Here is a 54,179-nt window from a genome sequence, read left to right as displayed (position 1 = left end):
GCCGGCTGATGCTCGGCGCCTGGTACGCGATGAGCGGCACGGGCTCGTCGCGTTCGACCGCGATGCCGTCCTGCGCCATCCACACCATCTGGTCGGTCGCGACCCGGGTGCCCTCGGCGGACTCCCCCGCGGTCTGCTTGATGAACACGAGATCGAGCTGCCCGGCGTGCACCCGGCGGAGGAGCGGCGACGACTGGTTCACCGTCAGCTCGAGGTTCACCTGTGGGTGCAGCCGCCGGAAGTCGCGGAGGATGCGCGGCAACTGCGTGATCGCGAGGTCGTCGGCCGCGCCGAACCGGAGGCGCCCACGGGTCGCCGAACCCGAGAAGTAGGCGTCCGCGGTGGCGTGCGCCGCGAGGATCGTCCGGGCGAAGCCGGCCATCGCGTCGCCGTTGTCCGTGAGGGTGACGCCACGGGTGTCGCGGGCGACGAGGGTGCGGGACACCGCGGTCTCGAGCCGCCGGACGTGCTGGGAGACGGTGGGCTGGCTGATGCCGAGGCGGGCTCCGGCCTGCGTGAAGCTCTGCGTCTCGGCGACGGCCAGGAAGGTCTGCAGCAGGACCGGATCGAGCACGGTGCACCTCGTTCGTTCGCGCGACTGTCGCGCGGTCGTCCGCGCGGTCATTCGACATCGCAATGGATTGATAGCCACCATAGGGGTGTCGAATGGCCCGCGGCCACGTAGTTTCGATGGGGTACCAGATCCGCAACGACGTCCGGAGAACCCCTCACCGTGAGTGCGTCATCGACGACCCTCCCCCGCCCACCGAACCACTCCCGATCCAGGCCACCCGCCCACCCTGGCGGCACACCCTCATCGCCCTGTCCGTGCCGAACTTCCGGCTGTTCACGGCCACCAACCTCGTCGCGATGACCGCCGGGTGGATGCAGCGCATCGCCCAGGACTGGCTCGTCCTGCAGCTGACCGGCTCGGTCGCGCAGGTCGGCATCACCGTCGCCTGCCAGTTCGCGCCGATGCTGCTGTTCGGGCTCCTCGGCGGCGTGCTCGTCGACCGGTTCTCGAAGCGTGCGCTGATGATGATCACGCAGGGCGCCTTCGCGGTGCTGTCCGCGCTGCTCGCCGTGCTGACGCTCGCCGGGGTGGTCGAGGCCTGGCACATCTGGGTGATCGCGTTCCTGGTCGGCATGGTGACCGTGATCGACAACCCGGCCCGCCAGGTGTTCGTCACCGAGATCGTCGGGCACCAGCACCTCCGCAACGCGATCAGCGTGAACTCGTCGGTGTTCCAGCTGGGCGGCATGATCGGGCCCGCGCTCTCCGGCGCGCTGCTCGTCGCGGTCGGGGCCGGGTGGTCGTTCGGCGTGAACGCGATCGCCTGCGTCGCCGTCGTCGTGACGCTCGGTTTCCTGAAGGTCTCGGAGCTGCACCGGACGCCCCCGGCACCCCGCGGCAAGGGGCAGCTGATCGAGGGGCTCCGCTACGCCGTGAACAAGCCCACGATCATCGTGCCGGTGATCCTCGTCGCGTTCTTCTCGGTGTTCGCGCTGACGATGCCCGTGCTGCTGTCGGCCTTCGCGTCACAGGTGTACGACGTCGGCGCCGCCGGGTACGGCGTGTTCAACTCGGCCGTGGCGATCGGCGCCCTGGTCGGCGCGCTGCTGTCGACCCGCCGGGCCGTCGTCCGGCTCCGCACCATCGTCGGCGGGGTGTTCTGGACGGGCGTGCTGCTCGTCGTCTCGGGGTCGATCCCGGCGATCGCCCCGTTCACCGTCGCGCTCGTGGCGGTGGGGATGTCGCAGCTGCTGTTCCAGACCGCGTCGAACTCGCTCGTGCAGCTGTCGTCGAACGTGGCGATCCGCGGCCGGGTGATGTCGCTCTACGTCCTGGTGCTGCTCGGTGGGCAGGCGATCGGCGGGCCGCTGATGGGACAGATCGTCGACCACTACGGCGCGCACGTCGGGATGATGGTCGCCGGTGGGGTGCCCGCGGCGGCCGCGGCCGTGATCGCGCTCGTCCTCGCCCGCCGAGGTGGCCTGCACCTCGCCGTGCGCATGCGCCACCACGTGCCGCTGCCGGCGATCGTCGCCCACTGAGCGGGGCGGTGGGCGCACCGGCGCGCCGACCGGGAGGCGCGTGGCGGCGTCACCACGGGCCTCCCGTCCGGTGCGCGCCAAGGCGTTGCGCCCCGTTGCGGGCGTCGCGCCCCGACACACAGAGGCGCAATGCCCGCAACAGGGCGCGGACGCGGTCCGGGGCGGACGGGAGGCACGGGGCGGCCCCGCCACGCGCCTCCCGTCCGGTGAGCGATTGCCTCAGTACGCCACGCCGAAACGCGCCTGGTGGTGCGCCGGGTTCGCGATCTCGTCGACGAAGGCCAGGCCGAAGTCGTCGCCGGAGATGTCCGAGTTGCCCTCGGCGTCGGTCAGCAGGACCTCGTCGGTCGTGCGGTAGGTGCCACGACGCTCGCCCGGGTTGTAGCTGCCGTAACCGGCGGCCGGGCTGACGTAGAACCAGTCGACGTCGGTGTCCGAGGCACGGAGCGCGTCGAGGATCTGCGCGTGGCTCTTCGCCTCGCCCTTGAACGCGTCCGGGAACTCGGCCGAGTCGAACAGGCGCGGTCCACCGTCGGCGACGAGCAGCGAACCGGCGCCGCCGACGATGCCGAGACGCGCACCGGCGCTGGCCGCGGCGTCGACGAAGTGCTGGAACTCGTCCTTGAGCTCACTGCCGTCGGCCTGGACCGCGTGCAGTGCGACGACGATGACGTCCGCGTCCTTCGTGACCTCGGCCACGAAGTCGGCGTCGAAGGCATCGCCCTGCGCCAGGGTCAAGCCCTCGGCGGCGTCGAGCTTGCTCGTGTCGCGCGCGACGGCGGTGACGGCGATGCCCCGGGAGAGGGCTTCGCGGGTGATGGCGGAGCCGGCGTAGCCGGTGCCTCCGAAGACGACGATGCTGGTCATGCTGTTCCTTTCGTGGGGCTGGTGCTGCTCACCGTACAAGAGTTACTCTCTTTGAGTAAGTAGGCACCTCACGGTGCGTAACGGAGCTCGTTCGTCACGGAGGCCAGGCCAGATGTCAGCACTCGAGTACAGCCCCTACGCGGCGGACTGCCCCAGCCGACAGCTGCTCGACCGCATCGGCGACCGCTGGAGTGTGCTGACGATCGGTACCCTCGCCGACGGGCCGCAACGGTACTCGGCGATCGCGAACCGGGTGCAGGGCGTGTCGCAGAAGATGCTCACGCAGACCCTCCGGGCGCTCGAGCGGGACGGGCTCGTCACCCGCACGGTGTTCCCCGAGATCCCGCCGCACGTCGAGTACGAACTGACCGATCGCGGCCGGTCGCTCCGTCGGGTGCTCGAGCCGCTCGAGGCGTGGGCGACGTCGCACATGGACGACGTCGCGGTGTCGCGCGAGGAGTACGACGCGCGCTGACCCGGCGCGGTGCGGGGCGGGGGGGGGGCGCGGGGCGCTTCGTGAGCAGAAATGGTCGGGTCGGCAGCGCACACCCGACCATTTGTGCTCACGAAGTGCCGCCACGCGCACACTCGGAATCCTCGACGGCGGCGAGTGGTTGCCTGGGGACATGCGATCGATCGTCTACACGAAGCCCGGTGACAGCAGCGTCCTCGAACTCGTCGAGCGGGACGTCCCCGAACCCGGCGCCGGCGAGGTCCGCGTCCGCGTCGTCGTCTCCGGCGTCAACCCCACGGACTGGAAGGCCCGGGCGGGCGGCACCTACGGCGACGGCCTGCCCTTCCCCGAGGTCACCCCGAACCAGGACGGCGCCGGTGTGGTCGACGCGGTCGGCCCGGGTGTCGAGGACCTCGCCGTCGGCGACCGCGTGTGGCTCTTCATGGCCGCCGCCTCGCGCCCGACCGGCACCGCACAGGAGTACAACGTCGTGCCGGAGACCCGAGCGGTCCGCCTACCCGACGAGACGAGCTTCGACATCGGCGCCTCGCTCGGTGTCCCGGCGATGACCGCGCACCGCGCCCTCACGACGCACGAGGACGGCCCCGCGCGCCTCGGCCCCGGTGCGCTCGACGGCGTCACGGTGCTCGTCGCCGGTGGCGCCGGAGCGGTGGGGCACGCTGCGATCCAGCTCGCCCGTTGGGCCGGCGCCACGGTGATCACGACGATCAGCTCGGACGACAAGGCCGCTCTCGCCACCGCGGCGGGTGCCCACCACGTCGTGAACTACCGGCAGGACGACGCCTCGGCTCGCATCCGCGAGATCGCGCCGGACGGCGTCGACATCGTCGTCGAGGTGTCGATCCCCCAGAACGCCGAGCTGGTCGCCGACGTCCTGGCGAACCACGGCGTCGTGTCGATCTACGCGAACAACGGTGGCGACGAGGCCACGTTGCCGATCCGCCCGAACATGAGCGTGAATGCGCGCTACCAGTTCCTGCTGCTCTACACGATCGGCGACGAGGCCCTGGCCGCCGCTGCCGAGGACGTCACCGAGGCGCTGCACGACGGCGTGCTGGCGGTCGGCGCGGAAGCGGGTCTGCCGCTCACCCGCTTCGACCTCGCCCACACCGCTGCCGCCCACGACGCCGTCGAGCACGACACCGTCGGCAAGGTGCTGATCGACGTGCCAGAGGCGCAGTAGCCTCGACGCCCAGACGACGAACGGCTCCCACGACGTGGGAGCCGTTCGTCGTGGACGATGCGGGAAGGGTCAGCGACCCAGGCGCGCGGCGATGGCTGCGGCGACCCGGGACCGGGCTGCTTCGCGCTCGCGCTCGATGTTGGCGGCGATGACGTCGAGGTCTTCGTAGTCGGCGTCGGTGGTGGTGTCGTTCCAGTTGGGCGATGAGATCCGGGCACGCCCGAACGACGGCGGAGCAGGGTTCACGGTCGTCATGAGGGCATCGTACGTCGAGCGTCCGACAGAGCGTGTGAGCATCACGGGCCTTTCCTTGGATTGCGGTCGCGCTCGGGGAACGAGTAGGTCAACGAGAACGCCACGGCCATGAACGACGCCATCATCGCGATGTTCTTGGCGTCGAGTTCGGTGAAGGCGTCGGGGACCGGGGAGTCGACGGTGAGCATGCCGAACGAGTACTGGTCGGACCGGATCACCACCGAGACGTACGACGAGTAGCGCGGTTCGAAACCCGGCACGTCCTGGTCCACGTCGACGTCAGCCGAGCGGTCGCCGACGATCCGGGGTGATCCCCCGACCAGCACCCACTCGAGGTTGCGGTCGCCGTAGGGCGTGCCCGCGCGGAAGACCCCGGCGGTGTCGCCGGCACCCCCGTGACCGATCGGCTCGAGCGCACGCAGATCGGTGGACAGCTGGTACACGTTGGCGCGGACGTCGGGCACCTTCGGCAGCAGGTAGAACGCCAGGGCCACGGCGACCCGGTCCGCGACGACGGAGAGTTCACCGTGACGCTCGGAACGGGGCAGTTCGGTGAACCGGACGAGCCGGGTGGCGATCTGGCCGAACGCGTACCGGACCGCCGTCGACTGTTCGAGTTCGGCCCCGGTCGCGTTCTCCTCGGCCACCGCCCGCGCAGCGTCGCTGCGTCGGATCCGGACCACCTGCACCGCCACGGCACCGGCCAGCACGACGAGCCCGAACACGACGAGCGACAGTCGGACCGCCGGGGTGACGAACAGGTTCGGCAGCTGGAACGCCGCAGTGGGCGCGGCCGCCACCACGATCGGCCACCCGACCGTGCCGACCCGTCCTGAACGCTGTTGCCCCATGACCACGACGCTAGGTCACGCCACCGACGCACACGGAGTTGTCCACAGGTCGGTTCTCCACAGGATGTGTCGGCCTCCACCAGCCCGTCGCACGCAGCTGGTAAGCAAGACCCATGACCGATGCCAGCACGCCCGTTCCCGGATCCAGAGCCCTCGTCCTGGGCGGCGGAGGTGTCGCCGGCATCGCCTGGGAGGTCGGTGTCCTCACCGCCCTGCAGGACGCCGGCGTCGACCTCGACGCCGCAGACCTGGTCGTCGGCACGAGCGCCGGCAGCGTCGTCGGCGCCTTCGTCCGGAACGGCGCGGTGCAGCAGGCGTACGACCAGCAGCACACCCCCGCACCGACGACCTACGTCGAGCCGCCGGCCATCGACACCGACGCCGTCCAGCAGCGCATCGGTGCCGCGCTCGAGGGGGCGACCGGCGAGCAGGACGCCCGCGCCCGCCTCGGCCTCGCCGCCCAGCAGGTCACCGACGGACAGTCCGACGACGACCGCGTGGCGACCTTCACCGAAACCCTGCCGTCCACCGACTGGCCGGCGAAGCCGCTCGCCATCACCGCGGTCGACGCTACCGACGGCACGTTCCGACTGCTGACCGCGGCCGACGGTGTCCCGCTCCCCGCGCGGTCGCCGCGAGCTGCTCCGTGCCCTTCGTGTGGTCGCCCGTCGGCATCGAGGGCCGACCGTACGTCGACGGCGGGGTCCGCTCCGGCACGAACGCCGATGCCGCGGCCGGGCACGAGCGTGTCCTCGTCATCGCCTGCGGTCCCGAGGGTCCGTCCCCGGTCGGCCCGTGGCTCGACGTCGCGGTCGAGTCGCTCCGCGCCGGCGGCAGCTCGGTCGAGGTCGTCGTGGCGGACAGCGCCGCGCAGGAAGCCTTCGGCACGAACTCGCTCTCGCTGGCCACCCAGGCACCCTCGGCCGAAGCCGGCCGCGCCCAGGGCACGGCGGTCGCCGAGCAGATCGCCGCGTTCTGGGCCGACGACCTGGTGAGCGTGGTCGCATGACGACGCCGTTCTCCGACCTCGACCAGTACATCGCGCTCCCCCGGGTCGACGGGATCGCGATCAGCCCCGACGGTGCGCGCGTCGCCCTGACGGTCAGTGCGCTCGACCCCGACAGCACCGGGTACCGCCGCTCGATCTGGCAGGTGCCCGCGACCCCGACCGTCGACGCGGACGGACCCACCGCCAGCCCGGTCCGCCTCACCCGTTCCGCCAAGGGCGAGGGCGGCATCGCCTTCACCCGCACCGGCGACCTGCTCTTCGTCTCCGCCCGACCCGACGCCGACGCCACCGACGTCGAGGCCGCGCAGCTCTGGGCCCTGCCTGCGGCCGGGGTGAGGCCCGCCCCTCACGCGGCTCACCGGCGGGGTCGGCGGCGTGCTCGCGACCGCTGCGGCCGCCGACACCGTCGCGCTCACCGCCGACCTGCTGCCCAGCGCCGGTTCCGACCCGACCAGCGTGCTCGACGCCGACACCGAGCTCCGCAAGGCCCGCACGGACAAGAAGGTCCGCGCGATCCTGCACGAGACGTACCCGGTCCGGTACTGGGACCACGACCTCGGCCCCGACCAGACGCACGTCCTCACGCTCGACCTGGCCGAAGCCCTGACCGAAGACCACGCCGGGCACTCGGCTGGGCTCCCCATCTCACGGACCGCACGCCGGCTCCCGGCCGGTCGCTGGACCACGTCGCCGGGGCACTCACGCCCGACGGTTCCGTCCTGTTGGCAGCCGTGGGGGTCCGGGAGGCCCGTGGGGACCGCTCGACGCTCGTCACGATCGACTGCACGAGCGGCCACCGCACGGTGCTGTTCGACGACGCCGACGTCGACCACGAGATGCCCACCCTGAGCCACGACGGCCGCACGATCGCCTGGGTCCGGACGGTGCGCTCCACCCCCGCCGGTGCGCACCAGCAAGAGGTCTGGACCGCCGGCATCGACGGGTCGGACCCGCGCCGCATCGCCACCGAGTGGGACCGCTGGCCGAGCGAGCTCGTGTTCGAGCACGGCGACCGGGCACTGCTCGCCGTGGCCGACCAGGACGGCCGGGCACCCGTGTTCCGCATCCCGCTCGACGGCGCAGCCGTCGAACAGCTGACCCACGACGACTGGGCGTACTCGAACCTGCGCGTGGCGGAGGCGAGCGGCGCGGTCGTGGCGCTCCGGGCCTCCTGGGCGGCGCCGCTGCACCCCGTGCGGATCGCGACGGACGGGGTGGTGACCCCGCTCGCGACGCCCGCGCCCCTGCCCGAGGTCCCCGCGCACCTGGAAGAGGTCGAGACGACCGCGGCCGACGGCGCGCGCGTGCGCGGCTGGCTGGTCGTGCCGGAGGGTGACGGGCCGCACCCGCTGCTGCTCTGGATCCACGGCGGGCCGCTCAACTCGTGGAACCAGTGGTCGTGGCGGTGGAACCCGATGCTCCTGGCGGCGCGCGGGTACGCGGTGCTGCTGCCAGACCCGGCGCTGTCGACCGGCTACGGACTCGACTTCGTGAACCGTGGGTGGAACGCGTGGGGTCAGGCGCCGTACACCGACCTGCTGGCGATCACGGACGTGGTCGAGGCCCGAGCGGACATCGACGAGACCCGCACGGCGGCGATGGGCGGCTCGTTCGGCGGGTACATGGCGAACTGGGTCGCCGGGCACACCGACCGGTTCCGCGCGATCGTCACGCACGCGAGCCTGTGGGCGCTCGACCAGTTCAACGGCACGACGGACGCGTCGCAGTACTGGTCGTCGATCTTCGACGCCGCCGGCATCGAGGCCAACGACCCGCACCGGTTCGTGGCCGACATCACGTCACCGATGCTCGTGGTCCACGGCGACAAGGACTACCGGGTGCCGATCGGCGAGGGGCTGCGACTGTGGTCCGAGCTCGCCGAGCACCACGCGGCCGACGACGGCACGATGCCGCACCGGTTCCTGTACTTCCCGGACGAGAACCACTGGGTGCTCTCGCCGCAGCACGCCGTGGTCTGGTACGAGACGGTGTTCGCGTTCCTCGGGCAGCACGTGCTCGACCAGGAATGGAAGCGGCCGGAGCTGCTCGGGTAGCGCGGACGTGGCGGTCGACCCGAACGACACGATCGACGTCGCACGACATCGAGAACGTCGTTCCGGGTCGGATCCACCCGACCGACCCGACCGGCCCGGCCCGCCCCGCTACACGAACGCGGCCTGCCCGGTGATCGCACGACCGACGATCAGCGTGTTCACCTCGCGCGTGCCCTCGTACGAGTAGATCGCCTCGGCGTCCGCGAAGAACCGGGCGACACCCTTGTCGAGCACGATGCCGTTGCCGCCCTGCACCTCGCGGCACCAGCCGACGGTCTCGCGCATCTTCGCGGTCGCGAACGCCTTGGCCAGGGCGGAGTGCTCATCGCCCCCGACACCGGCGTCCTGCATGGCCGAGGCCTGCGTGCAGAGCGCGATCGAGGCCGTGATGTTCGACAGCGACTTCACGAGCAGGTCCTGCACGAGCTGGTGCGACGCGATCGGCTTGCCGAACTGGATCCGCTCGCGGGCGTACGCGAGGGCTGCTTCGTAGGCGCCGACCGCGATGCCGACGGCCTGCCAGGCCACCTCGGTGCGGGTCAGGCGGAGCACCTCGGCCGTCGACCGGAACGAGTCGGCGCGCTGGAGCCGACGCGATTCCGGCACCCGTACCCCCTGCATGACGATGTCGGCGTTCTGCACCCCGCGCAGCGCGATCTTGTCCTCGATCTTGGTGGCGGTGAAGCCGGGGGTGTCCGTGGTGACCAGGAAGCCCTTCACCTGCTCGTCGGCGATGTCCTTCGCCCAGATGACGACGACGTCGGCGAAGGTGGCGTTGCCGATCCAGCGCTTCTCACCGTCGAGCACCCACGTGTCGCCGTCGCGGCGGGCGGTGGTGCGCAGGCCACGGGCGGAGTCGCTGCCGGACAGCGGTTCGGTCAGGCCGAACGCCCCGATGAGCTCGCCGGCCGCCATGCGCGGCAGCCACTCGCGCTGCTGTTCCTCACTGCCGGCGACGGCGATCGAGTTCATCGCCAGACCCGACTGCACACCGATGAACGTCGCGACGCTGGCGTCGACACGTCCGAGCTCGAGCGCCGCCCACCCGCGGTACACGGCCGAGTTCTCGAACTGGCGCACGAGCGGGATCCCCGGCCCGTACATCCCGAGCTCGGCGAGCGGGGCGATCACCTGCATCGGGAACTCGGCACGTGCCCAGTACCCGTCGGCGATGGGCGCGACCTCGCGCTCGAGGTACTCGCGCAGTCGCCCGATCGACGCGCGCTCCGGCTCGGTCAGCTGCTGTTGGAAGCCGTAGAAGTCCGATTCGAGGAGGCCCGTCGTGGGCGTCAGCGTTGACATAGCACCTACGATGCATCATTCTCGAAAACGTTGCAAGGGAGGGTCGCGTGTACACATCGGATTCTGCGCTGCGCGCCTTCCGGGAGGCTCGCCACACCTTCATCGACGGCGCACGGATCGACATGGGCGCGTTGGCTGCCGCACTCGGCGTGGACCGCACGTCACTGTTCCGGTGGGTGGGCAACCGTGACCGGTTGCTGTCCGAGATCCTGTGGTCCCTCGCAGTCCCGACGCTCGACCGGGCGTCCCGCGCTGCCGACACGATCGGGTCCTCCGGAGCGGCGCGCATCGTCGACGTGCTCGACCGGTTCACCGCCGACCTCATCGACGCCACCTACTTCCGCGCGTTCCTGACCCGCGAACCCGCGCGGGCGATGCGCCTGCTGACCACCTCGGACAGCGACGTCCAGAGCCGGTTCGTCGAGCGGGTCACCGCGCTCGTGGTCGAGGAGCAGTCGTCCGGCGAGTTCGATCCGGCCCCGCTGTCCGCCGAGGAGCTCGCCCGGCTGCTCGTCCGGATCTCAGAGTCGTTCACCTACGCTGAGTTCATCTCCGGTGAGGCCCCCGACCCCGACCGGGCACGCGCCGCGTTCGAGTACGTGCTGCGCCCCGCCGCCGATCACGCCACACCCGCACCTCCGATCGGAGACCGATGACCATCGACGAGTACCCGTTCCGCCGCCTCTACCCCACGCGCTGGAACGACAACGACATGTTCGGGCACGTCAACAACACGATCTACTACTCGGCGATGGACAACGCGTCGACGTACTGGTTCCGCGAGGAAGCGGGCCTGGACCCGTTCACGTCGGAGTGGATCGCAGTGCTGGTGTCGTCGAGCTGCCGCTTCGTCGAGTCCGCCGTGTGGCCGGACGTCATCGAGGTCGGGATGCGGTCCAAGCGCCTCGGCAACACGAGCCTGTCGTGGGAGTTCGGCCTGTTCCGGCAGTCCGACGGCGCACTGCTCGCCACCGGCGAGTTCGCGCACGTCATCATCGACCGCGAGGGCGCCCGCCGACCGATCCCCCTGCCGGAGCCGCTGCGCGCGCTCGTGAACGGCACGATGGTCGCCCAGGAGCCCGCCGTCGCCGACTGATCCCGCGCGCCGTCGCCCGTCGTCGTCCCGCAACCGAGAACAGGTCAGGGGCGGTAGTCGTCGCGACGGGGCTGGTTCAGCCGCGCAGCGAGATCGTCGCCCGCGGGCTTCGCGCCGTTCACGGTCCCGAGCACCTTCGCCACGGTCGACAACACGAAGCCGATCCCCCGGCCGATGGCTTGCACGAAGCGCATGACGTCCCCTCTCGTCACCCCATGCTAGCCCGCGGCCCGAGGACTGCTCAGGACTTCAGGGCAGCGAGCTCGAGGTTGATGTCGTCCGGGTCCTGCACGGACAGGATCACCATGCCGGCGTCGCCGAGGTCGGTGACCTCGCCGTGCTCGACCCCTGCGGCGTCGAGGCGTGCAGCCGCCTGGTGCAGCTCGTCGACCGACCCCACGACGAAGCTCACGTGGTCGAGGCCGACGGTGTCCGGGTCGAACGTCTGCCCCGCCGGAGCGACCGGGCGGAGACCGAAGACCTGGTCGCCGAGCCGGAACACGGAGCCGCCGTAGAAGCGCTCACGGTCCTCGCGCACGCCGGGCTCGTCGACCTGGTCGCTGAAGTCGATCGCCGGGTCAGTGCCGAGCAACTGCTGGTAGAACGCCTTGCTGCGGTGGATGTCGGTCACGGTGACGCGGACGTGGGCGAGGGCGGTCGGGCGTGCGAACGGTTCGGTCATGGTGGAGCTCCTCCGGGTTCGACCCGACGCAGGGCCGTCGGGTGCGCGCCGTGGTTGCGACGCGCACCCGAGGCAACCCCTGCCGCCTCGGTGCAGCCCGACAGCGTGCGGCGACCGGACAGCGGCGCTGGACGCGAACGCCAGCGCCGCGGTCCGGTCAGATGAGGTCGTCGGTCAGGTGGTTCGGCGTGCCGAAGCGGTGCGCCGTGATCGAGACCGCCTGCTCGCGGACGAACGGCAGGATCTCGAGCCGACCGGCCTCCGTCACCGGGCCGCCGTACACCGCGACGTCAGGACGCCCGCCGATCGCCGAGGACAGCGCCGAGGTGTCGCCGCCGATGAGCCGGACCCGGGTCGACGGGCCCGCCGCGATCGACGACGCGAAGGACTCGTCGGAGACCGACTGCGACACGGAGCGCACGTTTTGCAACGATCGGATCGCGGAGGCGACGGACGAGGGCAGCCCGGCTGCCGTCGATACCTCGATCGTGGTGTCGGCCCGGAGCGCAGCCGCGACGACGCGCACGAGCTCGACCACCGAGGCGTCAGCGTCGGAGTCGGCAACCGCAGCGAGCCGCACGTGAACAGACGGGAACGGCAGGTACCGCGCGATGTTCCGCTCGGCGCTGAGAGCCGAGACGTCGGTCGCGGTGCCGAACAGCGTCGACCAGGCCTGCTCGTCGGACGCCAGCGAGCGATCGAGCACCTCCGAGGTGACCCCGGCCGCCCGGACGAAGGCGCTGACCGGAGCGGAAGGAACGGACGGAGCAGTCGACAGAGCAGGCGCCCACGAGCCCAGCCCGAGCAGGTAGTTCAGCCCGCCGGCCTTCGTGCCCGCACCGACGGCCGACTTCTTCCAGCCACCGAACGGCTGCCGACGGACGATGGCGCCCGTGATGCCGCGGTTGACGTAGAGGTTGCCCGCCTGGATCCGCCCGAGCCAGGTGCCGATCTCGGCCGGGTCGAGCGAGTGCAGGCCCGAGGTCAGGCCGTAGTCGACCTCGTTGACGATGTCGATCGCTTCGTCGAGGGTGTCGGCGGTCATCATGCCGAGGATCGGACCGAAGTACTCGGTGCGGTGGAACTCCGAGCCGCGGCGGACGCCCTGGCGGACACCGGGGCTCCAGAGCTTGCCGGTCTCGTCGAGCTGCTTCGGCTCGACGGCCCAGGACTCCCCCGCGCCGAGCGTCGTCAGGCCGGCGAGCAGCTTGCCGGAGGCCGGCTCGATGATCGGGCCCATCTGGGTGGTGGGGTCGGTCGGGGAGCCGACGGTGAGCGAGGACACGGCGTCGAGGAGCTGGTTGCGGAAGCGCTTCGACTTCGCGACCGAGCCGACCATGACCACGAGCGACGCGGCCGAGCACTTCTGGCCGGCGTGCCCGAAGGCCGAGGCGACGACGTCCTTCACCGCGAGGTCGAGGTCCGACGACGGGGTGACGATCACGGCGTTCTTGCCCGAGGTCTCGGCGAGCAGCGGCAGGTCCGGGCGGAACGAGCGGAACAGCTCGGCGGTCTCGTAGGCACCGGTGAGGATCACCTGGTCGACCATCGGCGAGGCGATGAGCTGCTGGCCGAGCTCGTTCTCGGACACCTGCAGGAACGCGAGCACGTCGGCCGGGGCCCCGTGGGCGTCGAGCGCGGTCTCGATGATGGACGCGAGGACGGCCCCGGAGCGCTCGGCGGGCGGCGCCGGCTTGAGGACGACGGCGGACCCGGCAGCGAGTGCGGCCAGGGTCGAGCCGGCGGGGATCGCGACCGGGAAGTTCCACGGCGGCGCGACGAGGGTGAGCGTGGCGGGCGTGAAGGTCGCACCGTCGAGGTCGTCGAGCTGGGACGCGAGCGAGCCGTAGAAGTGCGCGAAGTCGATCGCCTCGGACACCTCGGGGTCGGCCTGGTCGATGGTCTTGCCGGTCTCCGCGGCCATGACCTCGATGAGTGCTGCGCGGTTCGCCTCGAGCGCGTCGCCGACGGCGTGCAGCACGGCGCCACGAGCGGCACCGGACCAGGTCCCCCAGACCGCACCGGCGGCCTGGACGCGAGCGAGTGCCGAGTCGAGCGACGCGGCGGAGTCGACCCGGGCCTCCTGGACGGCGCGGACGCCGAGCGTCGACGACGCGATCCGGTCCGTGATGGCCGAACCCCACTGGCGCACCGACGCGACCGACGGGTCGCTGTCCGGCGTGTTCTCGAACCGGCCGGGCCCCGGGCGCCCGACGGCCGCGTAGCGGTCGGCGACGCGGTGGGACGCGGGAGCGGCGAAGCCCTCGGGCGTGGCGAGCGGGACGAGCGAGGCGCGGAAGCGCTCTTCCTCGCGGGCGAAGAGCGGCGGCGACGACACGAGCGAGAAGACCGCTGACATGAAGTTGTCCTGCGAGGCGCCCTCTTCGAGGCGACGGATCAGGTACGCGATCGCGACGTCGAACTCCCCCGGGTGCACGACCGGCGTGTAGAGCAGGAGGGAACCGACCGTGTTCTTCACTGCCGACGCCTGGCCCTGCGCCATGCCGAGCAGCATCTCGAACTCGATGCCGTCCCGAACGCCCCGTTCGCCGGCGAGCAGCCAGGCGTGCGCGACGTCGAACAGGTTGTGCCCGGCGACACCGACTCGGACGTTCTCGACGCGCGACGGGGTGAGCGCCCAGTCGAGCACGCGCTTGTAGTTGGTGTCGGAGTCCTGCTTGGTGTGCCAGGTGGCGAGCGGCCAGCCGTGCACCGAGGCCTCGACCTGCTCCATCGGCAGGTTCGCGCCCTTGACCAGGCGGACCTTGATGCCGGCACCACCACGGGCCCGGCGAGCGGCGGACCACTCTTGCAACTGCTCCATCGCGGCGAGGGCGTCGGGCAGGTACGCCTGCAGGACGATGCCGGCTTCGAGCCCGAGGAACGCAGGCTCGTCGAGGAGCTTCGTGAAGACCGCGATCGTCAGGTCGAGGTCCTTGTACTCCTCCATGTCGAGGTTGATGAACTTCGCCGGGGTCGAGGCCGCGGCGCGCTCGAACAGCGGGCGGAGCTGCTCGACGATGTCGTCGACGGCGTGGTCGAACGCCCACGGCGAGTGCGGGTGCACGGTCGACGAGACCTTGATCGACACGTAGTCGACGTCGTCGCGCGCCAGGAGCTTGTGCGTGCCCTCGAGCCGGCGTGCGGCCTCGCGCTCGCCCAGCACGGCCTCGCCGAGCAGGTTCACGTTGAGCCGGACGCCGTCCCGCTTGATCTTCGCGATCGCCGGGCCGAGCTTCGAGTCGGTCGCGTCGACGATGAGGTGGCCGACCATGCCCCGCAGCACCCGGCGGGCGATGGGCACGACGACGGTCGGCAGGGCCGGGGCCATGCCGCCACCGAGGCGCACGAGTCCGCGCATCGCTGCGGGCAGGAAGCTGGGGGCCCCGGGCGCGATCTGCCGGAGCTTGCGGGCGGCGACGGCCAGGTCTTCCGGGCGGACCACGCCGTCCACGAAGCCGACTGCGAAGTCCAGACCGGCGGGGTCGGCGAGCACCCCGGCGAGCTGCTTGGCGGAGCCGTCCACCGGGAACGACTCGGCCTCGGCCAGCCACTGTCGGACGAGTGCGACGGACTGGTCCGCCAGGGCGTCGTGGTCGGTGGCGGGGTGCTCGTGCAGGGTCGTCATGGGTTCAGTGTGGAGCGCCCGACTCATCAGCGGAAGCAACGGTTCGTGATGGGTACCCGTAAGTTCCGCTACCGTGAGCACGTGCTCGATGTCCGCCGTCTCGTCCTGCTCCGCGAGCTCTCCATCCGGGGCACGATCGCCGCGGTCGCCGAGGCCGTGAACTTCACCCCGTCGGCCGTCTCGCAGCAGCTCAGCACCCTGGAGCGCGAGGCCGGCGTGCCCCTGCTCAGGAAGGCCGGACGGCGCCTGCAGCTCACCCCGCAGGCCGAGGTCCTGGTGCAGGCGGCCGGGCACGTGCTGGACGTCCTCGAGCTGGCGCAGTCGCAGGTCGAGGAGACGATGCCGACCGTGCAGGGGCGGATCCGTGTCGCGGTGTTCCAGTCCGCGGCCCTCGCCCTCATGCCGAACGCCCTGCACGCCATGGCGACCGAGCACCCGGACGTCCGCATCGAGATGGTGCAGCGGGAACCGGAGACGGCCCTGCACGAGACGTGGGCCCGGGACTTCGACGTGGTCATCGCGGAGCAGTACCCCGCGCACGCGGCTCCGCACCTTCCCGGGCTCGACCGGTCGGATCTGACCACCGACGCGGTCCGGCTCGCACTGCCCCCGGTGGACACCGCGCTCGTACCGGTGTCGTCGATCGAGGACGCAGGCGCGCTGCCCTGGGTGATGGAGCCCGCGGAACCGCGTCGCGGCACTTCGCCGAGCAGGTCTGCCGACGCTGGGGCTTCGAGCCCGACGTCCGCTACGAGACCGCCGACCTGCAGACGCAGATCCGGCTCGTGGAGTCCGGGAACGCCGTCAGCCTGATGCCCGACCTCATGTGGACGGGTCGGACGACGACGTGCCGACTGGTCGAGCTGCCCGAGCAGCCCCGGAGGACCATCTTCACCGTCGTGCGAACGGCCGGTGCGTCCTCGCCCGCGGTCCGCGCACTGCGCGCGGCCCTCGAGCGCGCGGCCGCGGTGGTCGGAGACTGAACGAGCGCGTCCTCCGTGGACAGCCGCGGGACGGGCGGCCTGGAGGCCCGGTGCGGGTCCGCCTCGGCGGTCGCGCCGGTCTCGGTGCAGGTCGTGACCAATCCGTGACCGAATGATCGTCAGGTCTGCTCCCGTCGGGACATTCCCTGAGTAGAGGACGCTGATCCGGCGTCCAGTCCTGGTATCCGAGGGGGATCCCCGTGAAGCAGTCCGCACCACCCGCAGTCCGACGCACCGCAGCCGTCGGCGCCACCGTCGCACTCGTCGCCGTCTCGATGATGGGCGTCGGCGCGACCACCGCCGTCGCCGACACCGCCGACGCGTCGACGTCCGTCACCACCGGCACCGGCACCGGCACCGGCACCGGCACCGGCACCGGCCAGGCGACGCCGGCAACAACGGCACCGTCGCCCGAGACCGCGACCCCGACTCCGATCCCCGAGGCAACGGACACCGACGCCCCTTCCGACACCACTCCGACCGCGTCCCCCAGTCCGACGCCGGCCCCGGCCCCGGCCCCGGCAGCGGACGCTCCCGCTGACGATGCCGTCACGTGGCCGACGCCGTCGAGCCGCGAGAAGCCGATCGAGTTCACGACGACCGCCGGCGAAGCGTTCTCGCAGCAGTTCGTGGCGCAGGGCGGCGACCGGGCGCTCGAGTACGGCTTCGCCCCCATCGGCGACTGGGACCAGTACGAGAAGGAGTTCCGCTGGGACGACTCCGGGCTCCTCCGCGGCACCCCGACGACGCCGGGGGTCTACGAGTTCAGCGTCCTCGCGACCGACCAACGACACACCGACACGCAGTGGATCCGGATCACCGTCGAGCCCGCCGCGGCGGTCACCCTGACCACGTCCGTGACCTCGACGGCCGATGGCTTCGCCCCGGCGTGGGAGGTCACGAAGGACGCGGTCCGGCCTTGGAGCCACGGGAACCTCGGCGAGGCCGTGTCCGCCGTCCCCGCGAAGCCCGGCCAGTCCCTGTGGCTCGCGTCCACGTTGCTCGACCGCTACGGCAATCCCCAGGACGGCCCCGAGATGTCGTCCGCCACCGAGCTGACCAGCAGTGCTCCGGGTGACGTCCTCTCCTTCGACGACGTCACGAACCGCTGGAAGGCCACCTTCTCCGACGTCGGGCGCCACGAGCTGACGGTGCGGGCCGAGGGACTCTCGCTGTCGATCCCGGTCGACGTCGCCGACACCCCGCTCGCGTTCGCCGAGAAGTCCTCCTCCGACGCGCCGCTCGACCTGACGGCGACGTCCGGGACCACGTTCAGCCACCGGTTCACGGTGCAGGGCGCGACCGGCCCGGTCGAGTACTCGCTCGCCGGCGCCGACGGCGGTGCGGTCATCGGGGACGGCGACTTCTTCCGCTCCGAGTTCACGATCGATCCCAGCACCGGGGTCCTCGCCGGCACGCCGCGCCTCGCGACGGCGTACGACTTCGAGGTGATCGCCCGCAGTGGGTCCGAGACCGCGACGGCGCACGTCACCCTGACGGTCGAGCCCGGCGCCCCGGTCGGCGTCCTGGCCTCGGTCTACTACGGCGCCGAAGGCCCGGAGTGGGAGGTCGCACCCGACGGATCGGTCACCGAGTACACGGTCGACGCTGCGGGGACGGTGCAGACGAAGTCGGTCGACAGCGTGCCGGCGGACCAGGGCATCCCGTTGTTCGTGAAGGCCGTCGCCGTCGACGCCAACGGCAACCGCACGACGCCCCCGGGCAGCCCGCACCCCGTCGTGACGAGCGACGTGGCCACCGACCGGATCACCTGGGTCGCGGAGGCGGAGTCCAGCCAGGTCGACTTCCCGCACGCGTCGATCCACACGCTGACCGTGGCCGACGGCGGGGTCGCGACCTCGTTCCGCGTCGATGTCCGAGCGCACGCCGACGCCGTCGGGACCTCGACGACCCGTCCGGCGTCGGGCTCGCTCGCCTACACCGGCGCTGACGAGACCGGCCCCCTCGCGTGGGCAATCGGCCTCCTCGCCGCCGGCGGCGGCGTGCTGGTCCACCGCCTGCGCCGCCGTCGCGCCTGATCCGACGTCCGACGTCCGGCGCGAACGGGCCGCCCCCACTCCGGGTGCGGCCCGTTCCGCGTCGTGAGCGTCCGTCGACCGTGACCAGCTCGTGACCTCGTCCCACGTCAGGATCGGTCGCCTCGCGACAATCCTGAGTGAGGGCGCCGATCGGCAGCCCGTCCAGCATCCGAGGGGGATCTCGTGAACCAGTCCTGCACGTCCACCACCCGACGCGTTGCCGTCATCGGCGCCGCGGTCGCGATCGTCGCCGCGTCGTCGGCCTTCGGCATCGGCGCGACGGCCGCCGTCGCCGCCGAGGAACCGACGACGAGCGGCACGACGACCGCCGCCGCCGCAGAACCGACGACGAGCACCGCGACACCCGCGGCGCCCGCCGCGAACGACGGCCCCGCCCCGACCGACGCACCCGACGAGCAGCCAGGAGGCACGACGCCCGATCCGACGCCGGCTCCCGCCGACGAGTCGGAGACCCCACGGCCTGCCGCTTCCGCACCCGCACCCGCCGCCACCGACGACGGCAGCGACCTCGCCTTCACCGAGCCGTCCACGCAGGACGCCCCGCTCGCGCTCACCGCCACCGCGGGAACGCCGTTCTCACACACCTTCGCGACCACCGGCGGCAACGGGACGGTGGGCTACGCCATCCAGGACGCGCCGTCGAAGGACTACAGCGTCAACGTGGAGACCGGCGTCCTGAGCGGCACCCCGAAGCTGGCCGGCACGTTCGACTTCGAGGTCGTCGCGCTCAGCGGCTCGACCCAGATCACGGAGTACGTCGAACTGACCGTCTCCCCGGCGCACCCGCCGGTGTGACGTTCTCGGTCGCCACCCCGGACTCCGACGTCAGCTGGCAGGTCGACGCCGACGGGACGATCCGGGAGTACGCGCCGGGCGGCACCGGCGACACCGTGGTGTCGGAGGTCCCCGCCACCGTCGGCTCCTCGATGACCCTCGCGGGGCTGGCCGTCGACGCGCTGGGCAACCGCACCACCCCGGGCGACGAGTACCCGCGGTCGACCGTCACGAGCACCACCGCGTCCGACGGCGTGGTCTGGGACCCGAAGTGGTCGGCGAACACGGTGACGTTCTCGGAGCCGGGTACCCGCACGCTGACGGTGTCCGAGGGCGGCGTCTCGACCTCGTTCACGGTCCGCGTCTCCGAGGCCCCCGCTCCCGTCGCCGGCATCGCCGTCGGGGTGCTCCCCGCGGACGAGACGTCCGGCGACCGGTGGGGCGTCGAGGGCGACGTGATCACCTACTACCCGGCGGACGGCGACGCGCAGCGGGTCGACGCGATCCCGGCCCGACAGGGTGACCGGGTGCAGATCCGCGCCCTGGCCGTGGACGCCGACGGGCAGCCGGTCGGTGACCACACCGACCTCACCTTCACGAGCGACGTGGCCAGCGACCGCATCGAGTACGACCCCGAGGCTGCGGCCACGTGGGTGACCTTCGAGCACGCGTCGCCGCACACGGTCACCGTGGCGTCCGGGGACGTGACGAGCACCATCCGCTTCGAGGTGCAGCCAACGGCGACGACCACGGTCACGACCACCCACACGCCGACCGCATCGGGCACCCTCGCGTACACCGGCGCCGACGAGGCCGGCCCGCTCGCGTGGGCCCTCGGCCTCCTGGCATCGGGCGCCGGCCTGCTCGTCTGGCGCCTCCGTCGCCGACTCGGCTGAGGCACGTCACGGCGACCGCCTGACGGACTGGAGGCGCGGGGCACGACCGCCCCGCGCCTCCCCTCCGTCGTCGCGTGATCCTGTGAGAAACCCCAGATCAGAGCGGGTAGTACCGAGATGAAACCGTGATCTCCGGCGGGGCTCGGAACGGGTCCGCGAACCGTAATGTCAGCACTGACGAGCGCACGATCACCGGGCGCTCGCGACCCGGACTCCCAGGGGGGAACCATGCACCAGTCCACCAAGCCGCCCGTGCGCCGCGCGGCGACGATCGGCATCGTCGTGGCGGCGACCGCCATCGGCTCGGTCATCGGCGTCGGCACGTCCGCGACGGCGGCGACGCCGACGGAACCGACGAGCACCACGGCCACTGCGACGCCGAGCGCCGACCCGACGGCGGAGGCGCCGACGCCCAGCGCCAGCCCGACGCCCAGCGCCACCCCGACACCCAGCGCCACCCCGACGCCCAGCGCCAGCCCGACGCAAAGCGCCGGCCCCGCCGCGAAGGCCTCGGACAGCGCCACCCCGGCGGCAGCACCGGGTGACGGCAGCGACCTCGCGTTCACCGAGCCGTCGACCCAGGCCGCCCCGCTCGCACTCACCGCGACGGTCGGCACGCCGTTCAGCCACACCTTCACCACCACGGGCGGCGACGGCACCGTCGCGTACGCCATCCAGGACGCCCCGTCGGCGGACTACACGGTGAACGTCGAGACCGGCGTGCTGAGCGGCACGCCGACGACCGCCGGCACGTTCGACTTCGAGGTCGTGGCCCTCAGCGGCTCGACACAGGTGACCGCGTACGTCCGCCTGACCGTCTCGCCGTCGCCGGTCGTCTTCACCGAGTCGTCGACGAAGGCGAAGCCGCTCGCCCTCACCGCCACCGCCGGCGCGACGTTCACGCACACGTTCCGCACCACGGGCGGCACGGGTTCGCTGGCGTACGCGATCCAGGACGCGCCCTCGTCCGACCTGACCGTCAACGTCGAGACCGGGGTGCTCACCAGCACGGTGACCACCGCGGGCACGTACGACTTCGAGGTCGTCGCGCTCCGCGGCACCGCGACCGCCACGGAGTACGTGCGCCTGACCGTCCTGCCGGCCGCATCCGTCGGGGTCCTCGCGATCGTCGACACCGGTACGCCCGGCGCAACGGTCTGGTCGGTCGCTCCCGGTGGCGTCATCAGCGCGTTCTCCGGCGGCGGCGATCCCCTCGGCACCGTCGCGTCGATCCCCGTCCAGCAGGGCGGCTCGCTGGTGGTGTCCGGCCTCGCCGTCGACCGGTTCGGCAACCCGACCGCACCGGCTTCCGTGAGCACCGGGTTCGGCGCGACCGTGACGAGCTCGGTCGCATCGGACCAGGTCGCCGCCGATCCCCGCGGCGACGCCTCGAAGGTGACGTTCCCGCACGCTTCGGACCACCGTCTCACCATCGCCCAGGGTGGCGCCTCGACCACGTTCGCCGTCGCCGTCCGACCCGTCGCCACGGCCGCTGTGGCGACCACGACGAGCGGCACCGGCAGCACCCTCGCCTACACCGGCGCCGACGAGACCACGCCGTTGGCCTGGGCCCTCGGTCTGCTGGCCGCCGGCGGCGGCCTGTTGGTCCACCGCCTGCGTCGCCGTCGCGCCTGAGACGCGACCGACGATCGGACGGGAGGCCCGGTGCCAGCTGGTACCGGGCCTCCCGTCCGTCGTGCGGGAACCCCCAACCATGGTCACATTCCGATCAAGACGGTCGTGTCCGCGCGCGGATACCAATACGATCCGAGCAAGCCGAGGATTCTCGGCGGATTCTTATGTTCCGGCACCCGACCGGACTGAACACCTGGGGGAAGAAGTGCGCCGTAGCACCTCCACCGTCCGACGCGCGTGCGCCGTCGGCACCACCGTCGCGCTGATCGGTCTCACGACCGGTCTGGGCGTCATGACCGCCACCGCCGCCACGGCGGCCGAGCCGACCACGACGGTCACCAGCCCGGCGACGACCGGCACCGCTGACGGCACCACGCCGAGCGACTCCGCGACGGACGGCACCGGCACGCCCGCGGCCGACGCCGGCTCGACCGACGGCGCCCCTGCCGCGGGCGACACGACCGGTGACACCACCGGCGACGACGGCGCTCCGGCGGGCGACGGGACGAGCACCACCGCCCCGACCGCTCCGGCCGTCGAGCCCTCCGCCCCCGAGACCACGGCTCCGGCCGCCGAGACCCCGGCTCCGACCGCGACGCCCACCCCGGACGTCACCACGAAGGCCGTCGACGCGACCGTCACCATCGACGGTGCAGCCAAGGTCGGCACGCTCCTGAGCGCCGTCGTCACCGGCTTCGACGAGGACTCCACGTACAAGTACGTCTGGGCCGACCAGGACCGCAACGTCCTGTCGAAGACCGCGACCTACCGCATCGACCCCACCGACGTGCGCAAGACGATCACCGTCACGGTGACCGGCACCCTGCCCGACGCGACCGAGACGACCTCGGTGGCCTCCGCGGCGACCGCGCCCGTCACCCAGGACCCCGCGTTCCTCGGCACCGACGGCAAGCCGACCACGGCCGGCGCCGACGCCGACCACCCGCTCGAACTGAGCACCGCCGCCGGCGACACGTTCTCGCACACGTTCCGCGCGCAGGGTTCGCCCGAGCCGACGTACAAGCTCGACTGGTTCTCGCAGGACGATGCGGAGTACGCCGAGGAGTACCCCGAGGAGGAGACCACCCCCGCGGACCAGCTCCCCGAGGGCCTGACCTTCGACGCGTCGACCGGTGAGCTCAGCGGCACCACGACCGACGCCTGGGACTGGGACTTCGCCGTCACCGCGACGAGCGGCACCGTCTCGGTCACGCAGTACGTCTCGCTCACCGTCGAGGCCGGCGCGCCGGTCGGGGTCCTGGTGTTCACGACCGACCGCGCGGGCCTGTTCACCGACGACGAGACCGAAGACCGGACGACCTGGATCGTCGAGCCCGACGGCACCGTGCTCACCATCACCGAGGACGACTTCGCCGTCGGCGGTCACCCGACCATCAAGCAGGGCGGGACGCTCGTCGTCCAGGGCGGTCTCGTCGACCGCTGGGGCAACACGATCGGCGGGCTCGACGAGGACGCTCCGGCGGTCGCACCGACCGTCACGTCGGACGTCGCCAGTGACGTCATCACGCCGGACCCCGACTTCGGCGACTTCGGTTTCGTGAACGTCACGTTCCCGCACGCGTCGGTCCACAACCTGTCCGTCACGCTCGGGTCCTTCAGCACCTCGTTCGCCGTCGATGTCCAGCCGACCGCCGCCACCGTCGTCACCCCGACGACCCCGGTCGCGGCGGCCCCGGTCACCCCGACGAACCGTGGCCAGCTCGCCTACACGGGTTCGGACGCCACCGGCGCCCTGCCCTGGGCCCTCGGCCTGCTCGTCGCCGGTGCCGGCCTCATCGGCGCCCGCACCCTGCGCCGTCGCCGCGCACAGCGCTGACGGACGACCAGCGCTGACGTACGACCAGCGCTGACGTACGACCAGCGCTGACGGTCCCCGTCGTCTCCCGTCCGTCGCGTGCCCGCGTGACGGACGGGAGGCCCGGCTCGGCCCGCCTGACCCCGCACCGGGGCGGCGGGGCCGTTTCCGTCCCACCGTCGGTAGCGTGGGCACCATGCCCACGCTGCTGCACATCGACTCCTCGGCCGACCTGTCCCACTCCCGTTCGCGCGCGCTGACCGCCGCGTTCGCCGACGCCTGGCGCGCCCGCGGTCCGGAGTACACGGTGGTCCGCCGCGACCTGCACGTCGACCAGCTCCCCCACCTCGAGACCTCGGCGCTGCACTGGGCGGCAGCGGACCGCACCGCGGACGAGACCGTCGCTCCCGAGGCCGAGGCCCTGCGCCAGGAGGTCATCGACGAACTCCTCGCCGCCGACGTCGTGGTCGTGGGGTCGCCGCTGTACAACTACACGGTGCCGTCGACGCTCAAGGCCTGGATCGACCGCATCCACGTCCCCGGGGTCCTGGCGGGCGACGTGCAGCCCCTGGCCGGCCGTCCGGTGGTCACCGTGGTCAGCCGTGGCGCGACCTACGACGCCGGCACCCCGACCGAGGACTGGGACCACGGCTCGCCGGTCCTGCACCTCATCCTCGGCACGGCCCTCGGCATGAAGCTCTACCCGATCACGGTCAGTGCGACCCTGGCCGACCGGCTGCCCGACCTCGCCCCGCTCGCCGAGCACGCGTCTGCCGAGCTCGCCGACGCGACGACGACGATCGAGCGCCTCGCCACCACGCTCGGCTGAGGTCAGGAGGCGTTCGCGAGCTGGTGCACGCGTTGTGCCGAGAGCCCGAGGACGGACGCCATCTCGGCGTAGGTGTAGCCCTCGGCCCGCATCCGGGTCACCACGTTCCGCGCCAGCCGGGCCGCTTCAGCTCCGTCTTGCCGGGCCTGCTCAGCGAGCGCGCGGGACGTTTCCCAGTCTGCGCGGGCGTCGTCGGGAAGGACGAACTCGACGTCGATCGCGACGTCGTCCTCCGGGACGTCCAGCGTCAGGGCGACGCACTCCCGCGCCATCCACTCGACGTCGGCGACGCGGCGGGCCTGCGTGACCGCGCCGGCCGCAGGGATCTCGATCGCCCACCAGCGGCCCTCTCGGTACGCGGTCGCTCGGTACGTCGTCGTCATCGTTCCTCCGTTCATCGCCAGCTGTCCGGTGCGTCCGGGAAGATCCTGAGCACCTGCCGCACCACGCCGGGGCTCAGCTCGCGGTGCTTCGGCACGATGAGGCGCCCACCCTCGGGTCCGCGCCACACCTCGTGGCTCCCGTGGGTCCGGTCCAACCACCATCCCCGATGCCGCAGGAACGTCGTGACCACCCGGTGCTGCACAGCTCGCACCACGATATCAAGCCCTTCTAGTCAGGTCCATCAAGGGCCAGTAGAAAACCTGACCTCCTTCCGAGTCTGACGAGCGACCGTGCGCGAACGGCGCAGGCCTCCCTGATCTGTGCAGGAAGACGATCGCCCGAGCAGGTGTGGAGGAACGGTCAGGCGGGACGGACCTCGCCGGAGCGCCCGAGCAGCTGCGCGTGGAACGTCGTCTGCGTCAGTGCACTCGCGAGCAGGAACCCGGTCATCGACTCGATCCCGCCACTGAACGGCACGCGTGCGGCGACCTCGAACAGCGTGGGCCGGTCGAGCAGGTCGAGCGCCTCGGCGACGTGCCGCGACCGCTCCTCGCGGTGTCGGGCCAGCGTCTGCGCGCGGGCGACGACGTCGGCGAACCGGTACTCGTGGCCCGGGCAGACCTCGAGTCCGGCGTGCACGTCGAGTCGGCCGAGCGACGCCAGGTAGTCGCCGAGCGGGTTCGTGGCGGTCCGACCGCCGAGGCCGATCCCGGAGTTGATCCGCGGCAGCACGTGGTCGCCGGTGAACAGCAGCCCGTCCGCCTGGTCCACGAAGCACACGTGCCCGGCGGTGTGCCCGGGCGTCCAGAGGGTCCGGATGGTGCGCCCCGGGATCGGCAGCACCTCGCCGTCGGCGAGCAGCAGGTCGGCGTACGGCGCCTCGCTCCGCCCGAGTCCGATCCGTCGCCCGCTCCCCCAGGCCGCGACGACCCCATCGTGCAGGTGCTGCGGCAGGCCCCAGGTGGCGATGTCGGCGTCGTTCTGCGCCGCGTCGGTACGCTCACGCTCCAGCGCGTCGACCTCGAGCCCGTGCATCGCGACCCGCGCACCGGTCGCTCGGCGGATCGCGGCGGCGGCACCGAGGTGGTCGGCGTGCAGGTGCGTCACGGCGACGAGGGACACGTCGTCGAGCGACCGGCCGATCGCCGACAGTGCGGCGCGGACCTCGTCGAGCCCGCCGTCGGCCGACCACCCGGGATCGATCAGCGCGAGCGATCCGTCCGACCCCTCGACGACGTAGACCAGGGTCGCGTCGGGCACCCCGAACCGGAACGGCACCGCGAAGGTCCAGATGCCCGGCCGGACCTGTTCGACGGGCGGCAGGACGCCGTCGCGGAGCGCGGCGGCCTGCACGGGGCTGATCGGTTCCGGAGTCGGCGCTGCCGACGGGGGCACGGTCGTCACCCGCACCACAGTACTGACGCGAGCCGACCTGCCCCGGGTGATCCGGGCCTCCCGGCCGCACTCGGTGAGCAGAAGACGTCGGGTCGTCGCGCCGGACCCGACCATTCCTGCTCACGAAGCGCGCAGCGCCGCCCGCCGCAGCCCGAGTAGACACGACGCATGGAGATCGCACCGATGCTGGCCAAGGCCGTCGCCGACGTCCCGGAACCCGACAGCGTGACCGGCGGCCTGCGGTACGAACCGAAGTGGGACGGCTTCCGCGGCATCGTGACGATCGACGGCGACGACGTCGAGATCGGCAGCCGCGGGGCGAAGCCGCTCACGCGCTACTTCCCCGAACTCGTCGAGGCCTTCCGCGCGCAGTTCGGCGGCCGCGACCACCCGGTGGTGTTCGACGGCGAGGTGATCCTGCGCTCGGGCGAGCCCGGAGCCGAGCGCCTCGACTGGGAGGCACTGTCGCAGCGCATCCACCCGGCGGCCTCGCGGATCGCGAAGCTCAGCGCCGAGACGCCCGCGCAGTTCGTCGCGTTCGACCTGCTCGCAGCGGACGGCGACGAGCTGGTCGACCTGCCGTTCGACGAGCGACGTGACCGTCTGGAACAGCTCGCGAGCGGCATGTCCGACCCGCTGTTCGTCACGCGCACCACGCTCGACGTCGACCAGGCCCGCGAGTGGCTCACCACCTTCGAGGGTGCCGGACTCGACGGTGTGGTCGCCAAGCGCCGCGCCAAGCCGTACGAGCCGGGCAAGCGGACGATGCTCAAGATCAAGCACCACCGGACGGCCGACGTCGTCGCGATCGGGTACCGCGTCCACAAGAGCGGCTCGGGCGTCGGGTCGCTGCTCGTCGGCCTGTACGGCGACGACGGTGAGCTCCGCCAGGTCGGCGGCGTCTCCGCCTTCTCCGACAAGCGCCGGCTCGCGCTGGTCGACGAGCTCGAGCCCGTCGTGCTCCGCGATGCGGACGGGAGGCCCGTCACCGGTGACGGGGAACGGTCGCGGTTCTCGTCGGGTCGCGACACGTCGTTCGTCCGGCTGGCGCCGGAGGTCGTGCTCGAGGTCCGCTACGACCAGATGGAGGGCGACCGGTTCCGGCACACCGTGCAGTTCGAACGGTGGCGTCCGGACCGCGACGCGGAGTCGTGCGGGTTCGACCAGCTCGAGGTGCCGTCGGCGTACGACCTGCGGGATGTCCTGTCCTGACACGTGGTTGTCCGTTTTTCGTCGTCTTGCCGGTGATCGCAGGAAAGTAGTTAGCCGAACTAGCGAAACGCTGCCACGATGGAGACCAGCAGCACGAGGCACCCATCCCGGGAGCCCCAGGACCGAAAGCGGATCGACATGAGCACCAGCACGCTTGTCCGCCACTCGCAGCGGAACCCCTTCACCGAGGTACGCGAGGCACGCCGCCAGCGCACCCTGCAGCTCAGTGCGGTCATCAGCGCCATCGCCGGCGTGACCGCCACCGCGCTCGCACTCGTCACGATCGGCCTGGGCTCGTGATCGTCGACGGCATCAGCGACGCGCACCGCGGCACCTGGTCGCGCCTGACCCGCCTGCACACCGCGAGCGTCGGACTGCCGATGCAGACGTCGCGCGTCGACGACCCCGACCGCTCGACGGACACGCTGCCCGCCGTCTGACGGTCCGCGCTGGTCCGGGTCAGGACTTCTTCGCTCGGGACGGTTGCACGCGCGGTGGCTCGCCCGGCATCTTCGGGAAGTCCGGCGGGAACGGCAGTTCACCCTCGCCGTTCTCCAGGTCGCGCTCCCACCACGCCAGCAGCGGCGCGATGCTCGCCGGCTCGTCGTGCATCGCCTGCCACGGGTCGCCGATCGTCGCCAGGCGCTCGGGGACGGTCCGGATCGTGAAGGTCGTCGGGTCCGCCGTCGGCAGCTCGTCCCACGTGATCGGCGTCGACACCGAGGCGTGCGCCAGTGCCCGCGGGCTGTAGGCGCCGGCCATCGTGCGGTCGCGGTTCGCCTGGTTGAAGTCGACGAAGACCCGCTGCCCTCGCTCCTCCTTCCACCACGCCGTCGTGACCCGGTCGGGCATCCGCCGTTCGAGTTCTCGGGCGGCGGCGATCACGGCGTGCCGGACGTCGAGGAACTCGTGCTCGGGGGCGATCGGGGCGAACACGTGCAGACCGCGGTTGCCGCTCGTCTTGATCCACGCCGTCAGACCCGCTTCGTCCAGGACCTTCCGGAGTTCCTGCGCCACGGGCACCGTGTCCGAGAAGTCCGTGCCGGGCTGCGGGTCGAGGTCGATGCGGAGCTGGTCCGGGTGGTCGCTGTCCTCGGCGCGCGATGCCCACGGGTGGAAGACGACGGTGTTCATCTGCGCCGCCCACACCGCGACGGCCGGCTCGTCGACCACGAGCTGCGGGTGCTTCCGGCCGCTCGGGTACGTCACCGTGACCGACCGCACGTAGTCCGGCGCACCCTTCGGCGGGTTCTTCGAGAAGAACTGCTCGCCGTCGACGCCGCCGGGGAACCGCTGCAGCGAGATCGGTCGGTCGCCGTTCGCGCGGACGAAGGCGTCGCCCACCGTCACCAGGTACTCGGCGAGGTCGGCCTTGGTGATCCCGGCGTCCGGCCAGAGCACCCGGGACGGGCTGCTGATCCGGACCTCGCGGTCCCCGTCCGGACCGGGCACCCGCACCGTCGTCGCTTCGCTCGCCATGCAGCGGAAGGTACTCGGTGCACGATGGACGGGTGAGCGCGTACCTCGGAGTGGACCTGGCGTGGGGACTCGGCACCGCGAGCCGCGCGCCCAACGAGACCGGACTGATCGCGATGGAGGCCGACGGCACGATCACCGACGCCGGATGGGCCCGCGGGGTCGACGACGTCACCGAATGGATCGCGGAACACCTCGGGCCGCGATCGCTCATCGCCGTCGACGCCTCGCTCGTCGTGACGAACCCGACCGGCATCCGCGAATCCGAACGGCAGGTCGGGCAGCGCTACGGCCGGTGGAAGGTCGCGGCGAACCCGACGAACCAGGCCTCCGCGGCGAGCGCCGGCTCCCGCTTGCTCGACCGGCTCGCCGCACTGGGCGTCGAGTACGTGTCCGACACGGCGTCGATGCACGCCAGGACGGGCCCGGCGGTGTTCGAGTGCTACCCGTACACGACCCTGGTGGGCGTCGAGGAGCTCGGGTACGACGTCGAGCGGCCCCGGTACAAGCGCTTGGACCTCAGGGTGCCGGCAGCCGAGGCCCGGGCACGCCGCGCCGAGGCCTTCGACGAGCTCGTCCGGCGCCTGCGCGAGACCCCGCTCAACCCGCCGTTGCAGCTCGACTCGCATCCGCTGACTGCGGGGCTCGCCGACCCGTCGGGGCTGCACGGTCCGACGCACAAGCACCGCGAGGACCTGCTCGACGGTGCCCTGTGTGCCTGGACGGCGGCGTTCTGGGAGCGTCACGGTGACCAGCGCGTGCAGATCCTGGGTGGCGATGTGGGCCTCCCGTCCGACCCGGTGGACGAGGCGGGCCGCCAGCCGGTCGTGGTGGCGCCCGCGCGCCCGTCGCAGCGGGGCACGCGCGGCTAGGGTTGACCGGTGAGCACGACGAGCGAACCCCTGCACATCGGGCTGGTGTCGCTGCACACCTCCCCGGAGACGAACCCGGCTCGGGCGAGGTCGGCGGCATGAACGTCGTCGTCCGGCACCAGGCCGAGGCGCTGGCCGATCGTGGCCACCACGTCGACATCATCACGCGGCGTTCGGCGCCGACGCAGCCGGACTCGGTCTCGCTCGTGCCGGGTGTGTGCCTGCGGTTCCTGTCGGCGGGTCCGGCGGAGCCGGTGCCGAAGGGTGAGCACGACGCGTTCATCGAGCCGTTCCGCCACGAGCTCGAGCAGCTCGGGCCGTTCGACGTCCTGCACTCGCACCACTGGTTCTCCGGTGCCGCCGCGCTGCCGGTGGCCCGTGAGCGTGGCATCCCGCACGTGCAGTCGTTCCACTCGATCGCCGCCGACCCCGAGACGCCGTTGTCCGAGGGTGAGCGACCCGAGTCCGCCGGTCGCATCACGGGCGAGCAGCAGCTGGCGCGTGAGTCGGATGCGGTCGTCGTGGTGTCCGAGGCCGAGGCGTCGACGGTCCGGACGCGGCTCGGCGGTGCCGACGCGCGCATCTGGATCGTGCCGCCCGGGGTCGACGGGTCGGTCTTCCGTCCAGCAGCCGCCGGTGCGCGCCGGGCCGCCACGCCCTACGTCGTCGCGGCGGCCCGCGTGCAGCCGTTGAAGGGGCTCGACCTGGCCATCGAGGCGATCGCGGGCATCAGCCAGGAGGCCCGTCCCACCTTGGTCATCGCCGGGGACGCTTCGAGCGAGGCTGGTGACTACGTGGACGAGCTGCGTCGGCTCGCCGCCGCGCGGGGCATCGCCGACCGCGTCACCTTCATCGGGCCGCAGTCGCGTGCCGACCTGGCGTTCCTGTTCCGTGGCGCGGCAGCCGTGCTGGTGCCGTCGCACTCCGAGACGTACGGCCTCGTGGCGCTGGAGGGCTCGGCGTCCGGGGTGCCGGTCGTGGCCGCGGCTGCCGGGGGGCTGCGTGAGGCCGTGGTCGACGGTGAGACGGGTGTCGTGCTGGAGTCCCGTGAGCCGTCGGTGTGGGCTGCCGAGATCGAGCGGATCCTGACGGACTCCGGGTACGCGGCCGCGCTGTCCTCGGCCGGGCGGGAGCACGCGGAGCGTCTGAGCTGGGAACGATCGGCTTCGGGGCTCGAGGACGTGTACCGCCGGGTGCTCGGCCGCGGGTCGCGGGTCGGATCGTGAGATGACGGCGTTCGACGCGTTCTGGGCAGCGCTCGACGCCGTGCCCGTGGAGGCGGACGCCGAGGCACTGTACGACCTCGGTTCGGCCGAAGGGCGGCTGCGGCGATCGAACCTGCAGCGGTACCTGGAGGAGTTGGGGCCGGCGGCGGACACCCTGCTCGTGGCCGAGGCACCCGGGTGGCGCGGCATGACGAACACCGGCATCCCGTTCACGAGCATGCGCGAGCTCGGGACGGACCGCTTCGGCGACGACTACCTGGTGCCGCCGGAGCCGACCGCCCCGTGGGAGGCCTCGTCGCGCGTGGTGCAGGCGGCGCTGTCCGACTGGGCCGGGCCGCTCCCCGTGGCGTGGGCGATCTTCCCGCACCACCCGTTCGTCGCGCCGGACCGGTTGACGAACCGCACACCCCGTCCGGCCGAGGTGCGGTCGGGAGCACCCGTGGCCCTCGCACTGCTCGATGCCCTCGGTGGCGTCGACCGGGTCCGGGTGGTCGCGGTGGGGCGGAAGGCCCAGGGTGCGCTCGCGTTGGCCGGCATCGAGGCGATCGCCGTCCGGCACCCTGCGCAGGGTGGCGCGAAGCAGTTCACCGAGCAGCTGCGAGCGTTGGACCGCTCGCTGTAGTTCCCTGCGCCCGTCCCTCCGTCAGGCTGAGCGGACCTCGACGCCCTTCGCGGCCAGGGCCTCGGCGACGTGGGCGGGCAGCGGCGCTGCCGCGTACACGGTACGGAGCGCCGGCAGGTCGAGGACGTCGTCCCAGTTCTGCGGGTCGAAGCGGTCGTCGGAGCCCTCCCACCCGGGGTGCACGTCCTGGAGCACCTCGAGCTCGGTGTCGACGGTGAGCTCCGTGACGAGCGACAGGTGCGACGGCAGGAGTTCCAGGTCGTCGTAGTACTCACGGGCCCGGTCGTCCTGGCCGTCGACGTCGAGGTCCTCGTCCGTCTCGTCGGCGGCCTCCGGGTCGTAGGGGTCGAGCACGTCGAGGTCGTAGCAGAGGACGTCGAGCACCAGCAGCTTCGCGTTGAAGTCGGCGAACTCGACGGGCTCTTCGGTGGTGTTCGACTCGTGGTCCATGGCCCGGAGAGTATCCGTCGCCGAGCGGCCGTGTTGCGATCGCGAGAAACCTTCCTGTGGGACTAGACAGCAAGGCGTCTCGCGCGCAAGGGTGACGCATGGCCACCACCAAGACGGACCGACCACAGCAGGAGCAGCCCGAGCTCCGCAGGGTCATCGGTCCCAAGCTCCTGCTGCTGTTCATCGTCGGCGACATCCTGGGAACGGGTGTCTACGCGCTCACCGGTCAGGTCGCGGCAGAGGTCGGAGGAGCAGCGTGGCTCCCCTTCCTCATCGCCTTCGCGGTCGCCCTGCTGACGGCGTTCTCGTACCTCGAACTCGTGACGAAGTACCCGCAGACCGCGGGCGCTGCGCTCTACGTGCACAAGGCGTTCGGCGTCCACTTCATCACCTTCATCGTGACCTTCATCGTGATGTGTTCCGGCATCACCTCGGCGTCGACGGCGTCGCGGGCGTTCGCCGCCAACCTCGGCGTCGGGTTCGGCCTCGAGTTGCCGAACGCCGTCGTGATGCTCATCGCCATGGGCTTCATGCTCGCGGTGATGGCGATCAACTTCCGCGGTGTCAGTGAGAGCGTGAAGACGAACGTCGTCCTCACCCTGGTCGAGCTGTCCGGTCTCGTCATGGTGATCCTGATCGGCTTCTGGGCGATCGCGGGCGGCAACGCGGACTTCTCGCGGGTCGTGATGTTCGAGACCCCGGAGGACAAGACCCTGCTCATGTCGATCTCCACGGCGACGTCGCTGGCGTTCTTCGCGATGGTCGGCTTCGAGGACTCGGTGAACATGGCCGAGGAGACCAAGGACCCCTCGCGCATCTTCCCGAAGGTGATGCTCACCGGCCTCGGCATCACGGCCGTGATCTACACGCTCGTGTCGATCTGCGCCGTGGCCGTTGTGCCGATCGGTGAACTCGCCGGCAACGAGACCCCGCTCGTGACCGTCGTGCAGACCGCCGCACCGGACTTCCCGATCGCCGACCTGCTGCCGTTCATCTCGATGTTCGCCGTGGCCAACACCGCCCTGATCAACATGATGATGGCGTCGCGACTGCTGTACGGCATGAGCAAGCAGGGCGTGCTGCCGGGCTTCCTGGCCCGCATCTCCCCGCCCGTCGCACCCCGTCGAACGCGATCGTCTTCACCACCGCGATCTCCCTGCTGCTCATCGGTTGGGTCTCGCTCGACCCGGACTCCCTGATCGTGGTGGTCCTCGGTGGCACGACCTCGCTCCTGCTGCTCACGGTGTTCGCCGTCGTGAACCTGACGGTGCTCGTGCTCCGCCGAGACAAGGTCGACCACAAGCACTTCCGAGCCGGCGTGATCATCCCCGTCATCGGCATCATCACCTGCCTGTGGCTCGTGCTGCCGTTCTCGTCCGGCCGTGACCCGCAGCAGTACCAGATCGCCGGTGCACTGCTGGCCCTGGGTGTGCTGCTGTGGATCCTGACCTGGTTCACGCACGGTCGCAAGCAGCCCGACAAGGCCCTGACCGGCCTGGTCACCGAACCGACGAAGGTGCAGCACCCGCCGCACGACCACCGCGACGTCTGATGGACGCGACCGCCGTCATCTGGACGATCGTCATCGCCGCCATCGCGCTCGCCTCCCTGTCCGCCGGCGGATGGGGTCGGAGCAGGTCGCGCCGCCGCCGACGCTGACACCGACGCCGCTGACGCCGCTGACGCCGGGATGCCCCTGACGTCGCCGTTGACGGTCCTGGTGCCCGAACCCCGTGTTCGGAGCACCAGGACCGTCAGTTCGTCACGGCGGCCCCCGATCGGGCGGGTGCGGTTCCCAGGCGGCGCCCGTACGCTCGTCGTGCTCCGCCTGCCCCGCCCCGTCCGTCGAGAGGTCCCGTCATGCGCCGTGTCGGCATCACGCTCGCGTCGGTGTTCGGCGCCGGCATCGTGGTCGTCGGGATCGGGGTGGTGGTGCTCGTCGTGATCGCGGTCAACTCGATCGCCGGCATCGCGAAGTCCAGCGCCGCCGACGCCACCCCCACGTGCCCGAAGGTCGCTTCGAAGACCGTCGGCGGCATGGTCGTCCCCGCCGGCCCCATCGCGGGCTTCTGCCAGGACCGCCTGGTCAACGCCGCGTCCGTGATCCAGGCCGCGAAGGCAGTCGGCATCGGACCGCACACCCAGGCCGTCGGGGTCATGACGGCGATCGGCGAGTCGAGCCTGGTGAACCTGGACCACGGCGACGCCGCGGGACCGGACAGCCGCGGCCTGTTCCAGCAGCGCGACAACGGCGCCTGGGGCACGTACGAGCAGCGGATGGACCCGTACACGGCGGCGTCGATGTTCTACGCGAAGCTCGTCAAGGTCCCCGGCTGGAAGACGATGACGCCGACGCAGATGGCGCACGCGGTGCAGATCAACTCGGACCCCGAGCACTACGCGAAGTCCTGGCCAGCGGCGAAGGCCGTCGTCGAGGGGCTGACGGGCGAGACCGTGCCGGACACCGCCCCGCAGGGCTGATCGGGCACGAGACCGCCGGGCCCGACGCTCACGCGACGTCCTGGTCCTGGTCGTGCTCGTCGAGTTCGACCATCGCGGCACCGCCGTCGTGGACGATGACCTGCGCGCGCAGCCGGATCGCGTGCTCGTCGAGGGCGCAGGCGCACGCGTCGACCCACTCCCAGTCGACCGGGTGCACCCGGTCGACACCGGGCCGCTCCCACGCGAGGACGACGTCGACCGCGCCGAGCTGCCCGACGATCTCGGAGATCAACGACGCGAAGTCGCTGACGTGCTCGTCCGGCTGGTAGGGCAGGTCCGCGATGGGCAACAGGAACGGGATCGACATCCCGAGCTCGTCGAGGAACACCACCCAGCACTGCCGGCGCACCGGGCGGTCGACCAGGGCGGCGACGAGTTGGACGACGTCGTCGTCGGTACGGACAGGGGTTCGGATCAGGCGGTCGAGGGTGTCGGTGTCAGGCATGACTCCAGCGTCGCGAACCCGGCCCGCACACTGACGGCCACCGTGCGCATCTGTGGACAACCTCGCCGCCGCAGCCACCTGTGGAGGACAGCTTGAGGCCGCGAGCCGTCCGACTGCGGCGATCCCGACGCTCCCGCGGTCGCTGGACGGGCCTCCAGTCCGAACCCGACCGGCTCGGCGAGGTTCCACGACATGCCGCACGCTGTTCGCCGAGGTTCCAGACCTCGACGAACAGGGCGCCGACATGCCGAGATTTCGGAACCTCGGGACGGCGGCGCCCCTCAGATGCCGTGCGTCACCGAGCTCTCGATGAGGAGCAGCGCCGCGAAGAACACCGCGACGACGGCGGCCATCCCGACGAGCACGACCGGCCACGCCAGCCGACGCCGAACCAGCCGCAGGATGCACACCACGATCGAGGCGACGAGTACCAGTGCGATCAGGATCGGCCCGACCGTCACGACCGAGTCACCGAGCCCCGCGTTGCAGGTGTTCCCCGGGGCAGCGCACGACACGAACGCCAACGACATGAGCTTGATGCCCCACCCCGCTGCCAACGCTTCGAGCGTCAGCACGACGAGCAGGGCGATGGAGGCGACCACGTCCGCGACGCGGCGGCGGCCTGCCAGGGGGTGACGGGCCTCCCGTCCGAACCGTGCCGGAGCCGACCCGAGCGGATCGAGACGCACCCCCGGCACCGACTCGGACCCGAGCCGGGCACCGACTCCGGACCCGACCGAGGCGCCGAACCGGCGTCAGCCGGACCGGACGACCGGGCGGGCGCGTCCATCAGGACCGCCGGCCGCGCGTGGACCAGAGGGCCGCGGCGATGAGCAGCGGCTGCCCGAACAGGCGCGCGACGCGCTTCTCGTCGGTGTCCAGGCCGAACGCGTCGCGGCGGTTGACCCACTGCGACAGGTTGCCCGGGAAGATCACCGTGAAGAACAGTGCAGCGACCGAGCCGACGAAGCGTCGGGCCGGCTTCGGTGCGAGCACGAGCGCCGAGCCGAGGGTGATCTCGGCGACGCCCGATGCCAGCACGGTCGTGTCCTCGGACAGCGGCACGAACTCCGGGACCTGGGCCGTGAACTCCTTGCGCGCGAAAGTGAGGTGACTCGTGCCGGCGAACACGAGCGCCAGGCCGAGCAGGACGCGGAGGAAGGAACGCATGCCCCCATCGTGCCTGCTCCCGGGCAACGGTGCTCGCACGTGTACGGAACCCGACCGGCTCGGTACATTCAGACGTATGGGAGCACCCTCTCGGGACCACGAACCGCCAGCAGCCCCAGCGACGTTCGCCGTGCTGCTCGGCCCGGTCGCGTTCTACCTCGGCATCATCGTGCCGGCACAGGGCACGGTCCGGCACGTCCTGCTCGGTGCTGCGTTCGGCGTCGTCTGCGTGCTGAGCGGCTGGCGCGCGATCGTCATCGCCGGTCGCCGTCGCCGGGCGGTGCAGGTCTGGGCGTGGATCGGCATCGTCATCGGCGCGGCCGGGCTGGTCATGATCCTCTGGCAGCTGCTCGTCATCGCGACCGCCGGGGCGTTCCCACCGCCGTTCTGGTCGCCCTACGCGAACCGCTGACGCGGGTCACCAGCCGAGCGACGGCTCACCAGCCGAGCGTGCCCGGCGCGCCCTTGAACGGTCCGACGACGTCCGACGTGATCCAGCCGCCGTAGAAGTCACCGTCCTGCGACTGCACGACCTCGCCGCCGACCTCGCACGAGTCCATCGCCGACGGGTAGATCGCGACGCGGTCCCGGAGCGACTCGTACCCCGGCTCGGGGGTCGGGTAGTTCCACGCGGCGCGGCTCGCGACGGTGCCGTCCCCGCCGACCACGTCGAAGTACCGCGCCCGGCCCTTGAACTCGCACATGCTCGACCCCTGGGCGGGGCGGAGGTCGAGGTCGGCCATCGGCAGGTAGTACACCGGCGGGTGCGACGTCTCGAGGACCCGCACGGCATCGGTCGTGTCGGCCACGACGGTGCCGCCGAACCGGACGACGACGCGGGCGGTGACGGGCTCGACGGCGGGCGGGCGGGGGTAGTCCCAGACCGATTCCTGTCCGGGACCGGGTTCGATCCGTGTGGGATGGCGCATGGGTCGTGTCTACGCCGCACGGCTGCGGTCGGGCTGGCGGGCGGGCGGGCGGGCGGGCCCGAGTCTCGGCCGGGCGGGCCCGAGTCTCGGGGTGAGCGACACTTCACGTGCCCGGCGGCGCGAGAACTGTCGCTCAGCCCGAGTCTCGGCCCGCCGGCCGCCCGCCCGCCCGCGCGCGGAGCCGCCGCAAGGTGCACCATGGGCGGGTGACGACGACGACACGCACGCTCTTCCGACGGAAGCCCATCGAGACGATCGATGACGACACCGGAGCCGAGGGTGGCCTGAAACGGCACCTCGGCCTCTGGCAGCTCACCGCGATCGGCATCGGCGGCATCATCGGCGCGGGGATCTTCACCCTCGCCGGCACCGTGGCGAACGGCGTCGCCGGTCCCGCGGTCCTCATCAGCTTCCTGGTCGCCGGCGTCGCGAGTGCCGCCGCAGCGCTGTCGTACGCCGAGTTCGCCGGCCTCATCCCGAAGGCCGGCAGCGCGTACACGTACGGCTACGCGGTCCTCGGCGAGATCGTCGGGTGGTTCATCGGGTGGGACCTGCTGCTCGAGTACACCGCGATCGTGGCGGTGGTCGCGATCGGCATCTCCGGCTACGTCGGGTTCCTGGTCGGCCAGTTCGGCATCGACCTGCCCGCGTGGATGCTCGGCGCGCCCGGCACCGGCGACGGCCACGTGATCGACGTCTTCGCCATCATCCTGTGCCTGGTCACCGCGTTCGTGCTCACCCGCGGCATCCGCAGCGCCGCCCGGTTCGAGTTCGTCGCCGTCGGCATCAAGGTCGCGCTCGTCGTGCTCATCGTCGTGCTCGGCGTGTTCCACATCAACAGCGCGAACTACTCCCCGTACTTCCCGTTCGGCTTCGGCGGTGTGATGACCGGTGCCGCGACGGTGTTCTTCGCGGTGTTCGGCTACGACGCCATGTCCACCGCGGCCGAGGAGTCCGTCGACGCCCGCAAGCACATGCCGAAGGCGATCCTGCTGTCCCTCGGCATCTCGATGGTCCTGTACGTGCTGGCGACGCTGGTGCTGACCGGGATGCAGAAGTACACCGACATCGACCCGGCCTCGGGCTTCTCGTCGGCGTTCGCATCGGTCGGCCTCGGTGGTGTCGCGAACGTCATCGCGATCGGCGCCATCGTCGGCATCGTCACGGTGCTCGTCACGTTCATGCTCGGCGCCAGCCGCGTCTGGTTCTCGATGAGCCGCGACGGCCTGATGCCGAAGTGGTTCTCGAAGACCGACCCGAAGCGCCACGTCCCGACCCGCGTCACGTGGATCCTCGGCATCGCGTCGGCGATCCTGGCGGGCGTCCTGCCCATCGGCGTCGTCGCCGAGCTCACGAACATCGGGATCCTGCTCGCGTTCGTGGTGGTCTGCTCCGCGGTGATCGTGCTCCGCTACCGCCAGCCCGACCTCGACCGTCAGTTCCGGTTGCCGTTCATGCCCGTCATCCCGATCATCGGCGTCATCGCGTCGCTGTGGCTCGTGACGTTCCTGCAGTGGGAGACGTGGGTGCGGTTCGCGGTGTGGTTCGCGATCGGACTGGGCGTGTACTTCGGCTACTCGCGGAAGCACAGCAAGCTGGCGGCAACCGAGGCGCCTCAGACCCCGTAGACCGCAGATCGTCCGCAGAATCGGCGGTCGAGCTCAGCAGGCGGACGCGGCAGGGCGGTGGAACTCCTTGACGTCCTTCGCCTCGAGCGGGGTGACGATGTGGGTTACCGACGACTCAGCCGCGTCGAGTATTGCGCGCAAGCCTGACAGGAATGCACCTCGGCGCCACCCCCTGAACGCGGGGTAGTGCAGTCGTTCTGCCCTCTGAGAGGGTTCATGCAGCTGATCAATGCCGACAGCTCGTGATCAAATGACTAGGGGAATGATGACGGAAAGAAATGGGGCGTTGACGCAGCCAAGTCGGCGCCAGATGCTGGGTTTCGCGGGAGCTGCGGTTGCTTCCGCCGCTCTCGGTTCGGACCTGCTGCGTGGGACAGCCGCCTCGGCGTCGTCCTCCACGGCGGCGTATCCCGAGGCATCAGCGTCCGGGCAGATGTCCGTTCTGGCGACCGGCTGGGGCGGCTACTCCAACGGTCAGATCCCGCTCGATGCGCTGACCATCGTCGACTACCCGGGGGTGGTGGCGAACAGCTTCCCGGGCTCGCTGGCGAAGGTCTACATGAGGCCCGATGCGGCCCGAGACCTGCTGTCGTGGCTCAAGGCGTTCCGGTCGCACTTCGGTGCCTACCTCCGCGTCAACGAGGGGTACCGCAGCCTCGCGGGCCAGCAGTACTGGTGGGACTACTGGGGTCACAACCCCGATCTCGGTGCCGAGCCGGGCACCTCGAACCATGGTTGGGGAGCCGCGGTCGACTTCCTGCAGGCCGACATGACCTCCGCAAACCTCGCGTGGCTGCGGTCGACCTGCGCGACCTACGGTTTCGCGGTCTACGGGAACGAGAACTGGCACTTCAACTACACAAGGGCTTACTCCGCGGTCGAACCGACCAGTCCAGAGGTCGAAGCCGACGACGACGGAATGGTCGTGATCGCCGCGCCGGACCGCACCACCGCGGTGATCGGTCCCGGTTACTACCGGACGCTGGCGACCGACGAGTTCGTCTCCGCCGCAACGGTGCTGCTCGGCCCCGCGCACAAGGGTACGACCAGGCAGTACGACGTGTGGAAAGCCGTCGCCCTGCAGGGGCAAAGCGTTCGCTTCTAACAGCTCAACTCTGACGAAAGGCACATCATGAAGATCATCCAGGGTGAAACGCGTGGCAGCGCAATCATCGGTCCGGGCTACTTCCGCTCGCTGAACAGCGAGCAGTTCCAGGCTGCACTCGCGCTCTACGGGTCGGTCACGAAGGGCAACGACCGCACGTTCGACTTGTGGAAGGCGATTGCTCTCCAGGGGCAGGTCACACCCTCCTCCTGAGGCACGCTCCGAACCGGAAGCACGAACGCCCCCACCCTCGCAGGGTGGGGGCGTTTCCGTCGTGGCGCTCCTGCCCGTCGGGAATGAAGGAACTCGGCCAGATCGTCCGGAGGTCAACGGAGTTCGTCACGGAGCTGGCCGCGGCCGACCCCACGAACACGACGAAGCCGTAGCGAACAGACGCCCTAGCGTCCGCTCCAGCGCACCCAGCCCTGCACCTGCGCCGCAGCGCTTCTCGAGCGACGAGTGCGCCCCGTTGATCGAGTGGTCCGGCGAGTCCACCGTGAACTGGTCCGTCCGGGTGACGTCGCAGACGACCTCGGAGCCGAGCCACACGTTCCAGTGGTCTGCAGAATCGTGCACCCACCGCAAGCGGTCCGGCATGAGCGTGTCCAATCGAGTGGAGAGCGGCGAGCAGTCGTCGCCCGTCCACCCAGACGGTAGCCCTGCTCGATGTGTGCCGTTCGGGTCGGCGGCTCCGCGCGTCGGTGGCAGCTGGCACGATTGACCCGTGCCAGCAGCCCCGATGATCGACGCCGTCGATGTCATCCGTTTCGTCGGGCCGCAGACCTTCGGTCGCGCACGCGACGTCGTGCGCGCCGGTCTGGTCGACGATGCCGTCTGGAACGCCGACGACGGCACCGTCACGGCGACCGTCTCGGGCACCGCCGACGACCCCTACGAGTGCCGCATCGACATGACCGTGGCCCGCGGCGACTTCATCCGCCCGGTCCGCAGCTCGTGCAGCTGTCCCTCGGCGGCGACTGCAAACACGTCGCCGCTGCACTGCTCACCATCAACGCGCGCGCCCTGGCCGCCAACGCCGGCCCGCGTCCGGAAGCGCCGGCTCCGCCGCCCTCGGACTGGAGGCACGACCTCGCCCGCCTCGCCGGTGACGACGAGCAGGCGGTCGCCCCGCAGGGCACCCGGATGGGTCTCCAGTTCGAGTTGCGTGACGCGGTCCCCGCCGCCCTCGCGGCCCGAGCCCGGGCCGCCGGCCGCGCCCTGCCGGCGCCGTCCCGTACGGTCCGGCTCGGGGTCCGACCGGTGACCCGCAGCGACGCCGGCAACTGGGTGCGCGGGCAGCTCACCTGGGGCACGCTCCCCTACTCGCAGAACCGCCTGGGCCTCGGCGCCGAGCAGCACGGGTGGTTCATGCAGCTCGCGGCCCTGCACCGTGCCGGCCAGCTGGCGGGGTTGCCCGGCGAGAGCGACTGGCTGCACCTCGACGACTTCCGCAGCCCGCTGCTCTGGCCGTTGCTCCGGCAGGCGTCGGGGCTCGACATCGCCTTCGTGACCGGCAAGCGCGAGGGCGGGGTGGTCCTCGGCGAGCGGGCCCAGGTGCTGCTCGATGTCTCTCGGCCCGGTGTCGCCCGGCACGACGACGCCGTGGTGATCGGCGCGAGCGCGGTGCTCGACGGCCGCCCGGTGGTCCCCGGTGCCGCGCGGATGGTCGGCGACCACGGCGTGTACGTGTTCCGCGAGAGCCCGGAGTTCACGGTCGGGCTCGCACCGACCCCGGCCCCGGTGCCCGACGACCAACGGCGCATGCTCCTCGAGGGCACCCGCATCACGGTGCCGACGGCCGAGGTCGACGAGTTCCTGGCCGACTGGTCGCCCCGGCTGCGCGGTGCCCTCGGGCTCGTCAGCTCCGACGGGTCGGTGGAGCTACCGGAGCGCACCCCGCCCGAACTCGTGCTGACGGCGACGTTCGAGCCGGCCCGGGCGCCCCGCACCGACGACCGGGTGCACCTGCACTGGCGCTGGCACGTCGACGGGCGCAAGGACCCGGTGTCTCTGCACGGCCCGCTCCCCGACCTGACGGGACTCCGCGCCGCGGACGATCCGGCCAGCACCGACGTTCCAGCCAGCACCGACGTTCCAGCCAGCACCGACGTGCCCGCGGCCCTGGAACCGGCCACGTCGACGGCGCGAGCCGACGACGCGACGTCTGGCGAGCCTCCCGTCCGCCCTGCCGGACCCGGTGGCGGACTGGACTGGTTCCAGGACGGCACCATCGACGGGGCCGACGTCGCGGTGTTCGCAAACGAGTTCCTGCCCGAGTTGCCGGCGCTCGGCGTCCGAACCGTCGTGCAGGGCGAGCGCCTCGACTACGAACGGTTGAGCGGGCGGCCGCACATCCGCGTCACGACGATGCCGTCGGACAAGCACGACTGGTTCGACCTCGGCATCATCGTGAGCGTGAACGGCAAGCAGATCCCGTTCACCCCGCTGCTCACGGCGCTGGCCGGTCGGCAGCGGCGGCTCAAGCTCGTCGACAACTCGTACCTGTCGCTCGCCGACCCCGCGTTCGACCGGCTCAAGGAACTCATCGACGAGGCCCGCGACCTCGACGAGTGGGAGCCCGACCAGCCGATCCAGGTGACGCCGCTGCAGGCCGGGTTGTGGACCGAGTTCGACCTGCTCGCCGACGAGACCTCGCACGACGAGCGCTGGCAGGCGATCACCGCGGGACTGATGGGGGCGACTCCCCCGGGTGACGTCCCGGTGCCGGACACCGTGCACGCCGAACTGCGGCCGTACCAGCACGCCGGGTACGCGTGGCTGTCGTTCCTGGCGGCGCACGGCATCGGCGGGGTGCTCGCCGACGACATGGGCCTCGGCAAGACCCTGCAGGTGCTCGCGATGGTCGCCGCGCGCCGTGCCGCCGAACCCGACGGGCCACCGTTCCTGGTCGTCGCGCCGACCTCGGTCGTCGGCAACTGGGTGGCCGAGGCAGCGAAGTTCACGCCGTCGCTGCGGGTGGCGGCCGTCACCTCGACGTCTCTGAAGGACCCCGGTCTCGTCGCCCGCGCGGCCTCGCAGGCCGACGTCGTCGTCACCTCGTACGCGCTGCTCCGGCTCGACTCGCAGGCGTGGACCGACCTGCCGTGGTCGGCACTCGTGCTCGACGAGGCGCAGTTCGTGAAGAACCCGCAGTCGCAGACCCACCGAGTGGCGTCCGAGCTGCAGGCACCCGTGAAGTTCGCGATCACCGGCACCCCGCTCGAGAACGGGCTGACCGACCTGTGGGCGCTGTTCCACATCGTCGCGCCCGGGCTGCTGTCCACCTGGACCCGGTTCGGCGACGACTACGTGAAGCCGCTCGCCTCCCCGAACTCCGGGGCGAAGCGCGCCAGCAGCTCACCGCGAAGCTCCGGCGGCGGATCCGGCCGCTCATGCTCCGCCGGACGAAGCAGGCCGTCGCCGCCGACCTGCCGCCGAAGCAGGAACAGGTCGTCCGGGTCACGCTCGACCCCGCGCACCGCGAGCTGTACGAGCGCACGCTCAACCGCGAGCGCCTGAAGGTCCTCGACCTGATCGACGACCTGTCGAAGAACCGGATGATCGTGTTCCGGTCGCTGACGCTGCTGCGGATGCTCGCGCTGTCGCCGGCGTTGGTCCCGAGCGGGTCGGACTCGCCCCTGTCGCCCTCGACGCCGATCCCGTCCGCCAAGCTCGACCTGCTGCTCGACGAACTCGAACAGCTCGCAGCGGAAGGCCGACGCGCCCTGGTGTTCAGCCAGTTCACGTCGTTCCTGCGGATGGTGTCCGATGCCCTCGACGAACGGGGCGTCGGCTACGAGTACCTCGACGGCTCGACGCGCAAACGCCCACAGGTCATCGAGCGCTTCCGGCAGGGCACCGCGCCCGCGTTCCTCATCTCGCTGAAGGCCGGCGGCTTCGGGCTCACCCTGACCGAGGCCGACACCGTGTTCGTGCTCGACCCCTGGTGGAACCCCGCCGCCGAGTCCCAGGCCGTCGACCGGACCCACCGCATCGGGCAGACCCGGTCGGTGAGCGTGCAACGCTTCATCGCCGAGGACACCATCGAGGAGAAGGTCCTGGCCCTCGCCGCGCGCAAGGCCGAGCTGTTCGCCACGATGATCGACGACGACGCCCTGTTCGCCGACGACCTGACGGCCGACGACATCCGCTCGCTGCTCGCCTGACGCGCGGGGCGCAGTGTGCGGTTGCGCGTCAGGCGAGCGTGGGCGAGCGCGTCAGCGGGCGAGCGCGTCGATCGCCGCGACCTCGTCCGCCGAGAGCTCGATGCGGGCACCGGCAGCGTTCGACCGGATGCGCTCCGGGTTCGACGACTTCGGGATGACGACGAAGCCGTGCGCGACGTGCCACGCGACGATGACCTGGGCGCTGTCGGCGTCGTGCTCGCCCGCGATGTCGAGCAGCGTCGGGTCCTGCAGGTTGCTCGCCTTGAAGGGGCTGTAGCCCTCGAGCACGACCCCGCGCTCGGCCAACCCGTCCGCGATCGTCTGGTCGTACTCGACCGGGCTCCACTTGATCTGGTTCACGGCTGGGGCGGTGCCGGTCGCGGTGACGAGCTCGTCGATCTGGTCGAGCGAGTAGTTGCTCACACCCACTGCTCGGGTCAGTCCGTCGGCCTGTGCCTGAACGACCTGCTCCCACACGTCCGGGCGGGCCTCGCCGTTCGGCGGCCAGTGCACGAGCCAGAGGTCCAGGTGGTCGAGGCCGAGCTGGTCGAGGCTCTCCTCGATCGTCTCGCGCACCCGGTCGGCGTTGTCCGGCGGCAGCTTCGTCGTCACGAACACGTCGTCGCGGGCGAGGCCGGACTCGGCGAGGGCCTTGCCGACGCCGCGCTGGTTGCTGTAGCCGGTGGCGGTGTCGATGTGGCGGTACCCGGCCGCCAGTGCTTCGCCGACGGCAACGGGGGCCTCGCCGTCGGGGATCTGCCAGGTGCCGAAGCCCAGGAGCGGCATCGACCCACCGGTGACGGATACGGACGGATTCGCGTAATCGGTCATGCGGACCTGTCTACGCCGTGGTCGTTCGGCCGTTCAGAGCGTGGCGGTCCGCAGCCGTGTCCGAGGTCTGCGGCATGATCGATCTCCGGCACCATAGTCCGGGCTACCCCGGCGCCGCACCACCGCACCACCAGGAGTTCCACGCACCCATGACGTCCCGCCGACGCCGCCGTACCCGCATCAGCCTCACCTCCGTCCTCGTCGTCCTGGCCCTCGCGGTCGGTGGCTACGCGCTCGACGCCACCGGCGTCCTCGGACCGGACGCCGACGCGGCCGCCGGGCCCACGGCGGTCGCCACGGCCACGGTCGGCACCGACCGCGACGCACCGGAGCCGAGCCGGGCCTCCAGACCGACGGATCCGACCGTCAGCACGTCGACCGACACCGACGCTGCGGACGCCCGCGCGCTCCTCGCCGCGCTGCCCGTCAAGGGCAAGGCCCCCGGCACCGGCTACGACCGCACGGGCGAGTTCGGCAGCGCGTGGATCGACGTCGACCACAACGGCTGCGACACCCGGAACGACGTGCTCGCGCGCGACCTCAGCGGCATCGTGCGGCAGGGGCCGTGCAAGGTGGTGACCGGCACGCTCGTTTCGCCGTACACCGGCGCGACGATCGACTTCGTGCGCGGCAACACGACCTCGACCCTCGTGCAGATCGACCACGTCGTCGCGCTCGAGAACGCCTGGCGCACCGGTGCCCAGCAGCTCAGCCAGTCGGAGCGGGAGGCCCTGGCGAACGACCCGTCGAACCTGTTCGCCGTCGACGGCCAGTCGAACTCGCAGAAGCGCTCGGGTGACGCCGCGACCTGGCTGCCGGCGAACAAGGCCTTCCGCTGCACCTACATCGAGCACCAGGTGTCCGTGAAGGCCGAGTACCGACTGTGGGTCGTACCCGCTGAGCGCGATGCGATGGAGCGGGTGCTGAACGCCTGCTGACGTCGGGCGGTCTGCCGCCGCTGCGTGTCGGCCTGGAGGCCCGGCGCATCCGCCCCGCGTGGCAGGCTGCGGACATGGCTGAGCAACTCACGGTCCCGCAGGCGTTCGCGCTCCTCCAGGTCGAACCCGACGGCCGCAAGTCCCTCGACGGGCAGACGCTGGACACCGGTCTCGCGGGAGCGGTCCTCGCCGACCTGGCACTCCGCGGTGCCGTCTCGCTGCAGAACGGCCTGGTCACCGTCGTCGCCGGCGCCGCCACGGGCGATCCGGTGCTCGACGGCGTCGTCGGCTCGATCGCGGCGTCCGGCGCGCCGCGCAAGGCGAAGTGGTGGGTGAGCCGGCTCGGGAAGCAGCGGCTCCGCGATGACGTCTTCGCCGGACTCGTCGAGCGAGGGATCATCAGCGTCGAGCAGGGGAAGGTGCTCGGGCTCTTCCCCACCACGAAGCACCCGGAGCGCGACGGAGCCCCGGAGGCACTGCTGCGATCCGGCATCGCGGACGTCCTGGCTCGGCGGGCGAGCCCGACACCGTTCTCCGCTGCGGTCATCGGGCTGCTCGACGCGACGAACACGCTCCGCAAGCAGTTCGGCGCCGTCGACAAGGGACTGGTGAAGGAGATCACCTCGGGCACCTGGGCGAGCCCGGCGGTCAAGGCCGTGCTCGAGGAGATCCAGGCCGCGGCGATGATCGTCATCATGGCGGCGACCACCGCGACGACGACCACGGTCATCACGAGCTGAAGTCGGCACCACCGGGCAGCTCCTCGGCACCCCGACCATCCTGCAAAACGACAGGTGTAGCCTAAAGGGAATTCATCGTCGAAGACCTCAGGAGGCCTCCCCATGCCCGAAACGAACTCCGTCACGTCCCGCTTCACCGACCGCGTCGTCCTCATCACCGGTGGTGGCTCCGGCCTCGGACGTGCAACCGCCGTCCGCCTGGCCGCCGAGGGCGCTGCGCTCTCCCTCGTCGACGTCTCCGAGCAGGGACTCCGAGGCCTCGAAGGCCGCCGTGCTCGCGGCCACCCCCGACGCCCAGGTCCTGACCACCGTCGCCGACGTGTCCGACGAAGCCCAGGTCGACGCCTACGTCGCAGCCACCACCGAGCGCTTCGGCCGCATCGACGGCTTCTTCAACAACGCCGGCATCGAGGGCAAGCAGAACCCCACCGAGTCGTTCACCGCCGCCGAGTTCGACAAGGTCGTGTCGATCAACCTGCGTGGCGTGTTCCTCGGGCTCGAGAAGGTCCTCAAGGTCATGCGCGAGCAGGGCTCCGGCATGGTCGTGAACACCGCGAGCGTCGGCGGCATCCGCGGCATCGGCAACCAGTCCGGGTACGCCGCCGCCAAGCACGGCGTCGTCGGGCTGACCCGCAACTCCGCCGTCGAGTACGGCCGCTACGGCATCCGCATCAACGCCATCGCGCCCGGAGCCATCTGGACGCCGATGGTCGAGAACTCGATGAAGCAGCTCGACGCGGAGAACCCCCGCAAGGCCGCCGAGGAGTTCATCCAGGTCAACCCGACGAAGCGCTACGGCGAAGCCCCCGAGATCGCCGCCGTCGTCGCGTTCCTGCTGTCCGACGACGCGTCCTACGTCAACGCGACGGTCGTCCCGATCGACGGCGGGCAGTCGGCCGCGTACTGAGCCGCCCCGGTCCGACGCCCGGCGCACCTCCTCGTGCGCCGGGTGACGACCTGGAGGCGCGGCTCGGCCCCGGCGTGTCCGTCCAGCGTGACAGCATGGTTGGCGTGAGCAACGACGAGACGAACGGATCCGCCTTCGGCCGAGGTGTCGACAAGGCCCGCCCACCGCGGCCGCCGAACTCCGCCGCCGGATGGCAGCATCGCCGGCGGGCTTCCTGCGCAGCGCGGCGTGGGTGCCGTGGAAGGCGGCGGGGACTCCGGAGGCGGGCAGCGTCGCCCACGTCATGATCCGTGACAAGCCGTTCGTGCCCGTCTTCACCGACCCCGACGAACTCGCCGTCGGCCTGCCCGAGGCCGAGGGCGTCCGGTTCCGATGTCCGAGCTCGTGACCGCACTGCCCGAGGAGTTCGGCATCGTGGTCGACCCGACGAGTGCCGAGGCGGCGAACTTCCTGCACGCCGACGTCCTCGCCCAGATGCGGGTGCAGATGCAGGGTGGCGTCCCGACGGCCGACGACTGAGGCCCTTCCGAGCGAGTGCGTGGGCGGCTGCCCACCGTCCCAGGACGACAGGTGTCGGGACCAGCCCTCGTTCTGGCGTCACGGTCGCGGCGGCGCGGCTTGGCGCTCTGGCACGCTGACGGTTCTGGTTCACGATCGCCGGGGTCGTAAACCAGGACCGTCACTCGCCCGGCGAGCGGCGGCGGCGCCGCCGGCGCCGCCGTCAGCGAGCGGGCTCGACGAGCTCGATGAAGCGGGACAGCAGCGACAGGCCGGCGATCGAAGGCGGCAGCCCCGTGGTGAGCGCCGGCGAGTGCACGAGGTACGCCGCCCACTTCGCCCGCGAGATCGCGACGTTCAGCCGGTTCGGCATGAGCAGGAAGTCGAGCCCGCGAGGGATGTCCGCCGCACTCGACGCTGCCAGGGACACGATCGACACGACGGCTTCGCGGCCCTGGAACAGGTCGACCGTGCCGACCTGGGTACCGGTGAAGCCTGCACGGTCGAGCTCCTGACGGATCAGGGCACCCTGCGCGTTGTACGGGGCGACGACGATGACGTCCTCGTCGGTCAGGGCACGAGCGTCCGAGCCGTCGGTCCACGTGCGGCCGACGACATCGCCGACGAGCGCCACCACGCGGGCGGCTTCCTCCGGTGACGAGGTCGTGTTGCCCGCGTGCACGACCGGCACGGGGTGCACGCCCGCGTCGATCCCGTCGAGGTGCCGCCCGGACACCATCGACGCGAGCTGCCCGTCGTAGGACAAGGCCGAAACGGACTCGGTCAGCGCCGGCTCCATCCGACGGGTGCGGGCCAGGAAGTAGCCGAACTCCGGCGGCAGGACGTGTTCGCCGTCCGCCAGCCACCCGAGCGCGGACTCGTCGACGGGCTCCGGGTGCGAGCCCTGCGAGACCTGCGGGAGCTGCTGCGGGTCCCCCAACAGCAGGAGTCGGGTCGCGGCGATCGAGGACGCGATGGTCGGCGCGAGCGAGAACTGCCCGGCCTCGTCGACGACGAGTAGGTCGAGAGGCGGCGCTCGATCGTCGAGGCGTTCGCGAACGTCCACGCGGTCCCGCCGACCACACCACCGGTGCCGGAGGCCTCGCACGACGACAGGAACGCGGCGACGGCAGCACCGTTCTTCACGGGCGTCCACGCGGCGGCGTCGAGTTCGTCCTCGGTCGCACCGGACTTCGGCACCTTCACGACGCGGTCCGCGGGCACGCCGGCGTTCACGACCGAGGACAGGAAGTTCTCCGAGGTCGCATGGGACTGCCCGACGACCCCGACGCGCCAGCCGTACTCGCGGACGAGCCGTGCGACGACGTTCGACCCGACGTAGGTCTTGCCCGTGCCGGGAGGCCCCTGGATCGCCAGGTACGAGTGGTCGAGGCCGAGCAGTGTCGCCACCACGGCGGACACCGTGTCGTCGCCCTGCACGGGCACGATCGCACCGCGTGGCGGCACCCGGCGCAGCAGGTCGAAGGCCGGGTCGGACACCATCGAGGGCAGCTCGTCGAGGACCTGCTGCCCCCACTCGGCGATCGCCTCGGGCTGCGGCTTCGCACGGGGCGGTGCGGACGGTGCGAGTGCGACCGGGAAGTCGTGGTGCGGTTCCGCCCCGACGGGCAGCCCCTCCTTCACGAGCACCTCGACGGCGTCGCCGTTGTCCCACACGTCCACGATCACGGCGCGGGACGACGCGCCCTTCGACCCGGGCCCGGAGACGCGACCGACGGCGGAAGCGGGTCGTCGTAGACGAGGTGGGGCGTGCCTCCCGGCCGGAGCCGCGAACCGGGCGCGAGCGTCCCCGACAACCGGAGTTCTCGCGACTGCGAGCGGGCACGCGGCAGCGTGTCCCAGTCCCGTTCGACGGACGCGCGCTCCACGACGAGCACGTCGCGGGTGTCGGCCCAGTCGTCGACCGGGTTGCGCAGGCGGTCGAAGTGGTCCTGCCAGAAGGTCTTCGCCTCGCGCCGGTGGTAGTCGATCGCGGCTGCGGCGAGCGCCAGCGCAGTCTCGTCGGGCGTGCGGTCGAGGGCGTCGACGTCCTCCAGGTGCGACGCGAGCGCGACGTAGACCGGGTTCGGCTCGCGCTCGACGGGGATCGGCGGGACGTCGAGCTCGAGTGCCGGATCCGCTGCGTCCGGGTCGTCGGTGCGTAGGGAGCGGAGCCAGTCGCGCAGGCGCAGGGTCGAGCGGCAGTCGTAGGCATTGTAGTCGGCGACCTCGTCGAGCATGTGCTGGCCGGCGGCGGGGTCCCCGTTGCGGAGTTCCTCGATCGCGTCGACGTAGGCGGTGATGCTGTCGGCCGCGTTCGTCACATCGCTGAGCCGCAGGTCGTCGCCCATGTACAGCGGCTCGAGCTTCTTGATCGAGTAGCTGTGGCTGCCGACGACCAGGGCCTTGCGGACGATCGGGTACAGGTCGACCAGGACGCCGGCGCGCAGCAGGTCGTCGACGGCCTCTTCGCCGGCCCCGTGCCGGGCGGCGAGCGACAGCAGGTGCGTCCGCTCGTAGGCGGCGTAGTGGTAGATGTGCATGCCCGGGTACTGCTGCCGCCGGGCCTCGATGAACGCGAGGAACTGCTCCAGGGCGACTCGCTCGTCGCGGATCGTGTGCGCCCAGAACGCGGTGAACTCCGCGCGGTCGTCGACCAGGCCGAACAGGTAGTCGAGGCCCCAGTGCACGCCGTCCTCGGTGTGCAGCGGGTCGCCTTCGAAGTCGAAGAAGACGTCGCCGGGGTCGGGGGCCGGGATCGCATCGAGCGCGCGGGCATCGAGGACCTCGAAGCGCGGCTTCGCGGGCTGGTCCGGCCCGTCGGCGCCGTTCCGTCGGGCGGTCTCCGTCTCGATCTGGAGGCTCGCCTGGCGCACCAGCCGATCCTGCGTCGCGCGGGACAAGCCCGGCACTGCCCGGGTGCGGACCGCCAGGTCGTCGATCGTCCGCACCTCGTGCTTGATGAGCTTCGCCCGCTGGTCGAGGCGCATGCCCGCGACGAGGACGAGGTCGCGATGCTCGGCCACCTGGGTCGAGCAGACGTCGCAGCGCCCACAGCTCGAGTAGCGCGGGTCGCCCCACTGCAGCTCGGCGTCGGCAGTGATCCGCTCGGCGATCACGCGCTGCAGTTCGGCGCGCTGCGTGCGGTACACCGGCGCGATGTCGGCGAGGTCGTGCGTGGTCGTCGTCCGGTCGCCGAGCACCAGGTGCACCTGCGCCCCGGTGGGGATGCCGTGTGCCTGCATCTGCTCGGAGTAGGCGGCGAGCTGCAGCAGGGCGCTGATCTTGGCGTGCCGGGCGAGCTTGGTGTCGTAGACCTCGTACTCGCCCCGGTCGTTGCGGATGATGAAGTCCGCGAAGCCGATGAAGCCCGGGCTGTCCGTCGTGGGCGCCGCGTGGAACGTCGGCTGGTACAGGACGTCGGCGCCGTCGGCGAAGGCCTGTCGCGCTTCGGCTGCGGCGCGTGCGTAGTCCGGCGGGGCGGGGCGGTCGAACTCGACGACGTTCCGGGTCTGCTTGAGGATGTCGAGGTAGTCGAGCTCGTGCTGGTCCCCCAGTCGGGCGGTGCGCTCGAGCATGTCGTCGTGCGCCTCGGGCAGGGGTTCCCCGCGACCGACCTTGACGTCGAGCCGGCGCAAGAACGCCCACTCGCAGGCCGACCACGTGCTGAGGTCACTCGGGCTGAGCAGCACGTGGCCGTCGACGCCGATCTGCATGCGTTCCCCCGTCTCTCTGGTGCCCTGCGAGCCTAGGGCCGCCCGCCGACACACCACGTCAAGAAGGCGGCGCACACGTGTCATTTCGCATGAGATAGTTCATACGTTACCGTTGCCAGAAAGAGGCGGATGGCTGACCTCGTGCGCCGGCCGGCTCCGCACTTGTTCATCTGCGACGAAATGGGTCTCATGAAGACAGCCAGCGTGATCTCGACCGGTCTCGTGCTTGGAATCGCCATCACTTTTCTGGCGAGCGCAGCCACGGTCGCCATCTCAGCCTTCACTGGGGCATCGGCGGCGATCCCGTCTGTCTTCTCGGCCACCGTCGGCGAGGAGAACGGGCTGCCATCCGTGGAGTTCATACCGAGTGGGGTGGGTCTCCTCGTAGTGGTCGGGGTCGTGACCATCGCATACACAATCGTGCAGCTTCGCGTCACCTCCCGGCCCTGAGCCAACCACTTCTGTCTCGCGCAATGCGGCGCTGACCAGGGCCTCGGAACTCGCGGGAACCTCCAGCGTGTCGTGACGGCGGCACCACGGTGTGGTCGACTTTCGGGCCAGTGAACAGGGAGCTTCGAAGATCAAACTTCGGCGACCGCCACGAACCTCGGCCCGTCGTACCCGTCGCGGGTCACGTGCGCCGTGAAGTCAGCGAGCGTGCGGACCCAGTGCCCCCGCTCGCCGTACAGCGCCTGGTAGACGACCACCGGTTCCTCGGTCTCGACGTCGCGGGCGACGAGCAGCACCTCGTAGTGGTTGCCCTTGAAGTGGCGGTACCGGCCAGGAGTCACGTCGTCGCTCACACCCGCGACCCTAAGCGCTCCTACACTCGGGCCATGACCGAGCACGCTCGAACAGACCGCGGCCTCGACCGACTCGTCAACTTCTCCGACGCCACGGTCGCCATCGCGATCACGCTCCTGATCCTGCCGCTGGTCGACATCGCCAGCGAGATGTCCTCGGGCGAGAGCGCCGGCGACCTGCTCCGGGAGCACTGGCCCGCCCTGCTCGAGTTCCTCATCACGTTCTGGTTGATCTCGCGGTTCTGGATCCTGCACCACCAGGTCTTCGAGCACGTCCGCTCCTACAACGCCCGGGTCATGCAGCTGAACTTCGTGTGGCTCATCAGCATCGTGTTCCTGCCCTTCGCCGCCAACCTGCTCAACAGCGGCGAGAACGACGACCGTGTGGCCCACGCGCTGTACCTCGGCAGCATGGTCGTGACGAGCTTGGCGCTCACCGGCATCGAACTCGTGCTCCGGCGGAACCCGGAGTTGCTCTCCACGCCGCTGGGCGACTCGGCGCGGGGGCTCATCGCCGCCGGCCTGCTGTCGCTCGCCCTGGTCCTGTCAGTGGTGTTCCCGAGCATCGGCCTGCTCTGGGCCCTGCTCCTCGTGCTGCAGGGCACCGTGGCCCGGCTGCTGCGCCGCGTCTGAGCACGGTACGGTCAGCGCATGGGCCTGGGGGATGCGGAGACCGTACTGGCACGCAAGAACGCGAACTTCGTCATCGACGAAGCGGCAGCGGAGGCCGGCCTCGTCCGTTCGATCGCAGCACCCGGCCCGTTCGGCATGCGCCGCCACGAAGCCGCGGGAGGCCGACTCACCCTCACCCCTGCGGTCCTCTGGTTCCGCGCGCACCCGTTCAACTTCGTCCGGTCGACGTTCGGCATCCCGCTCGACTCGATCGCCGAGCTCCACGACACCTCTCGCAACGTCTCGCGGCAGATGCAGGTCGTCCTGCAGGACGGGCAGCGTCTGACCTTCGTCATCTGGGGCGTGCGGGCGTTCATCGAGCGGATCGACCGGGCGCGCGCCGCGCTCTGACGACGATGCCGCCCACGCCGACGCCGCCGCCGCCGACGTCGACGCGACAGCGCGCCCTGCCGCCGTCACGTGCCGTCACGTTGGCACCGAACGCAGCAGATTGCACCGGAACGACGTACCGTCACGGCATGACCGTCATCGTGGCCGTCGCCGCCCTGGTGGGAGTCCTCGCACTCGCCACCGTGATCGGCCTGCTCCTGCGCACGAGAACGGGCCGAGCGGTTCCCCAGACCGACCGCGCGCGCAGCACCCACACCAGCCCCGACCGCACCGTCGCCGACATCGCTCCCCCGACCGCCTTCGGCACCCGCGCCACCCTCGTCCAGTTCTCGACGCCGACCTGCGCCCGCTGCCCCGCGACGGCCCGCCAGCTCGACAGCCTCGCAGCGCAGCACCCCGGCGTGACCCGGCTCGAGATCGACCTCGCCGAGCACCCGCACCTCGCCACGCGCTTCAACGTCCTGCAGACCCCCACGGTCCTGCTCGTCGACGGCTCCCACGCCGTCCGCACCCGCTTCGGAGGGCCACCCCGCCCACCCGAACTCACCGCAGCCCTCGAAACCGTCCTGGAGTCCCGATGACCACCGCCCCTGACAACGCAGGCATCGACCCGCGCTCCCCACGCTTCGGCGCCGCGATCACCACGGTCCTGCTCGCACTGACCACCGTCCTGACGCTGATCCCCGCAACC

Annotated in this window: 57 protein-coding genes and 6 pseudogenes (2 of these 63 cut by a window edge); 41 read left to right on the top strand and 22 right to left on the bottom strand. The window is 71.3% G+C overall.

The genetic code is table 11. The annotated features are described in order from the left end of the window. Positions 1-574, bottom strand: partial view of a LysR substrate-binding domain-containing protein gene (locus ACZZ0J_RS00580; RefSeq protein WP_123292823.1) — the 5' portion only. Its footprint begins 284 nt before the window's first position; the window shows 574 of its 858 coding nt (coding positions 1-574); the start codon lies at positions 572-574; the stop codon falls past the left edge of the window. A 116-nt stretch (positions 575-690) separates the two neighbouring features. Between ACZZ0J_RS00580 and ACZZ0J_RS00575 the strand changes: the two genes are divergently transcribed. After that, entirely contained in the window at positions 691-2,055 is a 1,365-nt protein-coding gene (locus ACZZ0J_RS00575; protein ID WP_463434102.1) for an MFS transporter, read from the top strand. A gap of 219 nt (positions 2,056-2,274) precedes the next feature. Here the strand turns inward: ACZZ0J_RS00575 and ACZZ0J_RS00570 are convergent, their stop codons facing one another. After that, positions 2,275-2,922 (bottom strand): NAD(P)-dependent oxidoreductase, encoded by a 648-nt coding sequence (locus ACZZ0J_RS00570; RefSeq protein WP_123292431.1) that lies wholly within the window; start codon positions 2,920-2,922, stop codon positions 2,275-2,277. A gap of 112 nt (positions 2,923-3,034) precedes the next feature. Here ACZZ0J_RS00570 and ACZZ0J_RS00565 point away from each other — a divergent pair, with 112 nt between their 5' ends. Continuing rightward, a complete protein-coding gene (locus ACZZ0J_RS00565) occupies positions 3,035-3,397 on the top strand; it encodes a winged helix-turn-helix transcriptional regulator (protein WP_222660651.1) in 363 nt (120 codons plus the stop codon). A 151-nt stretch (positions 3,398-3,548) separates the two neighbouring features. Continuing rightward, positions 3,549-4,580: an NADPH:quinone reductase gene (locus tag ACZZ0J_RS00560; protein ID WP_463434098.1), complete on the top strand. Its 1,032-nt coding sequence runs from the start codon at positions 3,549-3,551 to the stop codon at positions 4,578-4,580. Positions 4,581-4,649: 69 nt separating this feature from the next. Here ACZZ0J_RS00560 and ACZZ0J_RS00555 read toward each other — a convergent pair whose 3' ends face one another. Next, a complete protein-coding gene (locus ACZZ0J_RS00555; RefSeq protein ID WP_148053868.1) occupies positions 4,650-4,835 on the bottom strand; it encodes a hypothetical protein in 186 nt (61 codons plus the stop codon). 41 nt (positions 4,836-4,876) lie between these two features. Further along, positions 4,877-5,686, bottom strand: a complete 810-nt coding sequence (locus ACZZ0J_RS00550) for a GAF domain-containing protein (RefSeq protein WP_123700735.1) — start codon at positions 5,684-5,686, stop codon at positions 4,877-4,879. A 113-nt stretch (positions 5,687-5,799) separates the two neighbouring features. Here ACZZ0J_RS00550 and ACZZ0J_RS00545 point away from each other — a divergent pair. The 4 genes and pseudogenes from ACZZ0J_RS00545 to ACZZ0J_RS00530 form a co-directional block, all read left to right on the top strand. Further along, positions 5,800-5,934 (top strand): annotated as a pseudogene (locus tag ACZZ0J_RS00545) (patatin-like phospholipase family protein); the annotation flags it as partial. Further along, positions 5,874-6,695, top strand: coding sequence for a patatin-like phospholipase family protein (locus ACZZ0J_RS00540; protein ID WP_463438112.1), 822 nt, complete (start codon positions 5,874-5,876; stop codon positions 6,693-6,695). The pseudogene ACZZ0J_RS00545 and the gene ACZZ0J_RS00540, both read left to right, overlap by 61 nt. Positions 6,696-7,070: 375 nt before the next feature. Then, entirely contained in the window at positions 7,071-7,544 is a 474-nt protein-coding gene (locus tag ACZZ0J_RS00535) for a hypothetical protein (protein ID WP_463434094.1), read from the top strand. After that, entirely contained in the window at positions 7,499-8,749 is a 1,251-nt protein-coding gene (locus ACZZ0J_RS00530; RefSeq protein WP_463434092.1) for a S9 family peptidase, read from the top strand. Before ACZZ0J_RS00535 ends, ACZZ0J_RS00530 begins: the two co-directional genes overlap by 46 nt. Positions 8,750-8,857: 108 nt before the next feature. On the opposite strand, the gene ACZZ0J_RS00525 is transcribed toward ACZZ0J_RS00530, so the two are convergent. Next, positions 8,858-10,051 (bottom strand): acyl-CoA dehydrogenase family protein, encoded by a 1,194-nt coding sequence (locus tag ACZZ0J_RS00525; protein WP_463434090.1) that lies wholly within the window; start codon positions 10,049-10,051, stop codon positions 8,858-8,860. Between the two features lie 47 nt (positions 10,052-10,098). Here ACZZ0J_RS00525 and ACZZ0J_RS00520 point away from each other — a divergent pair, with 47 nt between their 5' ends. Together ACZZ0J_RS00520 and ACZZ0J_RS00515 are read left to right on the top strand one after the other, a co-directional pair. Next, positions 10,099-10,707, top strand: coding sequence for a QsdR family transcriptional regulator (locus ACZZ0J_RS00520; RefSeq protein WP_463434088.1), 609 nt, complete (start codon positions 10,099-10,101; stop codon positions 10,705-10,707). Continuing rightward, on the top strand, positions 10,704-11,147 hold the full coding sequence (locus ACZZ0J_RS00515) for an acyl-CoA thioesterase (protein WP_463434086.1): 444 nt from the start codon (positions 10,704-10,706) through the stop codon (positions 11,145-11,147). The genes ACZZ0J_RS00520 and ACZZ0J_RS00515 overlap by 4 nt, the downstream gene beginning before the upstream one ends. A gap of 44 nt (positions 11,148-11,191) precedes the next feature. Here the strand turns inward: ACZZ0J_RS00515 and ACZZ0J_RS00510 are convergent, their stop codons facing one another. The 3 genes from ACZZ0J_RS00510 to ACZZ0J_RS00500 form a co-directional block, all read right to left on the bottom strand. Next, positions 11,192-11,341 carry a hypothetical protein gene (locus ACZZ0J_RS00510; protein WP_463434084.1) on the bottom strand — a complete coding sequence of 50 codons (150 nt, stop codon included), beginning with the start codon at positions 11,339-11,341 and terminating at the stop codon, positions 11,192-11,194. Positions 11,342-11,388: 47 nt separating this feature from the next. After that, positions 11,389-11,829: a VOC family protein gene (locus ACZZ0J_RS00505; RefSeq protein ID WP_123292422.1), complete on the bottom strand. Its 441-nt coding sequence runs from the start codon at positions 11,827-11,829 to the stop codon at positions 11,389-11,391. A gap of 157 nt (positions 11,830-11,986) precedes the next feature. Continuing rightward, the gene (locus ACZZ0J_RS00500) at positions 11,987-15,457 is read right to left on the bottom strand and encodes a proline dehydrogenase family protein (RefSeq protein ID WP_463434081.1); all 3,471 of its coding nucleotides are present in this window, start codon (positions 15,455-15,457) and stop codon (positions 11,987-11,989) included. A gap of 81 nt (positions 15,458-15,538) precedes the next feature. Between ACZZ0J_RS00500 and ACZZ0J_RS00495 the strand changes: the two are divergent. The 7 genes and pseudogenes from ACZZ0J_RS00495 to ACZZ0J_RS00465 all read left to right on the top strand — a co-directional run bounded on the left by ACZZ0J_RS00495 (position 15,539) and on the right by ACZZ0J_RS00465 (position 24,450). Then, positions 15,539-16,440, top strand: a pseudogene (locus ACZZ0J_RS00495) (LysR substrate-binding domain-containing protein). A 200-nt stretch (positions 16,441-16,640) separates the two neighbouring features. Continuing rightward, a complete protein-coding gene (locus ACZZ0J_RS00490; RefSeq protein WP_463434079.1) occupies positions 16,641-18,479 on the top strand; it encodes a cadherin repeat domain-containing protein in 1,839 nt (612 codons plus the stop codon). Positions 18,480-18,662: 183 nt separating this feature from the next. After that, entirely contained in the window at positions 18,663-19,295 is a 633-nt protein-coding gene (locus ACZZ0J_RS00485; RefSeq protein ID WP_463434077.1) for a hypothetical protein, read from the top strand. Then, positions 19,292-20,170, top strand: a complete 879-nt coding sequence (locus ACZZ0J_RS00480) for a hypothetical protein (RefSeq protein ID WP_463434076.1) — start codon at positions 19,292-19,294, stop codon at positions 20,168-20,170. The genes ACZZ0J_RS00485 and ACZZ0J_RS00480 overlap by 4 nt, the downstream gene beginning before the upstream one ends. A gap of 228 nt (positions 20,171-20,398) precedes the next feature. After that, entirely contained in the window at positions 20,399-21,805 is a 1,407-nt protein-coding gene (locus ACZZ0J_RS00475) for a hypothetical protein (RefSeq protein WP_463434075.1), read from the top strand. Between the two features lie 205 nt (positions 21,806-22,010). Then, the gene (locus ACZZ0J_RS00470) at positions 22,011-23,642 is read left to right on the top strand and encodes a putative Ig domain-containing protein (protein WP_463434073.1); all 1,632 of its coding nucleotides are present in this window, start codon (positions 22,011-22,013) and stop codon (positions 23,640-23,642) included. Between the two features lie 175 nt (positions 23,643-23,817). Then, positions 23,818-24,450, top strand: a complete 633-nt coding sequence (locus tag ACZZ0J_RS00465; protein WP_123340530.1) for an FMN-dependent NADH-azoreductase — start codon at positions 23,818-23,820, stop codon at positions 24,448-24,450. A gap of 2 nt (positions 24,451-24,452) precedes the next feature. On the opposite strand, the gene ACZZ0J_RS00460 is transcribed toward ACZZ0J_RS00465, so the two are convergent. The 3 genes from ACZZ0J_RS00460 to ACZZ0J_RS00450 all read right to left on the bottom strand — a co-directional run bounded on the left by ACZZ0J_RS00460 (position 24,453) and on the right by ACZZ0J_RS00450 (position 26,238). Then, positions 24,453-24,833: a hypothetical protein gene (locus ACZZ0J_RS00460; RefSeq protein ID WP_463434070.1), complete on the bottom strand. Its 381-nt coding sequence runs from the start codon at positions 24,831-24,833 to the stop codon at positions 24,453-24,455. Between the two features lie 11 nt (positions 24,834-24,844). Next, on the bottom strand, positions 24,845-25,024 hold the full coding sequence (locus tag ACZZ0J_RS00455; protein ID WP_463438111.1) for a type II toxin-antitoxin system HicA family toxin: 180 nt from the start codon (positions 25,022-25,024) through the stop codon (positions 24,845-24,847). A 170-nt stretch (positions 25,025-25,194) separates the two neighbouring features. Beyond that, the gene (locus ACZZ0J_RS00450; RefSeq protein ID WP_463434067.1) at positions 25,195-26,238 is read right to left on the bottom strand and encodes an MBL fold metallo-hydrolase; all 1,044 of its coding nucleotides are present in this window, start codon (positions 26,236-26,238) and stop codon (positions 25,195-25,197) included. Positions 26,239-26,397: 159 nt separating this feature from the next. On the opposite strand from ACZZ0J_RS00450, the gene ACZZ0J_RS00445 reads away from it, so the two are divergent. The 3 genes from ACZZ0J_RS00445 to ACZZ0J_RS00435 all read left to right on the top strand — a co-directional run bounded on the left by ACZZ0J_RS00445 (position 26,398) and on the right by ACZZ0J_RS00435 (position 27,881). Beyond that, positions 26,398-27,441 carry an ATP-dependent DNA ligase gene (locus ACZZ0J_RS00445; protein WP_463434065.1) on the top strand — a complete coding sequence of 348 codons (1,044 nt, stop codon included), beginning with the start codon at positions 26,398-26,400 and terminating at the stop codon, positions 27,439-27,441. Positions 27,442-27,579: 138 nt separating this feature from the next. Further along, entirely contained in the window at positions 27,580-27,741 is a 162-nt protein-coding gene (locus ACZZ0J_RS00440; protein ID WP_159573681.1) for a hypothetical protein, read from the top strand. Next, positions 27,738-27,881, top strand: a complete 144-nt coding sequence (locus tag ACZZ0J_RS00435) for a hypothetical protein (RefSeq protein WP_159573682.1) — start codon at positions 27,738-27,740, stop codon at positions 27,879-27,881. Before ACZZ0J_RS00440 ends, ACZZ0J_RS00435 begins: the two co-directional genes overlap by 4 nt. Before the next feature lie 19 nt (positions 27,882-27,900). Here the strand turns inward: ACZZ0J_RS00435 and ligD are convergent, their stop codons facing one another. Then, entirely contained in the window at positions 27,901-28,920 is a 1,020-nt protein-coding gene (gene ligD, locus ACZZ0J_RS00430) for a non-homologous end-joining DNA ligase (RefSeq protein ID WP_214547695.1), read from the bottom strand. Between the two features lie 32 nt (positions 28,921-28,952). On the opposite strand from ligD, the gene ACZZ0J_RS00425 reads away from it, so the two are divergent. From ACZZ0J_RS00425 to ACZZ0J_RS00415, 3 genes are all read left to right on the top strand, one after another. Further along, positions 28,953-29,789 (top strand): DUF429 domain-containing protein, encoded by an 837-nt coding sequence (locus ACZZ0J_RS00425; RefSeq protein ID WP_463434060.1) that lies wholly within the window; start codon positions 28,953-28,955, stop codon positions 29,787-29,789. A gap of 98 nt (positions 29,790-29,887) precedes the next feature. Further along, on the top strand, positions 29,888-31,015 hold the full coding sequence (locus ACZZ0J_RS00420) for a glycosyltransferase (RefSeq protein WP_463434058.1): 1,128 nt from the start codon (positions 29,888-29,890) through the stop codon (positions 31,013-31,015). A 1-nt stretch (position 31,016) separates the two neighbouring features. Next, complete coding sequence (locus ACZZ0J_RS00415) at positions 31,017-31,637, top strand: uracil-DNA glycosylase (protein WP_194648656.1); 621 nt, start codon at positions 31,017-31,019, stop codon at positions 31,635-31,637. 21 nt (positions 31,638-31,658) lie between these two features. On the opposite strand, the gene ACZZ0J_RS00410 is transcribed toward ACZZ0J_RS00415, so the two are convergent. Further along, positions 31,659-32,087 (bottom strand): DUF6892 domain-containing protein, encoded by a 429-nt coding sequence (locus tag ACZZ0J_RS00410; protein WP_134193434.1) that lies wholly within the window; start codon positions 32,085-32,087, stop codon positions 31,659-31,661. 98 nt (positions 32,088-32,185) lie between these two features. Here ACZZ0J_RS00410 and ACZZ0J_RS00405 point away from each other — a divergent pair. Together ACZZ0J_RS00405 and ACZZ0J_RS00400 are read left to right on the top strand one after the other, a co-directional pair. Beyond that, positions 32,186-33,639 (top strand): annotated as a pseudogene (locus ACZZ0J_RS00405) (APC family permease). Positions 33,640-33,947: 308 nt separating this feature from the next. Then, positions 33,948-34,568 carry a hypothetical protein gene (locus tag ACZZ0J_RS00400; RefSeq protein WP_123340324.1) on the top strand — a complete coding sequence of 207 codons (621 nt, stop codon included), beginning with the start codon at positions 33,948-33,950 and terminating at the stop codon, positions 34,566-34,568. Between the two features lie 28 nt (positions 34,569-34,596). On the opposite strand, the gene ACZZ0J_RS00395 is transcribed toward ACZZ0J_RS00400, so the two are convergent. From ACZZ0J_RS00395 to ACZZ0J_RS00385, 3 genes are all read right to left on the bottom strand, one after another. Further along, positions 34,597-35,034, bottom strand: coding sequence for a hypothetical protein (locus ACZZ0J_RS00395; RefSeq protein WP_123292410.1), 438 nt, complete (start codon positions 35,032-35,034; stop codon positions 34,597-34,599). Between the two features lie 281 nt (positions 35,035-35,315). Then, complete coding sequence (locus ACZZ0J_RS00390; RefSeq protein WP_463434051.1) at positions 35,316-35,723, bottom strand: DUF6264 family protein; 408 nt, start codon at positions 35,721-35,723, stop codon at positions 35,316-35,318. A gap of 100 nt (positions 35,724-35,823) precedes the next feature. Beyond that, positions 35,824-36,204 (bottom strand): DoxX family protein, encoded by a 381-nt coding sequence (locus ACZZ0J_RS00385; RefSeq protein WP_111086844.1) that lies wholly within the window; start codon positions 36,202-36,204, stop codon positions 35,824-35,826. Between the two features lie 76 nt (positions 36,205-36,280). Between ACZZ0J_RS00385 and ACZZ0J_RS00380 the strand changes: the two genes are divergently transcribed. Continuing rightward, positions 36,281-36,616: a hypothetical protein gene (locus tag ACZZ0J_RS00380; protein WP_131846302.1), complete on the top strand. Its 336-nt coding sequence runs from the start codon at positions 36,281-36,283 to the stop codon at positions 36,614-36,616. Between the two features lie 25 nt (positions 36,617-36,641). Here the strand turns inward: ACZZ0J_RS00380 and ACZZ0J_RS00375 are convergent, their stop codons facing one another. Further along, positions 36,642-37,133, bottom strand: coding sequence for a DUF427 domain-containing protein (locus ACZZ0J_RS00375; RefSeq protein ID WP_123292406.1), 492 nt, complete (start codon positions 37,131-37,133; stop codon positions 36,642-36,644). Positions 37,134-37,339: 206 nt separating this feature from the next. Between ACZZ0J_RS00375 and ACZZ0J_RS00370 the strand changes: the two genes are divergently transcribed. From ACZZ0J_RS00370 to ACZZ0J_RS00350, 5 genes and pseudogenes are all read left to right on the top strand, one after another. Further along, a complete protein-coding gene (locus tag ACZZ0J_RS00370; protein WP_159573690.1) occupies positions 37,340-38,761 on the top strand; it encodes an amino acid permease in 1,422 nt (473 codons plus the stop codon). A 433-nt stretch (positions 38,762-39,194) separates the two neighbouring features. Continuing rightward, a complete protein-coding gene (locus tag ACZZ0J_RS00365) occupies positions 39,195-39,866 on the top strand; it encodes a D-alanyl-D-alanine carboxypeptidase family protein (RefSeq protein WP_463434043.1) in 672 nt (223 codons plus the stop codon). Positions 39,867-39,893: 27 nt separating this feature from the next. Further along, positions 39,894-40,079 (top strand): hypothetical protein, encoded by a 186-nt coding sequence (locus ACZZ0J_RS00360; protein WP_159573692.1) that lies wholly within the window; start codon positions 39,894-39,896, stop codon positions 40,077-40,079. Positions 40,080-40,532: 453 nt separating this feature from the next. Then, positions 40,533-43,181: pseudogene (locus tag ACZZ0J_RS00355) on the top strand (DEAD/DEAH box helicase); the annotation flags it as partial. Positions 43,182-43,258: 77 nt separating this feature from the next. Then, the gene (locus ACZZ0J_RS00350) at positions 43,259-44,032 is read left to right on the top strand and encodes a DEAD/DEAH box helicase (RefSeq protein WP_463434040.1); all 774 of its coding nucleotides are present in this window, start codon (positions 43,259-43,261) and stop codon (positions 44,030-44,032) included. Positions 44,033-44,083: 51 nt separating this feature from the next. On the opposite strand, the gene ACZZ0J_RS00345 is transcribed toward ACZZ0J_RS00350, so the two are convergent. Next, positions 44,084-44,863 carry an aldo/keto reductase gene (locus tag ACZZ0J_RS00345; protein WP_463434039.1) on the bottom strand — a complete coding sequence of 260 codons (780 nt, stop codon included), beginning with the start codon at positions 44,861-44,863 and terminating at the stop codon, positions 44,084-44,086. 74 nt (positions 44,864-44,937) lie between these two features. On the opposite strand from ACZZ0J_RS00345, the gene ACZZ0J_RS00340 reads away from it, so the two are divergent. The 6 genes and pseudogenes from ACZZ0J_RS00340 (at position 44,938) to ACZZ0J_RS00315 (ending at position 47,967) form a co-directional block, all read left to right on the top strand. Further along, positions 44,938-45,801, top strand: a complete 864-nt coding sequence (locus tag ACZZ0J_RS00340) for an HNH endonuclease family protein (RefSeq protein ID WP_463434038.1) — start codon at positions 44,938-44,940, stop codon at positions 45,799-45,801. A 74-nt stretch (positions 45,802-45,875) separates the two neighbouring features. Then, the gene (locus ACZZ0J_RS00335) at positions 45,876-46,541 is read left to right on the top strand and encodes a GOLPH3/VPS74 family protein (RefSeq protein WP_463434036.1); all 666 of its coding nucleotides are present in this window, start codon (positions 45,876-45,878) and stop codon (positions 46,539-46,541) included. A gap of 102 nt (positions 46,542-46,643) precedes the next feature. After that, positions 46,644-46,742 (top strand): annotated as a pseudogene (locus tag ACZZ0J_RS00330) (oxidoreductase); the annotation flags it as partial. Positions 46,743-46,812: 70 nt separating this feature from the next. Continuing rightward, positions 46,813-47,448, top strand: a complete 636-nt coding sequence (locus ACZZ0J_RS00325) for an SDR family oxidoreductase (protein ID WP_463434034.1) — start codon at positions 46,813-46,815, stop codon at positions 47,446-47,448. A 190-nt stretch (positions 47,449-47,638) separates the two neighbouring features. Beyond that, complete coding sequence (locus ACZZ0J_RS00320) at positions 47,639-47,836, top strand: hypothetical protein (protein WP_463434032.1); 198 nt, start codon at positions 47,639-47,641, stop codon at positions 47,834-47,836. Further along, a complete protein-coding gene (locus tag ACZZ0J_RS00315; RefSeq protein ID WP_463434030.1) occupies positions 47,821-47,967 on the top strand; it encodes a hypothetical protein in 147 nt (48 codons plus the stop codon). The genes ACZZ0J_RS00320 and ACZZ0J_RS00315 overlap by 16 nt, the downstream gene beginning before the upstream one ends. Before the next feature lie 202 nt (positions 47,968-48,169). Here ACZZ0J_RS00315 and ACZZ0J_RS00310 read toward each other — a convergent pair whose 3' ends face one another. The 3 genes from ACZZ0J_RS00310 to ACZZ0J_RS00300 are packed head-to-tail and all read right to left on the bottom strand — an operon-like array spanning position 48,170 to position 51,662. Then, complete coding sequence (locus ACZZ0J_RS00310) at positions 48,170-48,712, bottom strand: AAA domain-containing protein (RefSeq protein WP_463434028.1); 543 nt, start codon at positions 48,710-48,712, stop codon at positions 48,170-48,172. Positions 48,713-48,729: 17 nt separating this feature from the next. Further along, positions 48,730-49,635, bottom strand: coding sequence for a DEAD/DEAH box helicase family protein (locus ACZZ0J_RS00305; protein WP_463434026.1), 906 nt, complete (start codon positions 49,633-49,635; stop codon positions 48,730-48,732). Further along, positions 49,632-51,662, bottom strand: coding sequence for a TM0106 family RecB-like putative nuclease (locus tag ACZZ0J_RS00300; protein ID WP_463434024.1), 2,031 nt, complete (start codon positions 51,660-51,662; stop codon positions 49,632-49,634). Before ACZZ0J_RS00300 ends, ACZZ0J_RS00305 begins: the two co-directional genes overlap by 4 nt. Positions 51,663-51,791: 129 nt before the next feature. On the opposite strand from ACZZ0J_RS00300, the gene ACZZ0J_RS00295 reads away from it, so the two are divergent. Continuing rightward, the gene (locus tag ACZZ0J_RS00295; protein WP_463434022.1) at positions 51,792-52,112 is read left to right on the top strand and encodes a hypothetical protein; all 321 of its coding nucleotides are present in this window, start codon (positions 51,792-51,794) and stop codon (positions 52,110-52,112) included. 131 nt (positions 52,113-52,243) lie between these two features. Here ACZZ0J_RS00295 and ACZZ0J_RS00290 read toward each other — a convergent pair whose 3' ends face one another. Further along, complete coding sequence (locus tag ACZZ0J_RS00290) at positions 52,244-52,465, bottom strand: DUF1653 domain-containing protein (RefSeq protein ID WP_463434020.1); 222 nt, start codon at positions 52,463-52,465, stop codon at positions 52,244-52,246. A gap of 33 nt (positions 52,466-52,498) precedes the next feature. On the opposite strand from ACZZ0J_RS00290, the gene ACZZ0J_RS00285 reads away from it, so the two are divergent. From ACZZ0J_RS00285 to ACZZ0J_RS00270, 4 genes and pseudogenes are all read left to right on the top strand, one after another. Further along, positions 52,499-53,098: a TMEM175 family protein gene (locus ACZZ0J_RS00285; RefSeq protein WP_123292392.1), complete on the top strand. Its 600-nt coding sequence runs from the start codon at positions 52,499-52,501 to the stop codon at positions 53,096-53,098. 18 nt (positions 53,099-53,116) lie between these two features. Then, entirely contained in the window at positions 53,117-53,488 is a 372-nt protein-coding gene (locus ACZZ0J_RS00280) for a hypothetical protein (protein ID WP_463434017.1), read from the top strand. Positions 53,489-53,616: 128 nt separating this feature from the next. Next, complete coding sequence (locus ACZZ0J_RS00275; RefSeq protein WP_463434015.1) at positions 53,617-54,069, top strand: thioredoxin family protein; 453 nt, start codon at positions 53,617-53,619, stop codon at positions 54,067-54,069. After that, positions 54,066-54,179: pseudogene (locus ACZZ0J_RS00270) on the top strand (DUF4395 domain-containing protein); it runs 361 nt beyond the window's last position. The gene ACZZ0J_RS00275 and the pseudogene ACZZ0J_RS00270 overlap by 4 nt, the downstream one beginning before the upstream one ends.

This window comes from Curtobacterium sp. AC272 (assembly GCF_979258155.1).
The sequence above is the reverse complement of the archived record's forward strand: the minus strand, read 5'-3'. Positions and strand labels throughout refer to the sequence as shown.

Excerpts from the sequence above, each read along its gene's own strand:
- ACZZ0J_RS00345 (WP_463434039.1), bottom strand. The coding sequence starts at position 44,863 with ATGACCGATTACGCGAATCCGTCCGTATCCGTCACCGGTGGGTCGATG.
- ACZZ0J_RS00570 (WP_123292431.1), bottom strand. The coding sequence starts at position 2,922 with ATGACCAGCATCGTCGTCTTCGGAGGCACCGGCTACGCCGGCTCCGCC.
- ACZZ0J_RS00445 (WP_463434065.1), top strand. The coding sequence starts at position 26,398 with ATGGAGATCGCACCGATGCTGGCCAAGGCCGTCGCCGACGTCCCGGAA.
- ACZZ0J_RS00275 (WP_463434015.1), top strand. The coding sequence starts at position 53,617 with ATGACCGTCATCGTGGCCGTCGCCGCCCTGGTGGGAGTCCTCGCACTC.
- ACZZ0J_RS00395 (WP_123292410.1), bottom strand. The coding sequence starts at position 35,034 with ATGCCTGACACCGACACCCTCGACCGCCTGATCCGAACCCCTGTCCGT.
- ACZZ0J_RS00285 (WP_123292392.1), top strand. The coding sequence starts at position 52,499 with ATGACCGAGCACGCTCGAACAGACCGCGGCCTCGACCGACTCGTCAAC.
- ACZZ0J_RS00410 (WP_134193434.1), bottom strand. The coding sequence starts at position 32,087 with ATGGACCACGAGTCGAACACCACCGAAGAGCCCGTCGAGTTCGCCGAC.
- ACZZ0J_RS00460 (WP_463434070.1), bottom strand. The coding sequence starts at position 24,833 with ATGACGACGACGTACCGAGCGACCGCGTACCGAGAGGGCCGCTGGTGG.
- ACZZ0J_RS00375 (WP_123292406.1), bottom strand. The coding sequence starts at position 37,133 with ATGCGCCATCCCACACGGATCGAACCCGGTCCCGGACAGGAATCGGTC.
- ACZZ0J_RS00505 (WP_123292422.1), bottom strand. The coding sequence starts at position 11,829 with ATGACCGAACCGTTCGCACGCCCGACCGCCCTCGCCCACGTCCGCGTC.
- ACZZ0J_RS00515 (WP_463434086.1), top strand. The coding sequence starts at position 10,704 with ATGACCATCGACGAGTACCCGTTCCGCCGCCTCTACCCCACGCGCTGG.
- ACZZ0J_RS00380 (WP_131846302.1), top strand. The coding sequence starts at position 36,281 with ATGGGAGCACCCTCTCGGGACCACGAACCGCCAGCAGCCCCAGCGACG.
- ACZZ0J_RS00475 (WP_463434075.1), top strand. The coding sequence starts at position 20,399 with ATGCACCAGTCCACCAAGCCGCCCGTGCGCCGCGCGGCGACGATCGGC.
- ACZZ0J_RS00320 (WP_463434032.1), top strand. The coding sequence starts at position 47,639 with ATGGCAGCATCGCCGGCGGGCTTCCTGCGCAGCGCGGCGTGGGTGCCG.
- ACZZ0J_RS00415 (WP_194648656.1), top strand. The coding sequence starts at position 31,017 with ATGACGGCGTTCGACGCGTTCTGGGCAGCGCTCGACGCCGTGCCCGTG.
- ACZZ0J_RS00510 (WP_463434084.1), bottom strand. The coding sequence starts at position 11,341 with ATGCGCTTCGTGCAAGCCATCGGCCGGGGGATCGGCTTCGTGTTGTCG.
- ACZZ0J_RS00420 (WP_463434058.1), top strand. The coding sequence starts at position 29,888 with ATGAACGTCGTCGTCCGGCACCAGGCCGAGGCGCTGGCCGATCGTGGC.
- ACZZ0J_RS00465 (WP_123340530.1), top strand. The coding sequence starts at position 23,818 with ATGCCCACGCTGCTGCACATCGACTCCTCGGCCGACCTGTCCCACTCC.
- ACZZ0J_RS00575 (WP_463434102.1), top strand. The coding sequence starts at position 691 with ATGGGGTACCAGATCCGCAACGACGTCCGGAGAACCCCTCACCGTGAG.
- ACZZ0J_RS00365 (WP_463434043.1), top strand. The coding sequence starts at position 39,195 with ATGTCCGTTCTGGCGACCGGCTGGGGCGGCTACTCCAACGGTCAGATC.
- ACZZ0J_RS00440 (WP_159573681.1), top strand. The coding sequence starts at position 27,580 with ATGAGCACCAGCACGCTTGTCCGCCACTCGCAGCGGAACCCCTTCACC.
- ACZZ0J_RS00550 (WP_123700735.1), bottom strand. The coding sequence starts at position 5,686 with ATGGGGCAACAGCGTTCAGGACGGGTCGGCACGGTCGGGTGGCCGATC.
- ACZZ0J_RS00360 (WP_159573692.1), top strand. The coding sequence starts at position 39,894 with ATGAAGATCATCCAGGGTGAAACGCGTGGCAGCGCAATCATCGGTCCG.
- ACZZ0J_RS00525 (WP_463434090.1), bottom strand. The coding sequence starts at position 10,051 with ATGTCAACGCTGACGCCCACGACGGGCCTCCTCGAATCGGACTTCTAC.
- ACZZ0J_RS00565 (WP_222660651.1), top strand. The coding sequence starts at position 3,035 with ATGTCAGCACTCGAGTACAGCCCCTACGCGGCGGACTGCCCCAGCCGA.
- ACZZ0J_RS00300 (WP_463434024.1), bottom strand. The coding sequence starts at position 51,662 with ATGCAGATCGGCGTCGACGGCCACGTGCTGCTCAGCCCGAGTGACCTC.
- ACZZ0J_RS00280 (WP_463434017.1), top strand. The coding sequence starts at position 53,117 with ATGGGCCTGGGGGATGCGGAGACCGTACTGGCACGCAAGAACGCGAAC.
- ACZZ0J_RS00335 (WP_463434036.1), top strand. The coding sequence starts at position 45,876 with ATGGCTGAGCAACTCACGGTCCCGCAGGCGTTCGCGCTCCTCCAGGTC.
- ACZZ0J_RS00555 (WP_148053868.1), bottom strand. The coding sequence starts at position 4,835 with ATGACGACCGTGAACCCTGCTCCGCCGTCGTTCGGGCGTGCCCGGATC.
- ACZZ0J_RS00295 (WP_463434022.1), top strand. The coding sequence starts at position 51,792 with ATGGCTGACCTCGTGCGCCGGCCGGCTCCGCACTTGTTCATCTGCGAC.
- ACZZ0J_RS00400 (WP_123340324.1), top strand. The coding sequence starts at position 33,948 with ATGCGCCGTGTCGGCATCACGCTCGCGTCGGTGTTCGGCGCCGGCATC.
- ACZZ0J_RS00385 (WP_111086844.1), bottom strand. The coding sequence starts at position 36,204 with ATGCGTTCCTTCCTCCGCGTCCTGCTCGGCCTGGCGCTCGTGTTCGCC.
- ligD (WP_214547695.1), bottom strand. The coding sequence starts at position 28,920 with ATGGCGAGCGAAGCGACGACGGTGCGGGTGCCCGGTCCGGACGGGGAC.
- ACZZ0J_RS00500 (WP_463434081.1), bottom strand. The coding sequence starts at position 15,457 with ATGACGACCCTGCACGAGCACCCCGCCACCGACCACGACGCCCTGGCG.
- ACZZ0J_RS00350 (WP_463434040.1), top strand. The coding sequence starts at position 43,259 with ATGCTCCGCCGGACGAAGCAGGCCGTCGCCGCCGACCTGCCGCCGAAG.
- ACZZ0J_RS00560 (WP_463434098.1), top strand. The coding sequence starts at position 3,549 with ATGCGATCGATCGTCTACACGAAGCCCGGTGACAGCAGCGTCCTCGAA.
- ACZZ0J_RS00340 (WP_463434038.1), top strand. The coding sequence starts at position 44,938 with ATGATCGATCTCCGGCACCATAGTCCGGGCTACCCCGGCGCCGCACCA.
- ACZZ0J_RS00315 (WP_463434030.1), top strand. The coding sequence starts at position 47,821 with ATGTCCGAGCTCGTGACCGCACTGCCCGAGGAGTTCGGCATCGTGGTC.